We start from the raw sequence: 57,671 nt of genomic DNA on the forward strand, positions 1-57,671 counted from the left end.
AGTCGCCTGCTCCTGCCGAAGCGCGAGCGCGGTCTTCCGTTGCTCGACGCCCAGGCTGCGGACGTAGGCTGCACCCACGATGGCGGCGACCGCCGCGAGCGCGCCTAGCGCCACGAGCACGGCCAGTCGTCCACGGCGCTCCTCCGCGCGGCCTGCGAGCAAGAAGGTCCGCGCGCTCTCCGAGAGAGTGACCGAGCCCCGCGTCGCGAGCTCCCGCCCGGCCGCGAGTCGTGCCTTGCGCCACAGCAGGGTGGCGTCGCGCGCGGTCGCCCAGCGACGGGCGTCCACCTCGATGTCCTCGGCCAGCGCTCTCTCCTCCCGTGCCTCGGCGACCCAGCCACGGAGCCTCTCCCAGCGGCTGAGCAGCGTCTCGTGGGCGAGTGTCACCAGCGGCCCGTCGCGCACCACGATGCGAGACGCTTCCAGCGCTTCGGTCACCCGCCGGGCGTCGGGGTCTGCGGACACGAGGTCGTCGTGTGTCCGCGCGCGCCTCGTCCCGGCGGCTGTGGTCAGGGCCAGGAGAACACGTCGAACGGTGTCGACCCGAGCGGCTCCGATGGCGAGCACCGTCTTGTCTGCGTGTCGCCCGAGGGCGCCGGAGATCCCCCCGAGCGCGACGTAGGCCTCCCGGGTGAGGAGCTTCCTTCGGCGATCTCGCCCGCGCCAGAGCTCGCCGAGGGCGAACTGTAGCAGCGGCATAGCGCCTGGATCGGTGGCGAGCGCCGCGAGCACCTCCGCGCGCAGTGCGTCGTCTTCGAAGGCGTATCCGTACGCGCCCAGCGCTTGATCGAGCACCCCCTCCCAGGAAGCGGCGGAGAGCGGATCGAGCAGGAGAATGCCCCGGGCGATGGTCGACCCGAGGCGCCCGAGCCCGAGGACGGTGTCGAGGAGATCCCGTCGGATGCCCAGGACGATCTTCAGTCCGACCTGCGCGCGCTCACCGAGCAGGGATAGCGCCTCGATGAAGTGCGCCCGCCCGCCCTCGTCTGCCAGAGTCACGAGCTCCTCACTCTGATCGACGAACAGCACCACGCCTTCGTCGCGGGCCGAGACGGCGGCGCACAGGCGCTCGACGACCTCGAGCGGCTCGCCCGACGCGTCGACGCCCAGGCTCGCGAGTGCAGCGGAGAACGCGACTCGCGGGCGGGCCCCAGGTTCCATCACGACGGTGCGCCACCTCGTAGGCCAGGGGCCGAGGCTCCCCTCCCCGACAGCGGGGAGCACGCCTGCCCGGCCAAGGCTGCTCTTTCCACTTCCGGACGCCCCCACGAGGGCGACGAGCCCTCGGGACCGCAGCATGTCGATCGCGCGAGCCACCTCGGTCGTTCGCCCGAAGTAGACCGCCCGGTCTTGACCCTCGAAGCGTCCGAGGCCGCGAAAGGGGCCGAGGTCTTCGTCCGGGAGCGAGCTCGGGGCGGCGCCCATCGCGAGGCGTGCCGCGTGCAGCATCGAGGCGACCCCCTCGGCGGACGCGGGGCGGCGCGCAGGGTCGGGATCGAGCAGGGCGTCGATCGTGCGCGCGAGCAGCGGAGGGACCGTCCCATCGAGGAGAGCACAGACGGCGGGCGCGCGTGTCCCTCCAGCACTTGGGCGTCCAGGCCCTCGCCGCCGCCCGCCGCGGCTGGGAGGCGCCCGGTCGTGCACTCGAAGAGCAGCGCACCCAAGCTGTAGAGATCGCTCGACGGCGTGGCGGGGGACTGGCCGCGCGCGACCGCTGGATCGACGTACCCCAAGGTGCCGGAGACGTGGCGTATCGCCGCTACGTCGGCGAGGGCCGCGCTCAGCGCCGCGGAGGGCGCGAGCGGCAAGTCGTCGAGCTCGATGACGTCAGGACCCGCTCGCGGAAACGCGTCGGCGGCGGAGATGCCGAAGTCGATCAGCTTGTGCAGGCCGCCCGCCTCGACCACGTTCGCGGGCTTGACGTCGCGGTGCACGAGGCTCGCTCGATGAACGGCCGCGAGCGCCGAAGCGATCGAGATGCCAATCGTGACCACTTCCTGCGCGCCGAGCCGACCCTCGGCGGCGAGCCGAGCGTCGAGCGACGTCCCCGCAACGTATTCCATCGCGAGGCCCATGACACCGAGCGTGCTGTCGGTCGGCAGCGCATAAAAGCGCACGATGTTCGGGTGCTCGACGCGACACAGCGCCTGGGCCTCCTGAAGAATCTGCAGGCGCTGCTCGGACGCCTGACTCGAGTCCGTAAGGGCGAAGAGCTTCACGGCCGCCAGACGAAGCTCGACCTCGCCGTGGGTCTCGGCGGCGAGCCACACGGGGGCGAACCCTCCGCTGCCCAGCGTACGGATGAGGCGAAAGGGGCCCAGAGTCCTGGTGGCGTCCGGACGCTCGAACAAGGCTCTCAGCGCGCGCGGGATCGCCATCGGGGCCCGAAACTTACCCTGTTCGACCGCTCGCGCAGCCGATTTCTTGACGGCCGCGCCGCACGAAGGCTGGTCGTGGGCCTACGTCGCTGCTAGGTTTTCGCGGATGATCAATCCCACCATCGAGATTCGCGGGACACGCGCGCACCGACAACGACGCCTCGCCGGCGCGCCGGGGGCGGGGTCCCTCGCAAGGTCGGGCGGTGTCGCGGAGACGGTCGTCCGCCTGTCACTTCTCGCGGCCGTCTCGGTGGCGATGCCCGCGTGCAACTCTAGCGAACAACCTCCTTCCACGGCCGCGGACGCCAGTGTGGGTGCGATCCTCCCGCTCGACCCTGCGGGGGTGCACTACGGCAAGTCGTACGCCGAGTGGCAGACCGAGTGGTATCGCTGGTTCTTCGGCGCGCCGGGGTCGACGCATCCTATTCTGGACGCGACCGGAGTGAACTGCGCCGTCCACCAGAACGCCGCGTCTCCCATCTTCTTCCTTGGGGGCACCTTCGGCGGCAAGGCCTCGCGAAAGTGCCGAATCCCCAAGGGGAAGGCGCTCTTTTTTCCCATTCTCAACGCGGGCGCCGACAACGGCGGCGTGCCGGCAGGGGAGATCCTCACGGAGGCGCAGCTCCTCGCCACGGTGAAAGACCCTTTCAAGGACGCGACGGTGACCGCGTCTATCGATGGCAAAGATATCCCGGACCTCGCGCGTTATCTCGTGCCCGCGACACGCTTCAACTACACCGTCCCGCCGGGAGACAACCTCTACACGACCAATGGCGTGTCCGGTGTGTCCGGGGTCATCGACCCTGTATTCGCCACGGGCTACTACCTGCTCCTGCCCCCGCTGTCGGCAGGGGTTCATCAGCTCAAGTTCCTCGGAAAAATGGTGACCTCGGGGCAACCCTTTGTGACGGACGTCTCGTACGAGCTGTCGGTCGATTGAGCGCTGGCCTCCGGGCGAATCCTCCGCTCGAGCCGGGGCTACTGTGCGCGCATGATCCCGACCTCTTCGGGCGTGAGGGCGGCGCAGCATCGAAAGCCCGTCTGCGGGTCGCGCGTCTCCCTCGGCACCGACGCGAACGCGATGCAGGAGCTCCCGCTGCTCGTGTCCGCGTAGGAGCCTCCTCGCGTGTGGCATCGGGAGGGGGCTCCCGGGTCGCCCACCGAACAGAGGTCGATCCACTCGCGCACGTTGCCTGAGAGATCGACCGGATAGTCGGCTCTCGGCCTGCACGAAGGGCTCGTGCCGGTCGTCGACGGCCCGCACTGCGTTGCCATGGCCGGGTCCACGCGACACCCCGCGCCGCCGTCGCCGGTCTGCCCCGCGTTGCACTCGCCGGGCGCGTCGCCGGGCGTGGGGAACGAGAGTTTGTCCCCGAGCGAACAGGCTAGGCGCCACTCGTCCTTCTCCTCGCGTGGCACGAGGGTCACGTCGAACGAGTCTCCGAAGCAGAGCCGGCGTCCGTAGGAAGTGCAGTAGGCCAACGCGTCGCACCAATCGACGCAGCGGACGGGCTTTCGCCCATTCAGGGGATCAACCTCGTTCTTCGGAATCGACGCGACGCACGCGTCCTCGGGAGCGACGCCAGGTCGCGAGAGTTCCTTCTTCCAGCTGCACGCCGGCGGGAGCGGTGTCTTGGCGAGGTCGGGGGCCTTGGTCTTGAGCCACTCCTGGTACCGGCCGACGGTCACTTCTTCGTCGTCCATCCACACGCAGGTGTCGTCCGCGAAGAGGATGAGGTCGAGCAGGGCGCCGTCCTCTCCCGGCTTGCTCCGCTTGCCGAGTCGGTCGCAGCGGTGGACAGGAGTCGCGATCGGAGCGCGCTCCGGCAGCTCGTCGAGTCCGGCGATGAGCGGACAGCCCGTCACGGCGAGAGTCAGCGCGAGCAGCGGCAGCGCTGACCACCGGCAACCACTGGGGCGCACCATGGGGAGCAGGCTACTCTAGGACCCACGCGCGGGCACGCCCTTCGGTCGCGGCCGGAGCTCGGGGCGGCCAAGTAGCCCGGTTCACGCAGGCGCAACGCCCGCTCGCATCGCCTTTCGAGGAGTGGAGCTCACGCGGACGCGAGCTCGTCGAGCCGCGCGCGCGCCGACCAAACGGCGCGCGCGCTCACCCATCAGCGCTCAGCCCTTCAGATGAACGCGCACCGGCTTCACGTCCCAGATCTCGGAGGCGTACTGGTGGATCGTACGGTCGGACGAAAAACGGCCTGAGCTCGCGATGTTACGAACCGCCTTCGCCTGCCACGAGGCCTGGTCGGCGAAGGCCGACGACACGCGCTGCTGGCACATGGCGTAGTCCTCGAAGTCGGCGAGCACCATGTACTCGTCGTGCCCGAGGAGGCCGTCGGTGAGGGGGCGGAACACGGCCGGATCGTCGCCGCTGAAGAACCCCGACGAGATGAGGTCGAGCACCTCGCGCACGCGGGGGTTCTCCTCGTAGATGCGCCGCGGGTTGTAGTCCTTCTTCACCTCGGCCACCTGGTCGACCGTGAGGCCGAAGAGGAAGAAGTTCTCCGCGCCCACGGCCTCGAGGATCTCCACGTTGGCGCCGTCGAGCGTGCCTATCGTGAGCGCGCCGTTCATCATCAGCTTCATGTTGCCGGTGCCGGACGCCTCCTTTCCGGCGGTGGAGATCTGCTCGGAGAGATCCGAAGCGGGGATGACGCGCTCCGCGAGTGACACCTTGTAGTTCGGGAGGAACGACACGCGCAGGCGGCCGTGCAGATCGAGATCGCCGTTCACCACGTCGCCGATCGCGCCGATGAGCTTGATGATGAGCTTCGCCGTGCGGTAGCCGGGCGCCGCCTTCGCGCCGAAGAGCACCGTGCGCGGCACCTCCAGCGTCTTCGGATCGCGCTTCGCGTCGAGGTAGAGCCGCACCACGTGGAGCGCGTTCAGGAGCTGCCGCTTGTACTCGTGCAGGCGCTTGATCTGCACGTCGAACAGCGAGTCGGGGTCGAAGCGCAGGCCGAGCTTCTGGTGCACGTGCGCGGCGAAATCGACCTTGTTGGCGCGCTTGATGGCGCGCACGCGCTCGACGAACCCCGCGTCGGTCGCGAGCGGGTTCAGGCGCTCGAGCTCGTCGAGGTTCGTGAGCCACCCGTCGCCGATCGCCTCGGAGATGAGCGCCGAGAGCGCCGGGTTGCAGTGGTGGAGCCACCGACGCGGCGTGACGCCGTTCGTCTTGTTGGAGAACTTCTCGGGCGAGATCTCGGCGAAGTCCTTCAGCACGTCGCGCTTCAGGAGCTGCGTGTGCAGGGCCGCCACGCCGTTGACCGCGTGCGAGCCCACCACCGCGAGGTGCGCCATGTGCACGTGCTTCTCGGCGCCCTCTTCGATGATCGACATGCGCGCGAGCCGCGCGTCGTCGCCCGGGAAGCGGAGCTGCACCGAGCGCAGGAAGCGGCGGTTGATCTCGTAGATGATCTGCAGGTGCCGCGGGAGCAGGCGCTCGAACATGGCGACGGGCCAGCGCTCGAGGGCCTCCGACAGCAGCGTGTGGTTCGTGTAGCCGAGGGTGTTGACCGTGATCTCCCAGGCGTGATCCCACGGCACGTGGTGGAGATCGACGAGCACGCGCACCAGCTCGGCGACGGCGATCGCCGGGTGCGTGTCGTTCAGCTGGATGGCGTTCTTTTCGGAGAACTGATCGAACGACTCGTGGGTCTTTTTGTAGCGGCGCACGATGTCGGAGATGGCGCACGCGACGAAGAAGTACTCCTGCTTCAGGCGCAAATCGCGGCCGGCCTGGTTGTGGTCGTTCGGGTAGAGCACCTTGCTGATGATCTCGCTCTCGTTCTTGTCCTCGACCGCGCGCACGTAGTCGCCGTCGTTGAAGACCTGGAGATCGAAGTCGTTGCTCGATCGCGCCTGCCACAGGCGCAGGGTGTTCACCGTGTCGTTGCGGTAGCCCGCGATCGGGGTGTCGAAGGGCACGCCGAGGACGCGCTGCGTGTCGACCCAGGTCGCGATGAGCATGCCTCGCTCGTTCACGGTCTGCACGACGCGGCCGCCGAAGTGCACGGTGACGGCGTACTCGGGGCGCACGTGCTCCCACGGGTTGCCGAAGCGCAGCCACTCGTCGGGGCGCTCGACCTGCCAGCCGTTCTTGATGACCTGCTCGAAGATGCCGAACTCGTAGCGGATGCCGTAGCCGTAGCCGGGCAGCCCGATGGTGGCCATCGAGTCGAGGAAGCACGCGGCGAGGCGCCCGAGGCCGCCGTTGCCGAGCCCCGCGTCGGGCTCCTCTTCGAGCACGTCGGCGAGGTGCAGCCCCGACTCCTCGAGGATCTCGAGGGCCTTGTCGTAGAGATCGAGCGCGTGCAGGTTGTTCGAGAGCGCGCGCCCGAGCAGAAACTCGGCCGAGAGGTAGTAGACCCGCTTCGCGTCCTCGCGCGCGTAGGTCTCTTGGGTCTGCGCCCAGCGGTACGACAGGCGGTCGCGCACCGTGAGCGCGAGCGCGAAGAAGCGATCGAGGCCCGTGGCGGAGTGCGTGCGCTTGCCGAGCGAGAAGTTCAGGTGGTCCAGGAACGCGCGCTTCAGCGTGACCGGGTCCATGCCGGTGCGGTCGTCCTCGACGACGATGGCGGGGGCGGCGGCGGGCGCGCGGGGATCGGTAGTTTGGGCCATGGCGCAGCGTAACGCGCGCCCCGCGGCGTGTATACGCGCCTGCTTTTTAACTCAGTTACGTGAACTTACAGGTACCGAAGGCGGGCTGGGCTACGGCTGGTCGAGCACCTGGCCGAGCCGCCGGAGCGCCTCGTCGAGCCGGTCGTCGGGCAGCCCCCACGCGACCCGGAGGCCGTCAGGGACACCGAAGAACGCGCCGGGCACGGCGAGCACGTTGCGCTCGCGTTGGCCTCGCTCGAGGCGGGCGCGCATGGTCTCGGCGCCCGCGGGGCGCGGCTTGTTCAGCGTGGCGAAGCCGAAGAGGCCGTGCTCCGGCGCGCTCCACGAGAGATCGGTCCGCTTCGCCATCCACGAGGCGACGCGGTCGCGCTTCTTCGCGAGGTCGACGGTGGCGCGGGCGGTGAGGGTCTCGAGGTGGCGGAACAGGTGCGCGCCGCGGGCCGCGTGGCCCACCGAGAGGTGCCCGACCGTGGTCATGAGGTGCGCGCGGCAGGCGTCGGCCACGGTGCCGCTCGCGACCACCCAGCCGATGCGGTGCGGCCCCGCGCCCCAGCACTTCGTGAGGCTCGACACGCACACCACGTTGGCCCCGAGCTGCGAGGCCGACGTCGACGCGATGCCGAGGGAGCGCGACGCGAACGGCGCGTACACCTCGTCCACCAGGAGCGGCACGCCGCGCTCGGCGCAGAGAGTCGCGAGATCGCCCAGCACCTCGAGCGGCGTGTGCACGCCCGTGGGGTTGTGGAGGTTCGACACGACCACGAGCTTGGTGCGGTCGGTCATCTTCGCGGCGACCTGGTTCGGCTCCAGCAGGTAGCGAGCCTCGGGGCGGCGAAGGAACGGCACCACGCGGGCGCCGAGGAGCTCGGGCACGGCGACGAGGGGCTCGTACGCGGGGGTCTCGACGAGGACCTCGTCGCCCGCGTTGACGAGCGCGCTCATCGCGACGAACAGCGCGTGCGAGGTGCCCAGCGTGGGGACCACGCACGCCTCCGGCACCTGGTTGGCAGCGGCGATGGCCTCCACCAGCCACGCATAAGCCCTTGAATCTACAGGTGAATCAATGGGCGGCAGCTCGCGCTCACCGAAGGAGGCGACGCCGCTGGAGGCGAGGTCGAGCTCGGCGCGCCCGACGTGCTCGAAGGCCCAGTGGAGGTAGTGCGTGCGGCGGATCATGCGGACGTGCCTAGCGCTTCCCGGTGAGCGTGGCCTTGCCCTCGCGCACGAGGCCCGCGTTCGCGCGCGACGCCGCGAGGGTGCCGACGAGCTGGTCGCCGGTGACCTTGGCGCTGAACGTGCCGTAGAACCCGTTGTCGTCCGCCTCCTTCGGGCGGAGCGCGGCGGTGACCAGCTCGCCGTCGCGGCGGCCCTCGAGGAACCCCGCGCCGAGCGCGCCTTCGAAGGTGCCCGTGACGGCGTCACCGCCAGAGATCTCGAGGGTGAGCTTGCCGTCGCCGACGCCCTCTTTGCCGTCCTCGCCCTTCCACTTGGCGCCCTCGGGCACGGTGATGGCCGTGACCGCCGTGGTCGTGTACGAGCCGGTGAAGCTGCGCGCGCCCTTCGCCGGGGCGGGCGCGGCGGCCGCGCCGGCCTCGGAGGGGGCGCCCCCGGAGGCAGCCGGCGTCGCGGACACGGAGGGCGCGGGCTGAGGCGCGTCGGTCGAGGGCTTCGAGCAGCCGGCGAGCGTCGCCGCCAGCACGCACACGCAAGCCGCGGCGAACGTGAAGCGCGGGCTCACGAGGCCACCTCGTCGCCCAGGGCGCGGGCGCCCGCGCGCGAGAGCACGCGCACGCCGAGCTCCCCCTCGATGACGACGAGCTCGCCGCGCGCGACCTCGGTGCCCGAGACGCGGAGCACGACCGGCTCGCCGATCCCGCGGCCGAGCGCGATGACGTCACCGGGGCGGGTGTCGGCCCAGGCGCTCGCGGAGAGCTCCGCGGCTCCGAGCTCCACGCGCACGACGAGGGGCACGTCGGCGAGCACGTCGTGCGCGCCGATCGGCAGAGGCGCGGTCTGCGCGTGAGCGGCGGTGTCCTTCGAGTCCATGCGGGCGTTGCCTCCTCGGGGCGGAGGCTCCCTCGTCGCGTCGGTCGCGACGAGCGGCATCGCCACTCGCTCGGCACTTAGCACAAGCCGGCCGGGTCCCGACAACTCCGCGACGAGCCCGACCTCGCCCCGAGGGGCCACGAGCGCGACGCGGCCGCGAGGGCCGTGGGCGCGGAGCTCCTCCGCGGACGCCGCCATCCACCCGGTGAGCCCGGTGAGCAGCACGTCGCCCGGCGCGAGGCGCGCGAGCTCGCCCACCGTCGCGAGGCAGCTCGCGACCACCACGCGGAGGGCCAGCGGCGTGGGGCCGAGGGACGCGAGCGCGGCGCTGGAGAAGGCCCACGGCGGCGGATCGAGCGGCCCACGCGCCTCGCGATCGGCAGGCATGCGCGCCGCGTCGACGACGACCAGCGCCGAGAAGGCCTCGTCGCCCACGAGCACCGTCAGGTTCGCCGCGAGCAGGTTCGCCGCGAGCAGGTTCGCCGCGAGCGCCGTGCCCGCGGCCGCCAGATCGAGCAGCATCGGCGCCCCCGGCCCCGCGTGGAGCACGGCGGGGGCGGCGTCGGCGTGGGCGCGGGCCGCCACCGCGCGCACGATCGCCGCGAGGGCGCCGGCGAGCTCGGGCGCGGGCGTGGCGGGGGCGGCGACGATGGGCGGGGGCGCGCGGCCGAGGGCGAGCGCTGTGACGGTCACGGCGAGCGCGGGCTCGGCGATCACGAGCACCCGCGCGCCGTCGCGTGCGCGGGCGCGATCGGCGGGGGCGAGGAGCACGCCGACCGAGCCGCCCGCCTGCCCCGGCAGCGCCGCGAGAGAAGCCGCGGTCGCCTGGCGCACGGTCTTGAGGCGCGCGCGGACAGGGGCCTGGAGAATATTCTCGAGCTCTTTCGATAGCTTACCTAGGTTAATGGCGCGCGCCGCGACGCGACGTAGCCGGCGCGCGGCGGCGACCTCGGCGCGCGTGAGCCCCTCGAGGAGGCGAAACGGGAACGGCTCGACGCGCGGCGCGCCCCGGCCGGCGCTCACACGCTCACCTCGGCCTCTCGACCGCGAGGGTGAAGTGACGGTCGCTCGTGGCCTGCGCGGCCTCGGGCCGCACCCCGAGGGGCGCGAGGATCGCGCGGACCTCGTCCACCCGCAGCGACGCCCGCAGCGACGCGCGAAAGAGCCCGACCTGCCTCTCGAACGACGCGAGGGACACCCCTTCGGGCGGCGCGCCAGCGTGGAGCGCCACCAGCGCCGCGAGCTCGTCCTCGGAGCGCGGGCGCGTCAGATCGCGCACGAAGAGGAGCGCGCCGGGCGCGACCCCAGCCCACCACGCCGCGAGCGCGGCGCCGGGCTCCGGCAGGTGGTGGACCACGCTGTTCGAGCAGACCACGTCGAAGGGGCCGCCGTCGGGCGCGGTGAAGTGGCCCTCCGGAGCGCGCTTCGCGTCCGTCTTCCGCAGGAGGATCCTGTCTTCGAGGCCCGCGCGGGCCACGTTCTCCGCCGCGCGCGCGAGCATGTGGTCGGCGAGCTCGGTGCCCACGATCTTCACGTGCGGATCGCGCGCGCAGAGCGCGATCGGGATGCGCGCGGTGCCGGTGCCGAGGTCGAGCACCCAGCGCGGGCGCGCGGTCGGGGTGCGCGCGGTCGGCCCCGGCGAGCGGCGGAGGCGCAGCAGATCGTCGCAGAACGTCGCGTTCACCGCGGCGTGATCCATGGCGTCGTAGTCGGCGGCCTCGTCGGCCGTGTCCATCACCTCCGGCTCGCGCACGCGCGGCAGGGGATCCGGCGCGCCGGCGAGGCTCATCGCCCGAGCGCGATCTCGCGCTCGACCAGGGCGTCGGCCTTCTGCACGAACGCGACGAACCCAGCGTACTCGGCGCCCGGCTGCACGCGCGCCGCGGGGATGTCGATGACCCGCACGAGCCGCAGGGAGTGCCCCTCGACCGCGTCCTTCACCATGACCACGCGCTCCCCGTCGCGGAGCGTGCCGCCCGGCAGCTCGGCCGGCATGCGGACCGACGCGGGCACGACGATCTGGAAGTCGAGCTCGAAGTGCGAGGAGGCGCCGAGGAGCAGCGGCGTCTGCCGCGAAGGCAGGGTCGCGAGCTGCGCGAGGTGCAGGGGGAACAGCGATTTGAGCGCGAAGCCCGCGCCCTCGCTCCGCACGAGCTGGGTGACCTCGGCCTTCACCTTCATCACCAGCGGCTCGCCGAGGTGGGTCATGTTCTCGAGCTGCACGTCGCGCACGCGCGCGCCGGGCAGGTTCCGCGCGAGCAGGCGCGACTCGACGAAATCGAGCCGCTTGCCCTCGGGCACCTTGTCGAACACGCCGCGCATGCCGATGCCCACCTTGCCGGTGAACGACTGCGTGAGCTCGATGGTGGCGGAGCCGTCCTCGCGCAGATCGGCGCGCCCCTTGATGCCGATGCCGTCGGTCACGTCGGCCGCGCCCACCGCGATGGTCTCGCGCGGCGTGCCCGGCACGAGCACCACCGCGGTCTGGCCGCGCACCTCGGCGGGCACGTAGCCGTACGGGGCGAACTTGTCCTTTACGGTGAGCCAGCGGATCCCCTTGCCGGTCTCGAGGCGGAGCACGAGGCTGTCGTACCCCTCGATTTCACTCATCTTTCCGCGCGGCGGCATCGCGAGCTTGTTCTTCGCGATGGCGAACGTGACCGGCACGCCGAGCTGCCGGAGCAGGTGCGAGAAGGCGGCCTGCCGCGAGCCGCTCTTGCCGAGCACGGCGCGGCGACCGTCGTTCTCGGGGCCGTTCTCCACGTTGTCGAGCACCCAGTCGTAGGCCTTGCGCGCGAGGGCCTCGCGGTCGCCCGGGCCCGCGCCGCGCGCGATCTCGAGCGCGCGCCGACGGAGCCGCGGGTCGAGCGGGGTCTCGTCGTTCGCCACGTCGACGAGCTTGGCGAGGGTGTCCTCGAACGACTGGCCCCACCCCACGCGCACGCTCGGCAGAAACTCACGCGCCGACACGCTGTCGGGCTCCTCGGGCGCCGGCGGGCTCTCGTCCATGCGCCAGCGCCGCTCGACGAAGGTGCCCTTGTCGGAGAGCTTCGGCGGCGCGACCTGGCCGAGCACCTCGATCTCGAGGGGCCGGTCTTTCGGGGTGATGGTGACGAACTCGCTGCGCCAGTAGCCCTTGTCGGCCTCGCGGAAGAACCAGTGAGGGCCGCGGTAGCTGCGGCCCTTGTAGCTCTCCGGGCCGGTGGGGTTGATGTGCTCGATCTCGAGGTAGTCGCCCACCTCGAGGTGCGGCATCGTGAGCGTCGGCTTGCCGGCCACGGGCTCCGGCTCGAGGACCGAGCCGTCGGGCTTGATCACTCGGAGCCGAAGCACGAGGCCGCTCGGGGGCTCCTGCTCGGACTCCTTTCCGATGGCCTCCTGCGACTGCATCTTCAGGATCTCGTGCTCGAGCATCTCGCTCGAGCCGTCCGGGTGCACCCACACGGCCGAGTAGTCGAGGACGCGCGCGGCCACGCCGTCCATGTGCTTGCCGCTCTTCTCCCAGGCCTCGAAGGCCTTGATGACCGACCGACCGTCGATGCGGTACGGCTCGAGCGCGCTCGCGCCCTCGAGCATCTCCACGGCCTCGCGGATGTCGCTGCCCTTGCCGCCGGCCTGCAGGGTCTCGGCCAGCGCCCGACGGAGCGCGGAGACATCGCCCTTGGCGTAGGCGCGGTCGGCGAGCCGGAGGCGCAGCCCCGAGTCGGAGGGCTTCTTGGCGAGGGCCTTCTCGAGCTCGGCCGCGGCGGCGCTGGGATCACCGCCCCGCGTGAGGGCGTCGGCGATCCGACCGGGAAGATCGCGTCGATCGGGCCTGCGCGCTTGGAGCTTCTTCAGCTCCGCGACGGCCGCCTTCCAGTCGCGCCGCGCGAGCGCGCGATCGATGTCGATCTCGACGTCGGGGTCGAGGCGCTTGACGCGCTCGGCGACCGCGTCGGCCTCCGCGAGCGAGCCGTCGTCGTCGAGGGCCGCGAGCAAGAGCCGGAGCGCCGGCATGCTCTTCGGGAAGCGCGCGGCGAGGTCGCGGGCGACGCGCATGCGCTCCGCGCGCCAGCCGAGCTTGCCGTAAATGCGCGCGAGCTGATCGCCGAGCTCGATCACCTCGGGGAACTCGGCCACGAGCTTGCGCATGGGCTCCACCGACTCGACGAGCCCGCGCTGCTCCGCCTCCTCGAGCGTGAGCCACGCGCGCGAGACCCACAGCTTCGGGTCGGCCGCGGCGGCCCGCTGGTGGTACATCTTCTCGCTGCGCTTGCGGAGCTCGTCCGGCAGGGCCGGATCGCGCCCCACGAGCGACGCGGCGAGCTCGAGGGCGAACGGCGCCGCGTCTTTGCCGACCAGCGGCTCGAGCAGCACGGCCGCCACGTCTTGCATCGCCTCGACGCCCGCCGCGTGCGCGGCGAGGATCCGCACGACGGGGTCGATATCGGGCTCGGCGCCGCGGGCGATCGCGGTGACGAGCGCGTCGATCGGGTTCGGGCTGGGCAGCGCGACCGCGGGGGTGAGGCCGTACGGCTTGCCTGCCTCGAGGTCGGACGCGAGCCCCGCGGGCGAGCCGTCGCGGTTCAAGACGCGCACCGACGCGGAGTCGCCCACGATGCGCGCGAGGACTCGGTGCCGGCCCTTGCCCACGCGCACGGCCCCACCGAACCGCTGCCACACGCCCCAGTCGCGCAGATCGCGCTCGACCACCGGCACGTCGTCGACCCACACCTTCACCGAGCCCTGCACGGCGATGAGCAGCTCGCGCTCGGCCTCGGTGGTGACGTAGGTCTCCACGTAAAAGATGCCGTCGAGGGTCGGCTCGACCGCGCTCGCGACGCAGCGGGTCTGGTCGGTCTTCAGCACCCGCGGCGTGCTGCCGCGCACCGGATCGGCGGCGAAGGCCGCGGGCCACGGCGCGCTCTCCGCGGGGAACGAGCGGCGGCGATCGGCGGCCGTGGCGTGCCCGAACGGCCCGGCGATGCGCAGGCCCTTCACGCAGCCCATGCGGGCCGTGACCTGCGCGTCGTACGCTTTGTCAATAACCTTTACTTCATCGAAGGACTCGACGGCCCACCACTCGACGAGCTCGGCCACCGCGCGCCAGCCGAGCCGGCCGGGCCGCGCCACGAGGTCGTCGATGGTGGCCTTGTGCTTCTTCCACAGGTCGGCGACGGAGCCGCGGAGCGCCACGAGGCGGTGGGCGGCCATCCACGCGACGAGCTCTCGCTCGCCGTCGCGCACCTCGGACTCGCGCGCGGCGACGAGGGTCGCGACGAACGCGTCGGCGGCGGCCCGCGGCGCGCCGTGGCCCTCGTCGGCGAGGGCCTGCGAGAGGCTCGCGTAGACGCCGCGCTCCTTCGGGAGCGCCGCGAGCTGCTTTCGCGCCTCCGTGGCCTGCTTGGCCTCGCCGCCTGGAGCGAAGAGCTCGGCCAGCAGCCAGCGCCCGACGCGCTCGCCGTCGCCCGAGCCGCTGGCCGCACGCAAATCGCGCACGAGAGTGGAGGAGCTGGGGGCGGCGGGGTCCCTGCCGCAGCCGGAGGAGAGCGGCGTGAGCGCGAGCGCCCCGAGCGTGGCGAAGAGGGCAAGTGTTCGAGCGCGCATGCGGGGCGGAAGAGTCGGCTTTTGTGCGCGATCACACAAGCGGTTTCGGGCGAAGACGAGGCGGCGTGGCCCACACTTTGGTGCCCGGTTGGGGCCGGTTGGGGGCCGGTTAGGGGATTGGGGCTACGGCTTCTGGGTGGCGGGGCGGGCGATGCGGCCCATCTTCACGTGAGGTGGAGGCGGCGGCTCCGTGGGGCCGCGCCCGCCCATGACCCACTTGCCGGGGGGCGGCGCGTTCGGGGCGACGATGTCGGTCGGCGTGGGGGCCGGGGGCGGGTCGGTCGGCAGCTCCATGGGCAGGACCTCGACTTGGCACGGCGGGGGCGCCTCGTCGGCGGTCGCGGTGAGCGCATACGCGAAGCTCGCGAGCGCCCCGGCGAAGCTTCCGCCGAGGGCGAGCGCCCCCACGACCCGCATGCGCTTGCGGCGCACGCCCACCGGGCAGTCCTGGGTGAGCACCGTGCCGTCCTCGCGCCGGTAGAGGCGCACGCAGAGCTCGCCCTCCTTCGCGCGGAGCACCGCCTCGGCCTCGTCGCGGGTCAGCGCCGAGAGGTTGTAGACGTTCTTCTCGCACTTGCCGCAGAAGCGGGCGCGATCGTCGCCGACCATCCCCTCCCAGCGCGCCGAACAGGGCGACGCGATGGAGACGGCGTCGAGCATCGGCAGGCGGGGCTTGTGGCCGGGGGCGACCCGCTCGAGCAGCGTCCGGCTCGCGACGAGGTCGCGCTCGACCCGGGCCGCCTCCGTGGAGAGCCCGGGCTGCTCGCGGCGGCGGGCCTCGAGCTCGGCGAGCTCGGCCTCGAGCTTGGCGGCGCGCTCACGGAGGACGTCGAGCGGATCACGGGAGCTATCTCGGGAGCTCATCGGCGGCTCACTTCCTCTCGCCGGACGGGACGGGCGGCGCGGGCGGCGCCGGCGGCGGGCTCGCGGGGCCGATGTCGCCCATCTGGACGGGCATCTCCATCTTGCCCTGCACGGCCTCGGGGTGGCCGCCGCGTGACACCAGAAGGCTCGCGGCGAACCCCGTGGCCATCGCGGCCATGCCGCCGCCGATGGCGAGCACCCCCACGAGGCGTAGGCGCTTGCGGCGCACACCCACAGGGCAGTCTTGCGTGATCATCGTCCCGTCGGCGCGGCGGTAGAACCTCGCGCAGAGCTGCCCCTCGCGCTCGAGCACCAGCAGCTCGGCCTCGTCCCGGGTCATCGCGGACAGGTTGTAGACGTTCTTCTCGCACTTGCCGCAGAAGCGGGTCTTGTCGTCGCCGGTCATGTCTTCCCAGCGGGCGTTGCACGGCGAGGCGACCCGCACCTGGTCGAGGAGCGGGAGGTGCGGCGAGGCTCGGCGCTGCTCGAAGCGCTCGAGGAGGGCGCGGCTCTTCGCGAGAGACTCACGGAGCTCGGCCGCTTCGCGGTCGAGGCGGGCGGTCTCGGCCTGGCGCTGCTCGAGGGTGCGGAGCTCGTCCGAGAGCAGATCTGTGCGGGCGCGGAGGGCGTCTTCGGCGCTGCGGTACGTCATGGGTCTCACTCGAACGCGCCAGTCGGCGAAAAGTTGGGTCGATTGTCTCGTTTTTTCCCGCCCTGACTGCACCAATTCACACGTTCAGCGTCGGCGCGGCGCGCGGGTAGGTGGGGGCGGGGCGGGTTCGACGGCGCCATTCCTCTGAAATTTGTCGCTGGCCACATCGGAGGAGCCGATGCCGCCCAAGAGGTGCTGCTGGAAGAAGGTCACGTCGACAGGGGCGTGGGCAGGGGCGGGCGCGGGGCGCGCCGCCGGCGGGACGGGGACCGCGAACACCGCCGAAGCACACGCGGCGTCGTCGTCGGCCACGCCCGTGATCGCGGCCCCGAAGGCCGCCGCGATCGCGAGGGCGCGCACGCCGCGGAGGCGCTTTCGCCGCACGCCCACAGGGCAATCTTGCGTGAGCACGGTGCCGTCGGCGCGCCGATAGAGCTTCGCGCAGAGCCCTCCTTCGCCGTGAGCCTGAAGGAGCGACTCCGCCTCCTCGGCGGTGAGGGCCGACAGGTTGAAGACCGTCTTCTGGCAGCCATCGCAGAAGCGCGTGTGCTCGTCCCCCTCCATGTCCTCCCAGCGCGCGGGGCACGGAGAGGCGATCTTCGCGCTCTCGAGCATGGGGAGCCTGCGGTGGCGCGCGTGGCCGTCGAGGAGAGCCTGGCTCTCACGGAGCTCGCGGGCGACGCGGCTGGCCGCCTCGGCGAGGCCGGCTTGCTCGGCGCGCCGGACCTCGAGCTCGGCGAGGTCGCCCTCGAGGCGGGCGTGGTAGGCGCGGAGCGCGTCCAAGGGCTCGCTCACGGCGCCCTCGAAATGCGGCGCGCGCGCCCGCGCGGGTCCTGAACGAGGCTCGCCACGGAGGCTCGGGCGTCAACCTGCATGGGGCGTCTCGACGCCGCGCCCACCGAAAGGTTCCCAGATTTCTCCGCAGCGACTGCCTCGCTGGTGCTTTCCGCCCCCAGGGCGGATCATCGATTGCCAGTGGGCGGGTCCGCGCGCGCTGCTACCGTATTTTGTCATGAAGTACGCGCGCCTAGCGGCGGTCTCGACCACCGTCTTCGTCACGCTCCTCACGTCCCTCGTGTGCGGCACCGCCAGCGCCAACGCCCCGGGCCCGCCCGGCTACACCGGCAAGCCGAACCCCACGTTCCCCGGGGGCGACGGCTGCGGTCGATGCCACACGGGGGGCCCCACGCCGCAGGTGCAGCTCACGGGCCCAGACACGATCGCGGCCGGCGCGAAGGGCAGCTACACCCTTCGCGTGACGGCGTCCGGCGGCACCCTGCGCTGCGTGGTGGGGGCGACCGCGGGCGTCGACCTCACGCCGACGAGCGCCTCGGTCGTGAAGTCGTTCGACGAGCTCACTCCGTCGGGCGCCGCGGGCGGCAACTGCACGTTCGAGGTGCAGCCCATGAACGCAGGCAGCATCACGATCTACTACGGGGGCGCGTCGACCAACGGCAGCGGCACGGGCGGTGACGGCTTCGCGAGGGGCACGAAGGTCGTCAGCGTGACCGGCACGCCGCCCCCTCCCACCGATGGCGGCGGTCCACGCCCCGACGCGAGCGCGCCCCTCCCCGACGGCGCCGTGCCCCCCGCGAAAGACGGCGGGTCCACGCCCACGTCGGACGGCGGAGCGCTCCCCGATGGCGGCGGCGCAACCCCCGGCCCACGTACACCCGGCACCCTCGGCCCGACCGACGAGGACGGCGGGTGCAACAGCTCGGGCGGCCCTCCCGTGTCGGCTTGGGGGCTCGTGTGGTCGGGTGTGGTCGCGGGCGCCCTGCTGCTCTCGCGGCGCCGCTCGCGCGCCGCCTGAGCGGCCGGCCCGTTTCGTTGGCTTTTTTGTGCGCGGGGCCTCCACACAGCGCTGCTCGCGCAGCCGGTGCGTGGTAGGGAGTGCGCATGTCCACCGACGCCCCTGCCGGCGACTCGTTCGCGGCCCTCTTCGAGCAGCAGTCCCACGGCCGGTCCGACCGCCGCAGCCGATCTTTCAAGGTGGGCGACAAGCTCGACGTCGTCGTCGTGCAGGTCGGCAAAGACGCCGTGTTCGTGGAGCTCGACGGAAAGCGCCAGGGCTTCCTCGAGGCCGACGAGCTGCGCGACGAGGCCGGCGAAGTCACGGTGAAGCCCGGCGATCGGGTCACAGCCCACGTGCTCGAGGCGAACGATCAGCAGGGCATGTTCCGGCTCGGGAAGAGCTTCGGCAAGACCCACGGCGTCGACGGCCTCGAGCGCGCGAAGGCGGCCGGTGTGCCGGTCGAGGGCAAGGTGCTCGCGCTGAACAAGGGCGGCGCCGAGGTCGAGGTCGGGGGCGTGCGCGCCTTCTGCCCGATGGGCCAGCTCGACTCGCGCTTCGTGCAAGACGCCAGCGCGTTCATCGGCCAGAGCCTCTCGTTCCTCGTGAGCGAGGTGAAAGACGGCGGCAAGAGCGTCGTGCTCTCGCGCCGCGCGCTCCTCGAGCGCGACGCGCACGAGGCCTTCGCGAAGACCCAGCAGTCGCTCGTGCCCGGCGCCACCCTGACCGGCACGGTCACCTCCATCCGCGACTTCGGCGCGTTCGTCGACCTCGGCGGCATCGAGGGGCTCATCCCGCGCTCGGAGATCGGCCACGACCGCAGCGTGGCCGTGGGCGACGCGCTCCGGGCCGGCGAGACCGTCGAGGTGCTCGTGCGCGAAGTGAAAGAGGTGCCGCCGCCGGAGGGTCGCGAGGGCAAAGGCCGGCGCGGGCCGCAGCTCAAGATCACCCTGTCCTTGAAGGCCCTCATGGCCGATCCGTGGCAGGGCCTCGACCTCGCCGAGGGCAAGGTCCTGGACGGCACCGTCGTGCGCACGCAGCCGTTCGGGGCGTTCGTGCGCATCGCGCCGGGCGTCGAGGGGCTCCTTCACGTGTCGGAGCAGCCGAAGGGCGCCGAGCTGGGCGAGGGCACCGCCGTGCTCGTGGTCGTCAAGAAGCTTGACCTCTTGGCCAAGAAGATCGGCCTCGGCGTGGCCCCCGAGGGCGCGGCCGTGGGCAGCGTCCTCGAGGTGCCGCGGGCGGCCGTGGCCGTGCGCGTGAACGCCGTGGTCACCGGGGTCGTCGAGAAGATCGAGACCTTCGGGCTGTTCGTTCAGCTCGACGGTGTGACCGGGCGCGGCGGGCGCGGGCTCGTCCCCAACGCCGAGACCGGCCTGCCGCGCGGCGCCGACCTCCGCAAGGCCTTCCCCGAGGGCACGAAGGTGTCCGCGAAGGTGCTCGAGACCGGGGAGGGCAAGCTCCGCCTCTCCCTGCGTGGCGCGAAGGACGCCGAAGAGCGCGCGCAGTTCGAGCAGGCGCGCTCGTCGATGAAGGCGCCGGCGTCGCTCGGCACGTTCGGCGATCTTCTGAAGAAGGTGGACCTCTCCGGCGGCGCGAAGGCCGGCAAGGGCAAGAAGAAGTAAACGCGGCGCGGGCCAGCGCGAGGCGAGCGGTGACGCAGCTCTTCGCCCCCGTCTGCTCGGTCACGCCCACCCGCCGCCGGCGCTTCCTCTGGGCGGCGTGGTGGAGCGGTCCGCCCGGCCGGGAGCCCTTTCGGCCCCCGGACGCGGCGAGCGGCGGCGCGCGGACTCGCGAGGAGGCGCACCAGCAAGCCGAGCGGGCGTGCGGCGCGCCGCTCGTAGCGATCGACGGGAGCTGGGCGCGCGCGTGGGCGCGCGTGCTGCGGGGTGAGCCCGCGTTCCCCTCGGCGACGGGCGAAGGCGCGCGCGTGGACGGCCAGGCTCGTGCGCCGGCCCTCAACGACGCGGCGCGCGCCGAGCCCCGCTCGGTGTGGGACACGCTCGGAGTGCCGCCCTCGGCGACGGACGAGGAGGTGAAGCGAGCCTACCGGCAGCGCGCCCTCGAGACTCACCCCGACCGCGGGGGCGACGCCGAGGCGTTCCGGGCCGTACAGCGCGCCTACGAGGTGGCGAGCGCGCGGAAGGCGAAGGCCGCGAGGCGCCCGAAGCGCCGCCGGGAGCCCGCGGGTTGAGGTAGCGCGCGAACGAGTGCCCTCGGCGCGATTCCCACGTACCGTCTTCGAGACACATGAGCGGCCGGCGTGATCTCCACGACACGAGCGAGCGAGAGCTGCCCCGGGGCACGCGCTTGCTGGATCGCTACGTGATCCTCGATCGGTACGACGGCGGCGGAATGGCCACGATCTACCGAGCGGAGGACGAGCGCCTCTCGCGGGTGGTGGTCGCGAAGGTGCTGCGCACGACGCTGGTGGAGGGCTCGGGGAGCACGAGCGGCCGCGCCCTGTACCATGCAACTTACACGCATTTTCTCGACGAGGCGCGGGCCCTCTCGAAGCTGCAGCACCCAAGCACGCTGCGCATCTACGACTTCGGATACGTCGGTGACGCCTCGACGCCGACCGAGGAGCGCTCACCATTCCACATCTCCGAGTTTCTCTCGGGTGGGAACCTGGAGCAGCGCGTGCGCGCGGAGGGCACCCTCTCGCCCTTGGCGGCGGCCGACGTGCTGGACGCGGTCGCCGGCGCGCTGGGCGAGGCGCACGGGTACGGGATCGTGCACCGCGACGTGAAGCCGTCGAACATCCTCTTCGCCGAGGTGGGCGCGAAGCGCTTCCCCAAGATCGCCGACTTCGGCATCGCGCGGACGCCGGTGCCGACCGCCGAGGCCGCGAAGACCGGCCGCACGCCGAGCACGCCGCTGACGCTCTGCTCGCCGCGCTGGGCCGCGCCGGAGCAACTGTCCAGCGGCGTCGAGAGCGCCACGACCGACGTGTACTCGCTCGGCCTCGTCGCTCACTTCATGCTTACCGGCCGGCCCGCGTTCGACTCGGCGCGCATCCGCGAGACCTACCTGCCGCGCATCTTCGACGACGACTTCGCGACCCGCGCGATCCGCGCGAGCGGGCTCCCCACGCCGCTCGAGGAGGTCATCCTCGCGTGCCTGCGCGTGAGCCCCGCGCAGCGGTTTCACTCGCCCGCCGCCTTCGCGACGGCGTTCCGCGCGGCGGCCGCGACCCTGGACGGCGGGCCGCCACCGCCACGCGCAACCGCGGCCCCTCGCGAGCCCCGACCGACCGCCGCCACGGGGCCCACGAGCGCGCGCGGCACGGGGCCCGTTTCCATGAGCCTCGTGCCCGAGGTCGCCGACCTCGCCTTCGCGGCCGGCGGCACCGAGACCCGCGTGCGCCTCTCCTTTCAGCCAACCTCGGCCCGGGTGAACGTGCGAAACCTCTCCGGGTTCGTCGTCCGCGACGGCGCGCGCCCCTCCACCGCGGTGCTCCTCGACCGCGACGCCACCCTCACCTTCATGACCTCGAGCCAGGCCGTGCGCCTGGTCGCCCGCCTCGCCTTCGGGGAACGCACGGCCGAAGGCACGGTCTTTCTCGTCGACGGAGGGCCCGTTCTGATACCGTTCTCCACGGCGGGGCAGGCGGTCGCGCTCTACGTCACACACGCCTCGGGGCACACCCCTCAGGTGGTCATCGTCGGGCGAACCTAGCGACGGGCCCGGCGAGCAGCAGTGAGCAGGAGCGGTCGTGGAGGCGAAGGAGGACGGAGAAGAGCTGTTCGACTGGGACCTCGACGGCGACGACGACGTCATGGCCACCCAGACGCTGAGCACGCGTGACGGCGACTTCACCGGTCCGTCGGCGCCGACCGATCCGCTGGGCGTGCGCCCCTCGCGCGGCGCGATCCCCGCGAGCGTCCCCGAGCCGCCGCGGCCGCCGCGCCCTCCCACGCGCTCCACACCGCCGCTCCCCCCCGCGCACGCCCCGCCGCGCGCGCCCACCCTGTCAGGGGCCTACGGCGCGCTGCCGCCGCTCCGCGCGCCGAGCCCAAGCCGCCCGTTCTCCGGGTACCTAGGGCCGCAGACCGCGCCCCTTCCACCGGCGGCCTCGCCCCCTATGCACGCGGCCTCGCCGGCCACGCTCCCGCCGCCCACGCACCCGGCGCCACCCCCCACCTACCCGGCTCCCCCCAGCGCGCCCCTCGCGCCGCTGCCGCCACCGCAGGCGCCCCCTGCCCGCGCCGCCATGCCCTCATACGCGGCCTTCGACGCCTATCCTCCGCGCGCGCCCGAGCCCGCGCTCGACTACGGCTCCCCGGCGATCCGCGAGGCGGACATGTGGGACCGCCCTGGCGCGGGAAAAGACGCGTTCCTCGAGTCGGAGCCGCCCGGCGCGCCGGAGCCAGGCGGCCCCCCGGGGGCGCCCTCGGCAGCGTACCCGTTCGTCCGCGCGGAGGCGGCGGCCCCCGCGCCGCAGCCCGCCGCGCCCCCGCACTTCGGGTCGCTGTCGACCACACCGCTGGCCCAGACGCCCGCGGGCCCCCAGGGGTTCGCCCCTTACGCGGCGCCCCAGGCCGCGGCGCGGGCGGCGACCGCGCACCCGCCCACCCAGGCTCAGAGCGCCGCTCACATCGAGCGCAGGCGCGTCTACTCGTTCGCGCTCGACGCGCGCGGCATGCCCATCGAGCTCGGCGCGGGGCGCTTCGCGAAGGCCTATTTGGGTGAAGAGCGCTGGCTGGAGTCGAAGACCGACTACCGACGAGAGATCGTCATCAAGGTCCTTCAGAAGGGCGTGAGCGTCGAAGACCACATGCGCTTTCAAATGGAGAAGGAGCTCCTCGAGCGCGTGCAGGGACACCCCAACATCGTCGAGCTCTACGGCTCGGGCGAGGGCGATGTCGAGTTCATTCCCCCCTCGATACGCGATCTCGTGGAGCCCGAGTACCTGCTCCTCGAGCGCCTGGAGATGTCCTTGGAGGAGCGCCTGAAGGGCTCGCGCCTCCATGGCCAGAAAGAAGACCTCCTCGCGCTGCCGATGGGCGAGCGGGTGCTGCGCGTGCTCGACGTGATGGTGCCCGTGGCGTCGGCGGTGGAGTACGCGCACCTCGTGCGCAACATTTGCCACCGCGATCTCAAGCCCGCCAACGTGCTCGTGAAGCTCGCCGACCCGGCCCTCCGAGGCGCGGTGTCGCAGGTGAGGCTCGCCGACTTCAACGCCGCGAAGCTGAAGGACGACGACGTGCACTTCGGCATGACGCAGATGCACTCGGCGGTGCCAGGCACGCTGTTCTTTCAGAGCCCGGAGCAAGAGACCAACGTCGTCGAGATGTTGGTCAACGTGCAGCACGGCGCGCTCGAGGTCGAGTACTTCGAGGACTTCTACATTCCGATCGCCAAGGACGACTCCTTCTCGCTCTGGAACCGCGGGGAGCCCTACCCGGTCGCCTACGCCGATCGCGCCCGCAAGCGGCTCGTGCTGGCCACCCCATACCGCGAGGTGAGCGAGACGAACGTGCGAGCGCGCATCCAAAAGGCCGTCGGCAGGCCGGCCGACATCTACTCGCTCGGCGCGATGCTCTACTATCTCATCTCCGGCGCCTACGCGAACCCGAAGGCCCTCCACGACGCCTTCCGCAAGTTCGTCGACTACGAGGCGACCGACGCGGCGAACACCATCGAGAGCTATATTCAGCACGAGTACGCGCAAGTGCAGAGCCTGCAGTCGCCGGGGCTCGACAGCAGCATGGTGTCGCCCGCCAACCGGTTCTTCTCGTTCAAGCACTACCTGGACGGCAACGGTGAGCTCATCGACGGCAACACCATGCTCATCGTCGCCAAGTGCATGATTCGCAACAAGCCCGACAGCTACTGCCAAGCCCACGATCTGGACACGCGCGGCATCAGCCAGCTCGTGGAAGACCTACGTGGCCTGTCGCAGCTCTACGGTCGCCACATGGCCGCGCAGCAGGTCGCGCAGCAGCTCGCCCGACCGGCGCCGCAGCCGCCACCTGCGGCGCCCCTCGCGCCCGCGAGGCCAGCCGACGGCGTCTGGGAGCGCGTGCGCCGGCTGTTCGCGGGTCAGTAAGCGCCGCTCACGGCGCGACCATGCGGCCGGCGAAGATCGCCGTGTTGGTGGGGATATCCCGCACGAAGAAGAGGAAGGGGCGGTCGGCGCGGAAGGTCTTCACGTCGGCCGGGACGGAGGTGGTGCCCGCGAGCACGACGGCCGTCGCGGCCGCGGCCTCGGTGCCCTTCTCGTCGACGCGGACGAAGGCCTTGTGCAGCACGTCGGAGATCCAGAGCTTGTCGACGTCGGGGGAGAGCATCCCCGAGAAGTCGGCGGTGCGCTCGTCGAAGGCCCGCGTCATCCCGAGGGCGAGGAGCGATTCCCGCAGCGACACCGACTGACCCTTGAGCTCGAACTTCGGCAGGCTCACGCGCACGGTGTGGGGCGTGAGGCCCGCCATGGCGGACAAGAGGCCCTTGCCGTCGAAGCTCGACTCGAAGGTGCGGAAGTCCCCCTTCGGCAGCACGACCACCATCGACACCTGACCGCCCATGTAGCGGAGCTCGAGCACCTGGGCGCCGTCGATCTCGGCGTACCCCGTGGACAGCTCGCCGCGCATGGTGGGCACTTGAGCCTGCGCGCCGCCGAGCTTCGTGAACGTGGCGGGGGCCGTGGCCTCCTTCTCGAAGGGCGTCGCCCAGTCGGCGTTGAAGTAGATCGCGTTGACGAGCACGAGGCGCGTGATCGCGTTGATGGTGCCCTCCGCGAGCAGGTCCTCGATGCGGCGCTCGGTCTGCTGGGCGACCCACTCGTTTATCTTGAGGCGCTCCTCGTTGGGCTTGTTCTTGAAGTCGGCGAGCTGCACTCCGGCGCCGTAGCTCGTGGCCAGCGTGTCGAGGAACGGCGCCTCGAAGGCCACCCCGCGCTGGCCGAACGTGGTGTTCACGGAGCGGAGCGCGAAGGGCTTGCCCGAGGGCGGCGCTCCCGCGGCGCTCGCCACGCGACCCCGCGAGGCGATCTGGAGGTCGAGCGCGTTCATCGCGACGTGATGGCGGGCCCCCGGGAGGCGGTGCTCGAGGGCCTTCTCCATCTCCTGTGCCGTGTCGCCGCGCGCGCCGGCGTACGCCATGGCGAGCGCCGTGGAGATCGAGAGCGGAGAGAAGAACGCGTTCCCTTCGCCCTTCGCCGCGGTGAGCCCGTAGAGCTTCATGGCGAACGCCGCGTTGCCCTCGGCGAGCGCGACGAGCTCCGCGGGGGTGGCGTTCGGGCTCGTGTCCCGCGCGAGGCTCGACCGCGCCACGTCGAAGGTCGGCGAGGGCGCCTCCGGCGGGAGCGACTCGGCGGTACAGGCGAGGCCCCCCACAGCGAGGCCGGCGGCGAGGGCGAACCTGAAAGTGAGCCCCGGAGGGGCGAACGAAGGTCTATGGCGGCCCCGAGCCGGAGGCGAGGTGGCGCTCATGAAGAGGGCGGGGCGAACGAAGGAGGGGAGGTGACGGCTCATGATGAGTCGTGATGCGCCAAACGTGCCAACGCTGCATCGCATGAAATCAATCATGAATTCGCCGTAGCGCGCCCGCGTGTGCCGCCTATGGCACAGCATCGGCACACCGACTGGCACTTCGACGGAATGGGCTTGCGAGCGCGCGCAAGGTGACTGACATTCGCGCCCATGGTGAAGACCCACGCGTTCCAGGCCGAGGTGAGCCGCCTCCTCGAGCTCGTCGTCCACTCGCTCTACTCGAACAAGGAGATCTTTCTCCGCGAGCTCGTGTCGAACGCCGCCGACGCGCTCGACAAGCTGCGCTTCCGCGCGGTGACCGAGACCTCGCTGGCGACGGACGTGCCCCTCGGCGTGGTGCTGCGGCCGGACCCCGAGGCGAAGACGCTCTCGATCGAGGACACGGGCTGCGGCATGACGGAGGAGGAGCTCGTGCAGTTCCTCGGCACGGTGGCCCACTCGGGCTCTCGCGAGCTCTACGAGCGGCTCTCCAAGGCGGGCGAGGCGAAGGACCTGTCGCTCATCGGTCAGTTCGGCGTCGGCTTCTACAGCGCGTTCCTGGTGGCCGACCACGTCGACGTGATCTCGCGCGCCGCGGGGCAGGAGCTGGCCTTCAAGTGGAGCTCCGACGCGAAGTCGTCGTTCTCGATCGAGCCAGCGGAGCGCGCGACCCACGGCACGACCGTGAGGCTCCACCTGAAGGAGGAGCACGCCGACTTCCTCGAGCAGTGGCGCCTGCGCTCGCTCGTGGAGCGCTACTCCGACTACGTGCCCTACCCGGTCTCGCTCGTCACGAAGAACAAAGACGGCGTCGAGGAGCAGAAGCAGCTGAACCGCGGCACCGCGCTGTGGCAGCGGCCCCGCGCGGAGGTGACCGAGGAGCAGCACGAGGAGCTCTACAAGCACCTCACGCACGACCACGAGAAGGCCCTCGCCCGCTCGCACTTCAAGATCGAGGGCACCCTCGAGTTCACCGGGCTGCTCTACCTGCCGCGGCGCGCGCCCATGGATCTGTTCGATCCGCAGAAGACCAAGGGGCTCCGGCTCTTCGTCAAGCGCGTGCTCATCATGGAGGACTGCGCCGATCTCCTGCCGCAGCACCTGCGCTTCGTGCGCGGCGTGGTCGACTCCGACGATCTCCCGCTCAACGTGTCGCGCGAGATCCTGCAGGAGTCGAGCGCCCTCCGCGCCATCCGCAAGCAGGTCACAAAGAAGGCCGTCGACATGCTCGAGGAGCTCGCGACCGAGCGGCCCGACGACTACGTGGCCTTCTTCCGCGTGTTCGGCGGCGTGCTGAAGGAGGGCGCGGCGATGGGCGAGCGCGACGAGAAGCTCGTCGGCCTCTTCCGCTTCCAGTCGACCCGCACGCAGTCAGGCGAGCGCACCGAAGGCGCGGCCACCATGACCTCGCTCGACGAGTACGTGGCGCGCATGCCCGAAGGCCAGAAGGAGATCTACTTCCTCCACGGCCCGAACAGGGCGGCGCTCTCCACGTCGCCCTACCTCGAGGCCCTCGCGAAGAAGGGCTACGAGGTGCTGCTCCTCACCGACCCGGTGGACGAGTTCGCGATCGCCGGCATCCAGCAGTGGAAGGAGAAGGACCTCGTCTCCGCCACCCGGGCCGAGCTCGACCTCGGCGAGACCGACGACGAGAAGAAGGCGCGCGAGGCCACGCAGACCAAGCTCGAGGACCTGCTCGCGCGGGCCATGAAGGCGCTCGACGGGCGCGTGTCCGAGGTGCGCCTCTCCGACCGCCTCACCGAGTCGCCCTCGTGCCTCGTCATCGCGAAGGGCGGCACGCCGCTCGCGGTGGAGGCGATGCTCCGCGCGGCGGGCCGGCCCGTGCCCGAGAACCCGCGGATCTTCGAGCTCAACGGCGGCCACCCGCTCATCGAGAAGCTGGCGGCGCGCCTCGAGGCCCACCCCGACGACGACACCATTGTAGAATACATCGAAGTACTCTACGAGCAGGCCAAGCTCGCCGAGGGCGGCGCGCCGGACGATCCGGGGCTCTTCGCGCGGCGGGTCGCGAAGCTCTTGGCGCTGGGTCTGTAGCTGCCAAGGGGGTCGGGGTTGGACGATCACGGCCGCGCGCTCGGTCCCGCCTCGTGCGACCCTCGCGCCATGTGGAAGAACCGACTCCCCGCGCTCGCGCTCACCCTCGCGCTCGGGCCCGCCGTGGGCGCGTCACTCGGGTGCGCCTCGCCCGCGATCCCCGCGCCCGTCGCGGCCACGCCGGCGAGTCGCGCGGAGATCGATCGGGTCCTCGACGCCTTCCACGCGGCCGCCGCGCGCTCCGACGAGGCGACCTATTTCGGCCTCTTCGCGGCCGGCGGCGTGTTCCTCGGGACCGACGCCACGGAGCGCTGGGACGTGGCCGCGTTTCGCGCCTACGCGCACCCGCACTTCGAGAAGAAGCGAGGCTGGGTCATGCGGGCCACGCGGCGCGCGGTGGCCTTCGCGGACGGCGGGACGGCCCTCTTCGACGAGGACCTCGAGACCCGCGGCCTCGGGCCCGCGCGGGGCTCGGGCGTGCTCGTGCGCGAGGGCGGCAGCTACAAGATCCTCCAGTACAACCTCGCGATCACGGTCCCCAACGAGCGGTTCGCCTCGGTGAAGCGGCTGCTCGCGGCCCCCGCGGTCGTGCAGGGGGCCCGCGCGTCGACGGCGGTGTCCCCTCCCGAGGTGGCCTTCACCGATCCGGGGCGTGCCGCGAAGGTGGCGGGCCTCGGCCCCAAGCTCGAGGCGCTCGTCGAGCGTGAGATGGCCGAGTCGCGCCCGCCGAGCCTCGCGGTCGCGCTGGTCGTCGACGGGAAGATCGCCCACGTGGTCGTCCGCGGAGAGGCCGACAAGAAGACCCACCGCAAGGCCACGCGCGACACGCTGTACCGCGTCGGCTCGATCACCAAGACCTTCACCGCGACCGCGCTGCTCGCCCTGCGGGACGACGGCCGGGTGGGCCTCGACGACAGGGTCGACTCGCTGCTCCCCGACTTCGCGAAGGTGACCCTCTCGCCGAGCGACGCGCGCCCGATCACGCTCCGGCAGCTCCTCACGCACACCTCGGGGCTGCCGCGGCTGGGCGGGTTCGACTACACGCGCGACGATCGCGACGTGCCCGAGTCGGAGGTGCTCGCGGCGCTCGACACGCGCGTCGCTCGCCCCCCGGGCACCGAATACCTGTATTCGAACTTCGGCTTCGGGATCGCGGGCCTCGTGGTGTCGCGCGCGTCGGGGAAGCCGTATCGGGACTTCCTGCGCGAGCGCATCTTCGCCCCGCTAGGGATGTCGAGCGCGACGTTCGACCCCGTGCAGAGTACAATTAAAGAGGCGGCCGCGACGGGCTACGCGACGAACGACACCGAGACTCCCGCTTCTCCCTGGCGGCTCGGCGCGTCGGAGGGCGCCGGCGGGCTCTATGCCTCGCTGGACGACATGGCGAGGTGGGTGGCCTTCCACGAAGAGGCCTGGCCCGCGCGGGACGGGGACGACGCGGGCCCGGTGAAGCGCGCGACGCTGCGGGAGGCGCACATGGCCGGGGCCCCCGTGGACCTGTCGGCCGAGCGGACGCCGGCGGGCCTCAAGGTGTCGGCCGAGTCGGTGGGGCTCGCGTGGCATGTCCGCAGGACGTGCGACTACGCGAGCGTCGTGGAGCACGGCGGCGCGATCGACGGGTTCCACGCGCACGTGGCGTTCGCGCCCGACCGCGGCTTCGGGGTCGTCGTGCTCTCGAACAGCCTCGCGGCGCGCACGGCGAGGGTGACCGACCACATCCTCGACCTCGTGGCGGCGAGCGACGCGCTCCGGCCACGGCAGCGCGTCTTCGCGCACCGCGCCCTCGTGGAGCGCTGGCTCGCCGGGCTCGCCGACACCACGCAGGCGACTTACGAGACCACGTTCTCGAAGGCGTTCCGCGACCAAATCCCGCTCGCGGCGATGCGCGACGTCGGGACCAAGCTCGCGCGTCGTCACGGCGCGTGCAAGCTCGCGGAGCCAGGCCCCGAGACCGCCGACGAGCAGGTGACCTCGCGCGACGAGGCGTCTCTGCGGGCCACCTGCGAGCGCGGCTCTCTGCGGCTCCACGCGCTCGCCGACGGCGGCGTGTTCGGGGGCTTTCGGGTCGAGTCCGCGGGCCTCGCGCCCTCGCCCGCGGTGCTCCGCGCCGCCCAGCAGGCGGCCGGGCTCCTCGCCCGCTGGGACGACGCCCGCGCAGCCGGGCTGTTCACGTCAGACACCAAGGTCGACCGGATCCGCGCCGCGCTCGCCGCGCAGAGCGCCGAGAGCGGCAAGTGCCGGCTCGGGCCCGGAGACGGCGACGGGGAGGACGACGCCCGCTTTACGCTAAGCTGCGAGCGCGGCACGCCGATGTGGCTGTCCGTTGGCCTGGCGAAGGGCGGCCGGGTCTCGACGCTCCTCTTGAGCCCTCGCGGAAGCCCGCGATCGACCTGCCGCTAGCGGGCCCCCGAGACCGCGACGGCGCGGGGAGAGGGAGCGCGTCGAGGGCTGTTCATTTGTCCAGCAACTTGGACTAGAAGAGCCCGTCATGTCCGACACGCACGACGATCCCTGTCCGCGCATCGCGCTCGATCTCTCGCTGCCCCTCGCCGGCGTGCGCGCCACCGCGAAGCTGCTCGCCGAGGGGGCCACGGTGCCCTTCGTGGCGAGATACCGCAAAGAGCAGACCGGCGATCTCGACGAGGTCCAGATCCGCGACATCGACGAGAAGCGTGTGTACTACACCGAACTGCTCGAGCGCCGGAAGGCGGTGCTCGCCGAGATCGACTCGCAGGGCAAGCTCACCCCCGAGCTCCGCGCCAAGATCGAGGCGACGTGGGTGAAGTCAGAGCTCGAGGATCTCTACCTCCCGTACAAGCCCAAGCGCCGCACGCGCGCGACCATGGCGCGCGAGAAGGGGCTCGCGCCGCTCGCCGAGCGCATCCTCGCGCAAGACGCCACCGGCGATCCCGCCGCGCTCGCGGCCGGGTTCGTGAGCGCCGAGAAGGGCGTCGCCGACGTGAAGGCCGCGCTCGCCGGCGCTCGCGACATCGTCGCCGAGTCGATCGCCGAGCGCGCCGAGGTGCGCGCGCACATGCGCGAGATCTACCGAAAAGAGGCCGTGGTCGCCTGCAAGGCGGTGCCCGAGAAGACCCGCGAGCCCACGAAGTTCGAGACCTACTACGACTTCCACGAGAAGCTCGAGGGGCCTGCCCTCCCACAGGTACCTCGCCATCCGGCGCGGCGAGGCCGAGGGCGTGCTCCGCGTCGACCTCGAGATCGACAAGCCCAAGGCCGCGGCGAGCCTCTACGGCCAGGCCGGCGTGCGCACCAGCTCGCCCCTCGCGGGAGAGCTCCGCACGGCCGTCGACGACGCGGTCTCGCGGCTCCTGTGCCCCAGCATCGAGAGCGACGCGCGCATCGACCAGAAGATGCTCGCCGATCGCGACGCGGTCGACGTGTTCGCCGAGAACTTGCGCAAGCTGCTGCTCGCCGCCCCGCTCGGGCGCCGCGTGGTGATCGGCATCGACCCCGGGCAGCGCAGCGGCTGCAAGTGCGTCGTGGTGGACGACACGGGCAAGCTGCTCGAGCACACCCTCGTCAACCTGGTCGCCGGCGACCGGGCGCTCGAGCACGCGAAGAAGACCCTGACCGATCTCACCGCGAAGTACACGCCGTTCGCGTTCGCCGTGGGCAACGGCACGCACGGCCGCGAGACCGAAGACTTCGTGCGCCTGGTCTTGAAGGACGCGAAGCCCCCCGCGGGCGCGCCGGAGGCCATCGTCGTGCTCGTGAGCGAGGCGGGCGCTTCTGTGTATTCTGCGAGTGATATCGCCCGCGAGGAGTTCCCCGATCTCGACCTCACCGTGCGCGGCGCGGTGTCGATCGCGCGGCGCCTGCAGGACCCGCTGGCCGAGCTCGTGAAGCTCGATCCGAAGGCGATCGGCGTGGGCCAGTACCAGCACGACGTGTTCCAGCCGCTCCTGAAGCGCAAGCTCACCGAGGTGGTCGAGTCGTGCGTGAACGCGGTGGGCGTGGAGCTCAACACGGCGAGCGCGTCGCTGCTCTCTCACGTGGCCGGGCTCGGGGCCACGGTGGCGCGGAAGGTCGTGAAATACCGGGAGGAGAAGGGCGCCTTCAAGGGGCGCGACGAGCTCTTGAAGGTGCCGGGCCTCGGCCCGAAGGCCTTCGAGCAGTGCGCCGGGTTCGTGCGGGTTCGCGGCGGCACGCACCCGCTCGACGCGAGCGCCGTGCACCCGGAGCGCTACGCGCTCGTGGAGAAGGTGGCGAACGACCAGGGCGTGAAGCTCGCCGAGCTCGTGGGCAACGCCGACCTCGTGGCGAAGGTGCCGTGGGAGCGGTACGTGTCGAACGACGTGGGGCTGCCCACGCTCCACGACATCAAGCGCGAGCTCGCCAAGCCCGGCCGCGATCCACGCGACGCGTTCTCGCCGCCCAAGTTCCGCGACGACGTGCGCAAGCTCGAGGACCTGGTGGTCGGGATGGAGCTCGAGGGCGTGGTCACCAACGTGACGGCGTTCGGCGCCTTCGTCGACGTGGGCGTCCACCAAGACGGCCTCGTGCACGTGTCGCAGCTCGCCGACCGCTTCGTGAAAGATCCGCACGAGGTGGTGAAGGTCGGCGACAAGGTGAAGGTGAAGGTGGTCGAGGTCGACCTGCCGCGAAAGCGCATCGCCCTCACCGCGAGGAGCGGCGCGGCGCAGGGCCAGCGACCCGGCGCTGGCGGCGCGAGCGGCGGCGGCGGCGCCAGTGGAGGCCGAGGCCCGCAAGGTCGCCCCGACACGCGCGGCGATCGCGGCCAGAGGCCCGCCCCCAAGGCGCCCGAGCAGCCGAAGTTCGCGAACAACCCCTTCGCGCAGGCCTTCGGCAAGCCGCGAGGCTGAGCGCGCTCTCCACGATTGTCGTGCGGACACGGGGCCCTTCGCCTACGGTGACGGATCCCCCGCTCCCGAGGTCCCGATGCTCCGCCTGCCCCCCTCGCCTGCCCGTCGCGCTGTCCCGCTGTTGCTCCTCGGGGCGCTCGCCGCCTGCTCCGCGGCGCTCCCTCCGGAGGAACCGCAAGACCCGTCCGAGGCGGCCGACGCGCTCTCGATCTCGAACCTCTACCGCGTCGCGACCGGCACTGTGGATCGCTCGAAGGTCGATCCGGCGAACCCGTGGGCGCAGACCACGCTCGGCGTGGGCGAGGAGTACCGGCTCCCCGACGAAGACGGCGAGTTCGCGGCGATAGCCAAGCTCGTCAACCGCTTCCAGGATCACTCGAAGAAGGAGTCGGGCGCGAAGAAGCTCGAGCGCGCGTTCCACGCGAAGTCGCACGCCTGCGTGCTGGGCTCGCTCGCGATCGACCCCGCGGAGCTGCCCGCGGCCGCGCGCGTAGGCCTCTTCGCCGACGCCGCCACCTACCCCACGTGGGCGCGATTCTCCAACGGCGTTGGCCAGCGCCAGTCCGACCGCAAGCTCGATCTCCGCGGGTTCGCGCTGAAGATCATGGGCGTGAAGGGCCCGCGCATCGTCACCACGCCAGGCGACGAGGCCGCGACCACCCAGGACTTCCTGATGGGCAATCACGACGTGGCCCCGGCCTCCGACGCGCGCCACATGATGGCCTTCGGCGAGGCGATGATGGGCTCGGCCGACAGCACGACCATCCTCGGCAAGATCGACAACCTGCTCCAGGCGGGCGGATTCCTCACCAGCAACGAGAACGTGCGCATCGTCGACTTTCTCGCGAACCACGCGCTCGACAAGACCAAGAAGGTCGGGAGCCTCCTCGGCGACACCTTCTCCACGGGCGCTACGAACGCGCTCGGCCTCGAGGCGGGCGATCCGCTGAAGGCGCGCGCGAAGGGCGCGTTCAAGCTCGTCGTGAAGACCGGCGTCCTCCAGGGCACGCGCTGCGCGCCCATCGACCAGCCCCCCTCGAAGGCCGAGGACTTCCTCCGCACCGATCTGGAGAAGCGCTTCGCGGCCGGCACCGTGTGCGCCGACGTGTTCGTGCAGATCCAGACCGACCCCAAGGCCGAGCCCATCGAGGACGTGTCGGTGCCTTGGCGCACGAAGCTCACGAAGGTGGGGCGCCTCACCTTCGAGAAGCGCGATCTCGCGAGCCCCGCGGTGGAGGCCGATCGCGCGCGCTGCGACGGGTTCTCGTTCCGTCCGTGGCACACGATCGAGGCGCACCGGCCCCTCGGGAACGTCATGCGCGCGCGCCGCGTCGCGCTGCCGTCGAGCGCGGGGCACCGCGACGCCGACATGAGAGAGCCCACGCCGTAGCTGCGCGACGGCGCGGGACGACCACGAGCCTCGCTCCCGTTCGCCGGGAGTCGAGGCTCGGATCGTTGTATTCTACACTACGATACCCGCGGGCTCAGCTCACGTTGGTGGAGGTCGCGGCGCGCGCGCCGTAGAGCTCCCAGAACTTCGCGGCGATCGTGCTCGCCTCGAGGGTGGCGCTGCCCGAGTCGAACACGGTGCCCTTGACCATCCCGAGCACGACCACCTCGCCCACGTAGATGCCGTCGGCCTTCAGCTTCTCGGCGAGCAGGCCCACGACCTTGTGCTGCGCGGCCTTCGCGACCGCGAGGCCCATCGCGTTCCACTGGACGGCCATCGCGTCGATCTTCGCGTCGTAGAACGCGAGGCCGCCGCCGGTGACGAGCACCGCCGCGTCCTTCTGCGCGCGCAGATCGGGCAGGGCGGCCTGCACCGCGGCGACGAGCCCCGTGACGCCGACGTCGAAGGCGCCGCGGAGGTCGGCCGGGCTCGACGTGGTGAGATCGCCCGCGAGGCCGGCGTACGCGTTGTAGTGGACCACGGTGATGGGGCCGAGGGACGCGCGCACCTCGGCGACCATCTTGGTCACCGCCGCGGCGTCGCCGAGGTCGGTGGGGAAGGCCGCGGCCTTCACGCCCTTCGCCGCGAGCGCCGCGACGCCCACCGCGAGCTTGTCGGCGCTGCGCGCCACGAGGGCCACCGAGAAGCCCTCGGCGCCGAACTTGTTCGCGACCGCGTCGGAGATGCCCGACCCGTACCCACCACGAGGATGATCTTTGTCATGGCGACGGTTCTAAGTTTGCCGCGACGCCGCGACAAGCGGTTCTACGCGACTGCCCACTAACTCAAGTGAGCCCACGGGGCCTCATGGTGTATCCCGCGCGGGGAGCGAGGGAACCACGGGCGACGACTCTGGCTGCGCGGCCGGGAGCAGCTCGTCGAGCCTCGGGAGCAGCTGCATCTTCACGAGCCAGGCGTCACATCCCCGAGAGAGCTCGTCGACGAAGGCGTACTTCGTGGAGAGCTGCGCGCACGTGCGGTAGGCCGGCCGCGCGCGCCCGTAGATCGGGTCCGCCACCGCGTACACGAGCTGGATGAACGCGACGCCATCCGCGGTGGTGAGGTGCATCGCGGCCTCCGGGACCACACGCCGGAGCTCGACGCCGAACCCACCCCACATACCCGCGACGCGCGCGGAGGCGTCGACGACCCAGCGCGGCGGGGGCACGGGGCGCACGAGGAGCACGCGCTTGTAGAGCTCCTCGGTCTTCTCGATGGCCAATCGCTTCTTGGTGGCCCAGTCGCGCACGCGGGTGTCGAGGTGCGCGCGGATGGCCGTGGGCCTGAGCGGCCCCGCGTAGACGGGCGGAGGGAGCGAGTCGACGTCGGCGGCCCGCGCCTCCTCGGCCGCCTGGTAGGTCGCCTCGCCGACCGTGACGAGCGCCCTCGCGAGCCGACGCAGGCGCGCGCCCTCGTCCTCTCTCGGGTACGCGTGCGCGAGGCTCTTCGCCGCCGCCTCGCCGTCACCCCACTCGGCGACGATGGCTTCGTACTCGCGGGCCGCGGTCGCCCGCTCGCGCGGCGAGCCATGCGCGTGAGCGCGCGCCAGCAGCCCACGCGCGCGCACGCGGAGATCGACCGCGGCCCGCGCGAAGAGGGCGTCGTGGCCCCCGAGCGTCGCGGCCACTCCGGGCCAGTCGTCGCGCGCCGCGTACGCGCTGGCGGCGCCGAGCCGCAACTCCGCGGCGCGGCCCGGGTTCGCTCGCGCGTACAGTGTGTGGAAGAGCTCCGCTCCTCGCCGCGCGCTGGCCGCGTCGCCCGCGCCCACGCGCAGGACGACCGCGTCCGCGAGCGCGTCCGGGGCCTCGGGCTCGGCGGGGTAGAGCCGCGCGTAGGTCTCGAGCTCGTCGGCGGCGGCCTCGAGCTCGGCGATGGTCTGGAAGAGCCGCCCAAGCTCGAGGCGCGCGGACTTCGCGAGGGGTGCCCGCGGGTCGAACGCGACGACCGCGCGGTACGCGACGACCGCGCGTGGCGCGTGGCCGGCCGCGACGAAGGCCCGCGCGGCGTTGTACGCCAGCTCCTCGCAGCGGCTCGCCGTCGGGGCCGCGCGTGCCGCGACGGGCACCTCACACCGCGCGTGAAACGTCGCGAGGTAGGCCTCGGCCGCCTCGTCGTAGAGGCTACGCGCGGCGACCCCGGCGCTCCGCGCGGCGCGCTCCGCGAGCCGCTCCGCGGAGGCGCGCTCGAGCTCCGCGCAGGCCGCCGACGTGGGCGCGGGCGTGGTGGGCGCAGAGGTGGCCGGCGAGACCAGGCAGGGCTCCTCGGCGCGCGCCGGCCGTGGGGCGATCACGTGGGCCGCGAGCAGACCGAGCAGGCCGAGCGGCAAAGCGTGGAGGCGAAGAGGGGCGCGCGGCAGCAGGCGGGGCGAGGGCATGGCGGCGTTGGACACGCCCTCGCCGCCAAGGTTCCCCCCGGCCTCGACCTCGGGGACTACCGGTTAACGCGCCGGCGTGAAGCGGCGGAGGCTCACGTTGCGCGAGTCGGCCACGTGCACCAAGGAGAGCTCGCCGTTGGCCGAGACCGCGAGCGAGGAGTGCGGCCACGACCCGGTCGAGACGCGGCCGAGCGAGCGCTCCGCCACGTTGCCCGCGCGGTCGATGCGCACCACCGAGGGGGTCTCGAAGGTCGCGCGCGGGCGCTTCTGGATCCACACGTTGCCCGCGCCGTCGAGGTCGACCGTGGGGAACGGCAGGTACACCTGCGTGGGGTACGTGCCGAGGCCGATCGAGCGGCGCACGCCCTCGTCGCCGAGCTCCATGTAGGTCCCCGTGTAGTCGCCGTACGAGAGGTCCGAGGTGAAGACGTAGGTCTGCGCGACGAGGTGGGTGGTGCCGTCGCCGCCGTGCGCGAACGAGAACGCGCTGCGACCTTGGGTGTTCGTCGGCGGGACGAGCACCGTGCTGGTCCACGGGTCGATGGGGTTCTGTCGCCGGTAGAGCGTGATGCCGCCGAACTCGCGGGCCGCGACGATGTCGGCCGAGCCGTCCTTGCGGGGGTGAATGGCGAGCGACCGCAGGTCCCAGCTGGAGCAGGGGGCGATGATCTGCGGCTCCGACCAGACGCCGCCGGGCGCCGCGGAGGCGAAGTACAGGTTGCAGGTCGTGTTGCCGTTGGTCTGTGTCTTGTTGCCGACGAGGGCCGCGAAGCGCGCGCCCGCGGCGTTGCGGCCGACCGCGAAGGCGCCCATGGTCTCGTGGTAGCCGAGGCTCGGGCCGCCGGCGCTGCCGTAGCCAATGCCGTCACCGTTGTAGTGTGCATACGTGAGCGCGAGCTCGGGATCGAGGCCGGGGTTGCGCTCGAACGACCAGCGCGCGCCGGACGACGACCCGATGCTGCCCACGCCGCTCGCGCCGCTCCACGGCCCGGTGAAGAAGCTGTACGAGACCGACGAGCCGAGCGTGTAGGCCTTGTAGGCGACGCGCAGCTCGCCGTTCGTGGCGTATGCCGCGCTGACGCCCGCGTCGAGCGTGTCGATGCGGCGGGTCTCCTCGCTGACGGTGACGCAGCGATCGATGAAGCACATGGCCTGCCCGCCGCCGCACTGGGCGTCGGTCGTGCACGCGTTCGGAGGCGGCGGAGGCGGCGGAGGCGCCGGGGCGTCCCAGGAGACTTCGAACTGCGCGTCCTTGTACTTCTCGTCGCGGAACGCGAGGTAGTACGTGCCGGCTTTCTTCACGGTGCGCGTGATGTGCGCGCTCGTGTCGGTCGCGCTCGCGTCGCTGTTCGAGGTGAGGGTGGAGAAGGTGGAGCCGAGCAGCCACGCGCGGGCGTCGCCGCCGGACGCCGAGCGCACCCAGAGGTCGACCGTCTGGTTCGCCGTCAGCTCCATGCGGAGCGCGCGGTAGGTGGGCTTGCGGGTGTAGGCCACCTGCTTCGTCTCGCCCGCGGCGAGCGTGCCGACCACCTCGGGCCCCGTGAGCGCGCGGAGCTCTTCCTCGGTCTGGTCGGCCTCGGGCTCGGTCTCGGCGGCGCAGCCCGCGAGGGTGGCGGAGACGCTGAGGAAGGCGGCGACGGGGAGGAAGCGGAGGGCGCGGAGGTGCAGCATGAGCTCGTCTTGCGGTGGGGTCAGGGGTCGGGGGTGGGGGCCAGCGTGCGGGGTTGCGCCTTCCTACGGGCCCTGGCCGAGGATCTTCCCTCGCGACGTTCGCGCGACCGCCGAGGCATCCCCGCGAGGAATGCGGTAGGCTGAGGGCGCCGCACGGGTGGCGAAATGGCATACGCAGCGGATTTAGGTTCCGCCGCCGAGAGGCGTGAGGGTTCGAGTCCCTTCCCGTGCACTTCTAATGGTTTAGGTGATGAAAAATGAGGTCGGCTCGAGGGGTTCGCCGCCGCATTGGCCACCGCAATGCGGCGGCAAACGGCCGCCGATGGATGGACCGGGCGCTGGGTGCCCAGTAGGATCGACGCAGGGGTAGAAGCCGGAGGTGTCGCCATGACGCAGGATCGCGAGGGAGTGAGGTTCACGCGCGAGGAGTTCTCGAAGGACCCGAAGGGGTGCCTCGCTCACGCGCGCCCGGGCTACTCGGTGACCGTGACCGACGCGGAAGGCCGTCCGCGGATGCGGCTCGAGCTCCCACCGTGCGAGCCGATCGATCCGTGCGCGGACGATGACGACTGAACCCGAGTGGTCCCCAACGCTGCACTTGAAGCGGTGGCTTGGGCGACACCAAGCCGGGTGCCTCTTCGTGGCGCGGCTCGCCATGAAGGACCGGACGCGCCTTCACGAGCTCTTTGAGGCCCCGTGCGCTGAGGACTTCACGACGATCGACGACGCGATCGAAGCGGAGTCCGACGAAGACGGGCGCGCCGTCGTGTTCTTCTGGCCGCGAGCGGGTGCCACGGCCGACGTGGCGAACCTGCTACGGCTACTCGCACGGCTCGAGCGGTGGTCCGTCGAGCGCGTGGGGTGGGGTGGCGCCCTTGAAGAGCGCGTGTGCTTCTCGGTGCGGTGGCGGACGAAGACGGGCGCGTTGACCGAGGTGGCGGGGTTCGCGCCGCTCCCCGAGATGCCGCTTACCCGTCGCGCGCCGTACCTCGCGATCGCGTTGTGGGGCGGCGCGGGCCGCCCAGGCGCGCGCGCTGTCGGGCTCGTGGACACCCCGTGGCGGCGCGACGCGCGCACGGATCCGCTCTGGGGCGGGCTCCGTGCGCCTCACGGAGCAGATGCTCCCCGGCGAAGATCGGGAGCGCCTTCGGCGGGTGGCGTTCTGCCTTCCGCGGGGTGAGGCCGCCGGGCTCGAAGACCTCCAGGTGCGCGAAGATGCGAAGGCGCCGCCGTCGAAGAACCCGCCGGCGGTGTGAGTCTCAGTCGGCGTCATCGTCGGGGCAGAACACCCGAGCGCAGCGCTCACCGACCGCTCTTGCGAAGGCGTCGCAGTCAGCCTGTGTGATCGGTCGGCCGGTGACCTTGCCGAGCGTCTCGGCCATTGACTTGGAAACGTGGTCGTGGCCTTTCGCTGAGCGTCGGCGAGTCGTTGAACGAGTTGCACCGCGGACCCCTGACTCGTAGGTTGTCCACCGGAAGGAGGCGGCGTCGATGGATCTCAAGCCTGAACAACTTCTCGGCGCCACGGTCCGGGCCCTGTACCCCTACGGGACGCTCCCGGGCTTCGCCCTGACCCCCCTCAAGCTGCACAAGCTCTGTTTCTACGCGGCCGGCGTCGCGTGGGCCCACGGCGAGGGCGGCGAGCTCCGCGGCGTCACCTTCGAGGCCTGGAAGCACGGTCCGGTGCTACGCGCGATCTACTCGGGCACGCTTCCGGATGTCTGTGCGGAGGACGCTCTCTCGCCCGAAACCCGGGCGCATGCTCGAGACGCAGTCCAGGTGTACGGCCTCCTCTCGGCGTGGGGCCTTCGTGAGCAATCTCACCTTGAAGCGCCGTGGATCGAGGCTCACTCGCGAGACGTCCCGGGCGCTCCTCCCGTCCGCATCCCAAACGACGGAATCGAGGCGCATTTCCGCGCAAAGTTCGCCGAGGGCGTGACCTTCCCGGAGCACCTCACAGACCGCGGGATCTTCACCCTCGACGGGCTCCACTTCGACCCTCGATTCCAGAGCTTCGCCGAGCTGGCCGCCTACCTTCGCGAGGCCCTCGCCGCCGATGCCGCTCCCGTGTCCGCGGTGCTCTGAGCTTGCCCGGCTGCTCTCGGGCGACGTGCCGACGGATCGGCATGTGTGCGAGCTGCTCGACACCGACATCGTGCGCCACATGTGCGAGGCGCGCCCGGTCACCTTCGGGGAAGCGGTCGCGACCTCGAACGTGCTCGAGCGCAACCTTGCTCGCGTGAGGATCTTCACGCTCACGAATCCCTTCCCGAGCGACCCGGCGGCGTTCGTCCTCTTCGCGATCAAGCTCCACCGGGCCTTTCTCATGGGGACCGAGCTTCACGACGGGGGCGGCCGCTTCCGGGCCGGCCCGATCACGTACGGTCCCGAGAGCAAGCTCCGCCACGGGGTTGCAGCCGAGCGCATCGGCGACGAGCTCCACCGCCTCTCGCGCCGCTGCCTCCCCGTGGACGCTCGGACCCTCACGCGCCCTGTTCTTGTCACGACGGGCGCGAAGCTCGTGCATGGGTTCCTTCGGGTTCACCCGTTCCCGGACATCAACGGACGCACGGCTCGGGCCCTGTTCGCGGCGCTCGTCGCAGCAACGGGGCGCTACTCCCGACCGCTCCCCCGGGACGACGATCGGCAGGCTCACAAAGAGTACGTTGTGGCGCTCCAGTCCGTGGATTGGGCGCTCGACTACGAGGACCGCGTCCACGACGAGCACTATGCGCCGCTCGCTCGTTGGCTGGATCATTACGTCGAAGAGCCAGAGGAAGAGCCCGACGAGCCAGCGCAAGGCGCTAGGTAGTTCACGGGCGCGCTTCGCCCGATCAAGGGTTCTCGTGAGAACCCGCGGCACCCGTCCGGAGGCGCCGGCGGTTCTCGCGAAGGAAAAAGCAGAAACTCGACCCGAGCACGCGACGACCGCCGGGGGGCTGCCGGGGCCTGCCGCGATGGGGTAGCCGGATGCCTCTCGCATCCAGCGCTCCCCGGAACCGTTCGATCGCTCGGATTCGGCCGGCGTCGTTGCCGTTACGCTGTGAGCCTTCCCCTCGTCAGGCCCCGTGATAGTCCATCCACATGGGGGGAGTGCCGGAGCCCGAGAGGCCCACGGGGTGGATGCGTCGTGCTTGGGCTCGTGCTCGCGGCGATCGCGTGGTGGACGGCGCTGCCAATCATCCTGATCGTCGCGCTCCTCGTCGCCTTCGGTCTCACGTGTGGTGCCGCGCTCTCGCTCGAGCACGTGGGTGCGCTCGATGACCCAGAGGCCTTCAAGCTCGCGCACTGGATGGCCCTCGTGCCGCTCGGGCTGTTCTTCGCGATCGCCTATGGCCGCAGGCTGCTCCTGAAGTCCGGTGGGAAGGACGAGGCGTCTCTCCCGCTTCGGTGGCCCGCGCTGACCGCGTGCGTGACCCTCCCCGTGGCGGCTCTCTTCATGGGCTGGGCCGCGTGGGACACCCAAGGGGTCGCGTCCCTGGCGGGGCGGTCATCCTCGCCAACCTCTTCTCCTTCTCGCTCGGGTCGCTCCTCGCGATGCTCTACGTGGCCGGCGTCGCGTTCTGGCTTGTGTACTCGTGGGCCGCAGCGTCGAAGCTCTGCATTCTTCACGCCGTCGGCGCGCGAGGCTGCCCTCTCGGCGACCTCCCCGAGCGCCTCGGGCTCTCGCCGACGCTGGTGGGCGCGGCGGACGAGAGCCTCAGTGGGCTGCTCGGAACGGGGTGGCTCTCGAGGGAGGAGGACGTGGTCACGCGGACCGAGGACGCGTGGTTGGCGCGGAGGCTGGGGGAGCTGGGCGTCGGGTAGGAAGCGGCCGACCCTACGCGCCGTCTTCCGCATCAGCCTCTTCGGCGATCGCCTCTACGTCCGTGCCCTCCGCGGCCGACCAAGGCCACCGCTGCTTCGCCCACGCGACGAGCTCCGCGCGGCGCGCGAGGACGGTCGCGGGCGTCCACGCGGTCGACTGCGCGAGCGCTCGCTCCGAGAAGAGGTTGCTCGTGGCGTAGCAGCGGGCGGTGGACCCGGCTTCGCCGCGCTTCGCGGGGAACGGCTTGTTGCCATAGGAGCTGTTGTCCTCGGTCAGGCAGAGGTTGCCCAGATCGTGGGTATAGATCCGTCGGGCCTCGGCGTCGAACGTGTCCCAGTAGGGGTCGCTGGGGGTCTGGGGGAGCACGTGCTCGATGGTCGTCTTCGGCTGTCGTTCGTGGAGCCGCCGCCACGAGAGGCGCACCTGGCGGAACCCCGAGAGGGCCAGCTCGTGCTCGTACAAGAAGTAGCGAAGCCCGCCCCACTCGTAGAAGCTTCGCGGACTCTCCCGATCGAGCTCGAAGAAGCGGTCGTAGGTTGCGCGGGTCTTGAGGTACCAGCCGACCCCGCCAAGGACGCGCGCGGCGGCCGTGTCCAGATCGATGCGCCCGTGGAACACCTCGTGACCGAGGCGGTGAAGCCAAGCCCGCCCGGCGTTGGGTCGGACGCCAGCGACGCGATACACGAGGAAGGAGAACCGCTCGCAGGCCTCGAGGAGCTTGAGGAGTCCTGCTGCGTCCGCTCTCCCGCGCGCCGCCGTGATCAGCGGTCGGAAGGGGGCGACGAACCCGACGCGATGGAGGCGCTCGACCCAGAGGACGATCTCTTGGCGCTGGGCTTCGTCGGTCGAAGACCCGCGGAAGGCCCCCTCTCGGTCGGGCTTCTCGATGTCGGCGAAGGCCTCGGCCACGGCGTCGAGGGTCAGCAGATAGGCCTCGACCGCCGCGTAGAGTGGGGCAGGCGTCTCGCCCGCCCGGCCCGCCTGGAGCGCCAACTTCGACTTGACGGATCGGCTCCCGTCCCACCTGCGCTCGTTCGAATCGTGTGCGAGGAGCCAGTGGACGCGCAGGAGCTGATCTTCGTGCTCCGAGCGGGTGAGGCGCGCGTGCATCAGGTTGCGGAGCACGTGGCCCCAGACCGTGTTTACGCGACTCGCGAGGCGGCCCGAGTCGTCCACCTTGGCTGCGACGTAGAGGAGGTAGTTCTTGACCTTCTCGAGCTCCGAGAGCGGCTTTCCTCGGTTGTTCAACACCTCGAAGATCACCCCCACCTCGGCCTCGCTCTCGACGGGGAAGAGCGAGGTCCCGAGGCGCTGGGACACCTTCGCGTAGAGGTCGATGAGCCAGGCCGGGTACTCGGAGCCGAGCTTCGTGGCCTGGGCTAGGAAGTAGTCCTCGAGGCAGGCGCGGGCGTTCTCGATTCGCTCCTCGCTGGCCGTCTTCGGACACGCCGTCGAGCGCGGCTCGAGGAACATGCGGCCCTCGAAGAAGTCTCCAAGCTCCCCGGCGAGCGAGAGCTTCGGGAGACGCGCCTTGGTGCCGAGCGCGTGGACCCACAGGAAGGACCGGCGGATCCCCTCCGGTAGCGACGCGTCTCCGCTCAGTTTCTGCAGCTCCCTTCGGACCTGACACAGCACCATCACGATCGTCGTGAGCCGCTGCTGCCCGTCGACCACATCGAAGACCTGGTGGGTGGCCCCGCCCTCGTCCATCTGCGGCTCTGCGTTGGCGGTGCGGTGAAGTACGATGGTGCCCGTGTAGTGGACCTGTCTCGCTCCCAGGAGCTCGAGATCTCCAAGGAAGTCTCGGAGCTGCGGCTCCTCCCACGAGTACCCTCGTTGGTAGTCCGGCACCCGAAGGAGCTTGCCCTCGAAGAGCTGGGCGATGCTGAGAAGATTGGCTTGCACGAGGTGGCGCCCGTCTTGGTGGTCTTGGTACGGGAAGGAGGTGGGTCGCCGAGGTCCGTTACCTGGGGCTAAACACCTTCTCCCAGCGCTCCGCGAGCAGCCGGAAGCACTCGGTGGATTCGGCGATGGCCGCGTCGAGGTCGGTGTCCTTGCGCAGGGGAATCTCGCGGAGATGGATGGCCTTGACGTTTTCGGAGAGAACACTCTCGCTGAATCCCGCGTCGCGGAGCGCTGTGTGAAGCCCCTCCCTCCGCTCGGCCTGACTCACGACGAGATAGGGTGTGAGCGAGAACTGGCCAACGGTCTCAGGCGTCTCGATCCCCATCGAGACGCCCAAGTAGATATCTCCCTGGAGCGAGCTAGGGGCCGTTGGCTTGAGCTGGCACCACGCGTCCCACTCGCCGCGGACGTCCGTGTTCCCCGCTGTTGTCTTCGCTCTCAGGGACAGCGCGTCTTTCGCGCCCGCTCGCGCCTTGTCGAGGATCGCCTCCACGTGGCCGCACGCCCAGCCGTAGACGTCTTGGAACATGCGCCAGTCCTCGGGGGACACGTCGCTCGGTTTTTCCATGGTGACGAGCTCGTCGACCTGGGAGGCGTGGTCGAGATAGAACGCGAGGGAGGCGGGGAGGGTCATCGTGGGGGGCTTTCGTCGGTGGAGCGGCCGAGGGCGGCGCGGAGGTACGGGACGAGGGCGGCGCGCGCCTCCCGCGTCGAGGGGAGAGGGTCGAGCGGGCGGCGCACCACGTGGCGCATGACGGTGCCGAGGTAGAGTCCCAGCACGTCGCGCCACGGACCTGGCTCGGCGGCGCGGAGCTCCGCTCGAAACGCGACCGCGAGGTCGGCATACGAGAGCGAGCGCCAGCCGTGTGTCTGGGTATCTGCGACGGCCGTTGGGGCCAAGCCGCGCGGGGTCAGGTAGACGAGATAGCGCCGGGCGGCGGGCGTCTCCTCGGCCCATAGGCGGTAGGCGTCGAGCTGTTGGTCGTGGTCGACGGTGCCAATCTTGTTCTCGAGGACGAGGAGAGTCCTGCTTGGGCCTTCGCCGAGCTCCACGACGAGGTCGGGGATGATGGTGCGGCTCGTGGGGCCGGGGAGCGTCTGCGCCTCCTCGACCCTCACCTTCGCCATGCTCAGTTCCGTGGCCTCCTCGTGGCCGGCGTCCCTCACCAGCCGAAGCAGCGCCCCGAGGAGCCTCTCTCCGAGCGCGCCCGCGCGCTGCGGGTCGATCAGCGCCCCGAGCACGCGCGTGTGGTGCGGCTCGTACGTCGCGCGGCCGAGCAGCTCGAGGAGATCGACGTTGGCCGCCGCGGGATCGGTGTGGAGCGCCGTGCCCAGCTCTTGCACGAGGCCGTCGAAGTGGTTCGCCTCACGGAACGCGCTCTCGACGAGGCGCTCCCACACCGCGCCGAGTCGCGCGACGTCCTCGTCCTCGCCCCGCGGGTGCTCTCGCGCGTGGGCTTCCACGAGATCGCGCCGCAGCGCCGCGAACAGAGCGCCCGGGCCCCCGGCCGGACCGCCGAGCGCGTGCACGCGGCGTAGCTCGCCCCAGAATTCTTCCCCCATGGCGCTCATGGAGCGCCCACTCCCGCTGGCCGGCAAGCCTGATCATCCGCACAGTCGGCTCTATCCGGTCCAGGCAATGGCCGCGACGCCTCAGGAGGTATCGGGATGGGTCCCCATCGTGCAAGTCTGCTCGTGCCGCCTCCGCCGCGCGAACCCATCGATCCAGGGGCCGAGTGAGTCTGCACCCTTTGCGTTGTGCTCGCCCGCTCGAACCCCTTAGGCTCCCTCGCCATGCCCCGCCTCGACGTCGCCACGCTCTCGCCCGACCTCCGCCCCACCGGCACCTGGGCCGCGGCGCTGCTTCACGCGCTCGCTCGCGACGAGGCCGCGGGGCGCCGCCCGGCGCGCCTCACGGAGCCTCGCCTCGACACGTGGAAGCGCTTCCGCGGACGCCTCACCGCCCCCGATCTCGTGGCGCTCCTCTTCGAGGACGCGGCGGTGATTCACCCGGTGCCGTTCGACGCGGAGGTTATCCACGGCTCGCTCGGGCCTGTTCGCCTCGGCGGCCTGCCGGCCCCGCTCGCCGACGCGTGGCTGACGGCGCTCCCTTCGACGGACCTCGCCACTCCGAGTCCCGACTACATCGCCGAACAGGCGCGCCTCCTCGGCGTGCCCACGCGCATGGCCCGCTCCGATCTTCATGTCGTGAAGCCCCACCAGAAGGTCCTCGAGCTGCCTGGCACGGGCGGCCAGCTCGCGCACTACCTCGTGTCCACACACCCAGGCCTCACGCTCCAGGAGAACGTGGCGATCGCGTGCGGCTCGTGGCAGGAGCTCACGCTCGCCGGCCTCGTCGGCCTGGATCTGGGCGCGCCGCACTCCGGGTTCGCGACGCGCGTGACCCCCGAAGACCTGAAGCGCCCAGAGCACCCGCTGCGCCAGCGCTCGTTCGACTTCGTGGTGGGGCTCGCCCCCGACAAGGGCGGCGCTCTCCAGCAAGAGGACCAGCTCGCCATCTGGTTCCCCGCCGCCACGATCCTGCTCGTCTGAGAGCGAGAACGAGAATTCACCACGGAGACACGGAGACACGGAGGCGAGAGAGAGTTTTTTTTCTCGAGAGGAGAGGGAGAGCGAAGGCGAAGCGGGAGAGAGAACCGCATTCTCGCTCTCGAACAATCAATCTCTGCTCCTCTCGCCTCCGTGTCTCCGTGTCTCCGTGGTGAATTCTCCTCTGGGAGCTCTTCCTCTCATTCTCTAGGAGCCGTTGTGACCGCCAAGTTCGTCCCCATCGGTGAGCCCGCCCACGACGCAGAGCGCCAGGCCATTCGCTTCCTCGTGGAGGGCCTCCCCGACACGTACACGGTCTACGGCAACCCCTGGCTGGTCGAGCGGAGCGGGGTCATCTACGAGCTCGACGCGGTCGTCGTCGCGCCGCAGGCCGTGTTCGTGGTCGAGATCAAGTCGTACCGCGGCATCATCCAGGGCACCGACAGCGACTGGTGGACTCCCGAGAAGCGGCCTAGCCCGCTTCGGCTCAACCGCAAGACCGCGCAGGTCTTGAAGTCGCACCTCCGCGACACGACCTACCAGGCCGGCCAGGTGTGGACCGAGGGCTTCGTCTTTCTCTCGGCCACCACCGACTCGAGGGTCCGCGGCCTCGCAAGCAACGACCGGGTGCACACGCGCCTCACGCTGCTCGCCGCGCTTCAGAGCCCCGAGCTCATCGAGCGCCTCAGCGGGGGCCGCGCGCGCACGCCGTCGTCGGCCGCCGAGCGCGAGCTGCTCGAGCTCTTCACGGGCGCGCAGCAGCGCGGGCCGAAGCCCGTGCGTCGCGTGCGCGAGTACGAGATCGTCGAGACCCTGGACGCGAGCGACACGTTCACCGAGCTGCTCGGGAAGAACGCGCTCTCGGGCGCCGAGCGCGTGCTGCGCATCTACAGCCTCCCGCCCCTCGCCACGGACGCCCAGCGCGAGCGCGTCACCGAGCGCGCCCGCTGGGAGGCGCAGGTGCTCGGGCGGCTCGGGCGCAGCGAGGGCATCCTCACGGCCGATCCGCCGTTCTCGGACGAGGCCGGCATCGTGCTGCCCCTCGAGCACTTCAAGGGCATCACGCTCACCACGTGGATCGAGCGGTACGGCGCCGAGGCGCGCGGCAAGCAGAAGGTCGACCTGCCCGGGCGCGTCGACCTTTGGCTCAAGATCGCCCAGACCCTCGACGAGGCGCACCGCCAAGGGGTGGTGCACCGGCTCCTGCGCCCCGAGGTCGTGCTCGTCGAAGACAGGCCGGATCCCGAGCAGATCCGCGTCACGGGGTTCGATCTCGCCAAGCAGCTCGCGTCCGACGTGACCATCGCCCACACGGCCGTGGGGGACGATCGCCTCGTGTTCGCCGCGCCCGAGGTCGTCACCACGTTCAGCGCCGCCGAGCCCGCTTCGGACCAGTTCAGCCTCGGCGCGCTCCTTGGACTCGTGCTCACCGGCAAGCCGCTCTTCGACAGCACGCGGCGCCTCATGGGGACCGGGCGGCTCGTGCGTCGCCTCCGCGACACCGCGCCGCGCATCCGGCTCACGCTGGACGAGGCCGTCGCGCGGATGCTCGAGCTCCGCCCGACCGATCGGTTCCCCACGCTCGCCGAGGCCATCGCGGCTGTCCGCGCGGGTCGCGATCCCGAGGCGCGCACGCTCCCGGGCGTTCCGCTCCATAGCGTGCCGCTCGATCCCGACAACCTCCAAGAGAAGACCCGCGTCGGCACCGACTACGAGATCCTGGGCCGGCTCGGGCAGGGCGGCATGGCCGTGGTCTACGCCGCGCGGCACATCGTGAGCGGGCGCACGCGGGCCCTCAAAATCGCGCGCGCCGAGGGCGTCGCCGAGGAGGCGCTGCGCGGCGAATACCAGGTGCTCAGCGCGCTCGACGACCGGGCGATCGTCAAGGTGCTTGACCTCACCAAGATGGTCGAGGGCCGGCTCACGCTGGTGATGGAGCGCGTGGGCGGCGAGAACCTCCGCCAGTGGCTCGTGAAGCGCTCCGCGGAGGCCGCGACCTCGGGCCAGCGCGTGGAGCCCAACGTGCAGCGGCGCCTCGCCGAGGACCTGCTCTCCGGGCTGGACTACCTCGAGCAGCGGGGCGTGACGCACAAGGATCTGAAGCCGGACAACCTGCTCGTGGACGACGGTCGGCTGATCCTCATCGACTTCAGCCTCGCCGCGATGTCCGAAGACGCCCCCTACGGCGGCACCGCGCTCTACCGCGATCCGAGCAGCCCGCGGTGGACCCACGCGACCGACCGGTTCGCCGCGGCGCTCTGCCTCTTCGAGCTCTACGCGGGGCGCCACGCGTTCGACGGGCGCGTCCCCGAGCCCGGCCAAGAGCCCCAGGTGCGCGAGGACGACATCGATCCGCCTGGGCTCGCCGCGTTCTTCAAGAAGGCCCTCCACCCCGTGGCCGAGCAGCGCTACCCCTCGGCGCGGGCCATGCGCGACGCGCTCCTCGTGGCCCTCGGGGAGGATCTCTCGCCCGCGCCCCTCGACCCGCACGCCCCGCGCGTGGTCGAAGACCACGAGGTCGACGCCACCACGCCGCTCCGGCTCACGCGCCTGCCGCGCCGCGCGGTGCAGACGCTCGCCCGAAACCAGGTGCACACCGTGGGCGAGCTGCTCGCGCTCCCCGAGTCCCAGGTGCGCGCGATCCACGCGATCGGCCACAAGACGGCCTCCGACATCCTCGCCTTCCAGCGGCTCTTGCGCGCACGTGGTCTCGAGCCGCTGCCCTCGGGCGCCCACGTGCTGCGGATCGAGCCGTCCCTCGTGCCGGACCTCGCCGACTCGCCCGAGCCCGTCGACAGGCTGCCGCTCGGCCCCGCGCTCCGAGCCGCGCTCACGCAAGCCGACCTGCCCACGGTGGGGGCCGTGGCCTCGCTCACGCACGCCGAGCTCCACGCGGTGGACGGCATCGGGCGGACACGGCTCGCGCAGGTGGTCGAGGCGCTCCATGCCTTTCGTGACCTTCGCGATCGAGCGGGCGCGTCCGCGGGCGCGGAGGCGCACACCCTGGACCGCCTCTGGGAGCTCGCCTCGGCGCCGCTCAGCCCCGCCCAGCGCGTCGCGGTCGAGCGGTGCGTGGGCCTCACCAACCCACGAGGCCACACGACCGAGACCCAGGCCGAGATCGCCGCCAACCTCGGCAAGACGCAGCCGCAGGTGAGCCACGAGCTCACGCAGGGGATCGAGCGGCTGGACCTTGGCGTGCTCGCGCGCGTGTCGAGCGTGCTCGAGGATTTGCTCGACGGCTTCGGGGGCCTCGTGCGGCTCGGCGAGCTCGGGGAGCGCCTCGAGGGCGAGTGGCCCGCGGGCGTGGTGACCGGCGCCGGGCTCGCGCGCCTCCTCGTGCGCGTGTCCTCGGGGCGCGCACACCTCTTCGAGGTGGACGGCGTGGCCGAGCCGGTGGTCGCGCGGCCCCTCTTCGACCGCGACACCCTCCGGGCCTTCACCGGCGAGGTGCTGCGCATCGCCGGCCAGTGGCCCCCCACGGAGCCGGACGCCGCGCGGCGATCCCTCCTGGGTATTCTCCCCCATTTCGACGGTGATCCGCTCTCGCTCGGAGTGCGCCTCTGCGAGGACGTGGACCTCGCCGAGACCGGGCACCTCTTCGTGGGCCCGCTCGACCCTCACCAGAGCCTCGCGTTCGTGCTCGATCAGGCGCGCGATCCGCTCGATCTCGAGGAGCTCGAGCTCCGGGTGCGGCGCACCTTCGGGCCGCGCACGCCCTATCCCGAGCCCGATCACCTGCTCGCGCTGCTCCGCGAGCTCGACTGCCGCGTGATAGGCCACCAGGTGATCCCCGGCCACGCGCGCTCGATCGTGGCCAGTCCGCCGCTCGCGCCCGACGCGCCGCTCTCGCCTGCCGCGACCCCCACGGGCAACGGCGTGGCGCGACGCCTCGAGGAAGAGATCCGCGACCGCCTGCGCGACGCCGCGAGCTCGCGCGGGTTTCGTATGCTCGTGGTGCCGCCTGAGCGTTTGGCCGACATCGGGCGCTCGGTGGCGGCGGCGCTGCCGGGCGCGACGTACGTCTCGTTCGAGGACGCCTTCTTCGAGGAGCACGGCGCCGACCTGCCCGCGCTCGAGCGCGCCGAGCGCTTCGTCGGGCAGCGGGAGGCCCTCACCGAGGCGGCGGAGACCACCCTCTTTCGGCTGCTGGAAGAGCACGGGGCGCCGGGCCGCGTGATCGTGCTCGGGGAGACGGCGCTGCTCGGGCTCTGCGAGGCGCTCGACCTGCCTCGGAGGCTCTACGACGAGGCCCTCTCGGGGAGCCACGGCTTCTGGGTGCTCGTGGTCCCCGGGGTGATCCACAACCGCCAGCCGCGGTTCAACGAGGGGGCGGCCATGTGGCACCTCGAGGGGGCCACCCTGGGGCTGGCCACGGGGCTCGCGGCGCCATCATGAGGGAGAATTCACCACGGAGACACGGAGACACGGAGGCGAGAGGGAGGATTTTTTTTCGAGAGAGACCTGCGCGCGGCAAGCGCCACGCGCGCGCCCACCTGTTCTCCCCGTGCCCTGCCCCCTGGTGAATTCTCCTCTGAGGAGCCCGCATGTTGATCGGGGAGGAGCTGACGGGGGTGGTGATCGGGGCGGCGATTGAGGTGCACAAGGCGCTGGGGCCAGGGCTCCTGGAGTCGGCGTATGAGGAATGTCTCTGTTGTGAGCTTGGGTTGCGCGGCGTGGCGCTCGCACGCCAGGTCGAGCTGCCCATCTCGTACAAGGGGGCTTCCCTGACGTGCGGGTATCGAATGGACCTGGTCGTCGCCGACACACTTGTTGTGGAGCTCAAGGCTGTAGAACGGGTGCTCCCGCTCCACGAAGCCCAGCTCCTAACCTACCTCCGCCTCAGCCAAAAGCGCGTCGGGCTGCTCATCAACTTCAACGTCCCCACCCTCAAGCAGGGAATTCATCGAAAAGTCCTCTAACCCGCCTTCTCGAACAAAAACGCTCTCCCTCCCTCTCGCCTCCGTGCCTCCGTGTCTCCGTGGTGAATTCTCCTTCTTCAATACCCCTATGAAACCAGCCGATCGCACCCGCCTCACCTCCGCCCTCCGCGACCACGTGGCCAAGCTGGCCGCCGATCTGCGCACCAAGATGCGCGCGGCCGGTACACGCGTGAGCGCGCGCGCGCCGAGCGCCTCCACGCCGACGAGCAGGTGGCCGAGGACTTCGAGGTGTGGACCGATCTCCTGTCACGCCGCGCCGCGGTGCTGTGGGTGCTGAAATCGGTGTACGTGCGCGTCCTGGAAGACCGCGGCTTGCTGGCGCCCGGGCGCCTCTTGGACCCCGAGTCGCAGCAGCTCTTCGAGCGCCTCGCGCCGAACCTCGGGGAGACCGCGTTCCTGCGCTGGATCTACCGCGATCTCGCGAGCAAAGAGGGCGGCCTGCCCGAGCTCTTCAGCCCTCAAGCCGCCGAGGTGGCGTTGCCTTCGGACGAGCTGTCGCGGGGGCTGATTGCCTTTTGGCGCCACCGCGACGCCGACAGCGGGGCCACCTGGAGCTTTGCCCACGAGACCTTCGAGGGGGAGCTCATGGGGGACCTCTACCAAGAGCTGGACCCTGTGGTGAAGGACCGGTTCGCGCTGTGCCAGACACCCGACTTCGTGCGCGGGTTTATTTTGGACAGGACCCTCACGCCCGCCATCGAGACCTTCGGGGCTGGGGTGGTGCGGGTGCTCGATCCGGCCTGTGGATCGGGGCACTTCTTGATTGATGCCTTGAAGCGGCTTGTTAGTGAAGAGAGGAGAATTCACCACGGAGGCACGGAGGCACGGAGGGAAGAAGAGAGTTTTTTTGTTCGAGAGAGCGCGTCTCCCTCTCAACCCCCAAATCTCCCTCTCGCCTCCGTGCCTCCGTGCCTCCGTGGTGAATCTCCCTCTCGTCTCGTGCAGGGCTGCCTCGACCGCATCGTAGGCATCGACCTGAACGACTACGCGTGTGGCCTGGCCCGCGCGCGCCTCATCATGACCGCCGCCGACCTCGCCGGGGTGACCACCCTCGCCGAGGCCGCGCAGTTCCACCCGCACGTGTATTGGGCCGACGGGCTCGAGCAGATCGAACGCGACGAGGTGAAACCTTCGGTGCAGTTCGGGCTCTTCGAGGGCGTCCCCGCCGAAGAGAAGCCGCGCGCCGCCCTCACGCGGTCGGACGTGCGCGCCGAGCTGAAGAAGGTGTTCGCGAAGCGGTTCCACGCGGTCGTGGCGAACCCGCCGTACATCGTCGAAAGCGACGAGGCGAGGAAGGACTACCACCGCGAGAAGCTCGGCAAGGCCCAGCGGTACGTGTCGGCCTATCGACAGTATTCGCTGGGCTCGCCCTTCACCGAGCGGTGCTTCCAGCTCGCCGAGAAAGACGGCTACGTCGGGCTCATCACGAGCAACAACTTCATGAAGCGCGAGTTCGGGAAGCCGCTCATCGAGAAGATCCTCGCCGGCGTCGACCTCACGCTGGTGGTGGACACGTCACAAGCGTACATCCCCTTCCACGGCACCCCCACGGTGCTCCTCTTCGGCCGAAACCGCAGGCCCACGAGCGACACCGTGCGCGCGGTCATGGGGAAACGCGGGGAGAGCGGCACCCCGGAAGACCCGGCGAAGGGGCGGGTGTGGGCCAGTATCGTCGACGGGTGGGACACGGTGGGGTTCGAGACCGAGTACGCGAGCGTGGCGGATCTGCCCAGGGAGACGCTGGGGAAACACCCTTGGAGCCTGGGCGGGGGTGGGGCGGCGGAGCTGAAGGAACGCATCTCCACCCACGCCCGTGAACGGCTGTCCGACGTGTCGACCGAAATTGGACGGACGACGCATACAGGACTCGATGAGGTGTTTCTCCTGCCCTCGGCGTACGCACGCCGCATATGCGGCGACCGACACTGGGCCGCCCCTGGGCACGGGTGACGTCGTTCGAGACTGGAGCATCGACACGGTCGAAGGCTGTCTCCTTCCTTACGACACGAGCCTCGAGCCGCGTGAGCCCGAACACGACGCCGAGCGCGCCCACTTTGAACGATACCGAACTCCGCTAAAGGCTCGCCTCGACTACGGAGAGACAATAGAGCAACGGGGCAAGAAGTGGTTCGAGCACTCCATGTTCTTCGCGAACCGCTTCCGAACCCCCCTCTCCATCGCCTTCGCCTTCGTGGCGACCCACAACCACTTCGTGCTCGACCGGGGCGGCAAGGTGTTCAAGCAAAGCGCGCCGGTCATCAAGCTTCCGGCCGGGGCCACCGAGGAAGACCACCTCGCCCTCCTGGGCCTCCTGAACTCGTCCACCGCGTGCTTCTGGATGAAACAGGTGTTTCACTGCAAGGGTAGTCAGGGCGTCAACGAGGGGATGAAGAGCTCGCTGTGGGAGCAGTTCTTCCAGCACGACTCCACGAAGATGAAGCTCTTTCCCGTCGTGAAGGAGGCCGCGCGGGTCGTGCCCTATACCGCGCAGCTCGACGCCTTGGCGCGCGCCCGCTCGGAGGGTGGGGTGAGCGCCGTCTTGCGAAACCGCGAGTCGTGGGAGTCTGCCCCTCAGCTCCGCGCCGGGCTCGACGCACGTCGCACGCGCGATGACGCCGACTTCCAGCACATGGTCGCGCTCCAAGAAGAGCTCGACTGGCTCTGCTATTCGCTCTACGGCCTCGACGAGGCGAGCGACGTCGTACCACCCGATCAAGTCGAGCCGCTCTCTCCGACGTGGCTCCCGTGGTGTCTCGACTTTGCCGCACGGGACGCCGCCAATCGCGCCACGATCGCGCGAGGCGAGGAGTCCAGCGAGTCGCCCTCGGTGTGGTTCGAGCGGCACCGGTGGGAGCCCGCCACTGAAGCCCCCAAGACGCTCTCCGCCAGCACTCGCGCCCGCATCGAGGCTCGGCGCGCGCGGACGCGCGCCAACCCCGCGCTCACGCTCATCGAGGCGGCCAACTTCAAGCGTCGCTGGTACAAACCCGACTACGAGACCGAGGAGCGCGAGGCCCTCGAGCTCTGGCTGGCCGACCAAGTGGAGACCGTGGTGAAGGACCGCGGGCGGCCGGTCACCCTCGAGCAGGCCTCCGCGGCGCTGCAAGACGACGCGCGGGTGCTCGCGGTGTGCGAGGTGCTCACGGGGCGACGGGACTTCAGCCTCACGCAGCTCGTGGCCGAGGCGCTCCAGGGCGACATGGTGCCCAATCACAGGTTCCACGTCTACAAGCCCGCGGGCCTCGTGAAGCGTGAGGCGTGGGAGCGCACGTGGGACGACCAGCGCCGCGAGGACGCGGGCGAGAAGGTGACTCCCGAGGTGCCGCCGGCGTACGGGAGTGGGGACTTCGTGCGCACCGAATATTGGCAACTACGCGGCAAGCTCGACGTGCCCAAGGAGCGCTTCGTGGCCTTCACGGAGGTGCCGGGCCGCTCGGGGGCCGAGACGCTCTATGGGTGGGCGGGGTGGACGCCGCTTCAGCGGGTGAAGGCGATGCTCGCGATGGACGAGGAGCTCGAGGACGCGGGGGTCTCGCTGGCGGACCGCGCGGGTCTCTTGGACAGCGCGTGGCGCCTCTTGCCCGACGTGGCGCGGCAGGACGCGGCGGCGGCCACGAGGCTCCGCGCGGAGCTCTCGGCGTTGGTGGGCCCCGGGGGCCCGAGCCGCGAGGTGCTGGAGGCGTGGAGGTCGAAGTTCCCGGCTCCGGGGCGCGGCAAGGGGGCGAAGCCGAAGAAGGCCGCGAAGCCCGAGGGGGACGATGAGTGAGAATTCACCACGGAGGCACGGAGACACGGAGCCGAGAGGGAGCGAGGCTTTGTTCGAGAGGGGTCGCGCGTCACGCGCGTCTCGAACCCGAAATCTCCTTCTCGCCTCCGTGCCTCCGTGCCTCCGTGGTGAATCTTTCCGAGGAGGGCGACGATGTGCTCACCAACCGCAGATCTCGGTGCAGCCGAGCTGGTACTCTCTGAGGAGCGCGATGAAATTTACCAAGGGCGACCTTCTGCGGGCGGACACCGAAGCGATCGTCAACGCGGTCAACTGTGTGGGCGCCATGGGGCGGGGTATCGCTGCGCAGTTCAAGCAAGCGTACCCCGAGAACTTCAAGGCCTACGAGACGGCCTGCAAGCGGAAGGAGGTCGTGCCAGGCAAGATGTTCATCTTCGAGACCGGGCAGCTCACGAACCCGCGCTTCATCGTGAACTTCCCGACGAAGCGGCACTGGCGCGGCGACAGCCGAATCGAAGACATCGAGGCGGGGCTCGTCGCCCTCGTCGCGGAGGTGAAGGGGCGTGGCATCCGGTCCATCGCGATCCCCCCGCTCGGGTGCGGTCTCGGCGGTCTCGCCTGGACGGACGTGCGTCCCCTGATCGAGCAAGCATTGGCGGCGTTGCCCGACCTCCGCGCGCTCGTGTTCGAGCCCAACGACGCCGGGCCCTCCGACAAGCCGGCCAAATCGCTGGCAGGAGGAGAGGCATGACCACCACCCAGCCTTCGAGCTCCCCGGCGCCTAGGGCGACCTCCCAGGGCTCGGTGAACCACCGGACCTACGTGCGGGCGTCGAGCACGTTCATGTGCGATCGCCTGCCGTGGCTTCCCACCCCACATCGACCGCCGCGAGCACGTCGTCCTCGTGGAGCAAGGTCCTCATGCTGATATCCTTCGAATTCGAGCAGTACCGCTCCTTCCTCTCGCCAGCTCGCGTCCCGCTGGGGCGCAAGCTCACGCTGCTCTACGGCTACAACAACGTCGGCAAGAGCGCTCTGTTGCGTGGGCTCGTGCTGATGGCGGCATCGTGCAATCTCCGCTCGGCGACGGAGGGTGAACCGCTGGCGCTCGTGCACGCGGCCGCTCGCGGCGCTCGCTTCCAAGACTTGGTCTCGCGCACGGCGGCCGCGAAACGGATGCGCGTCGGGCTCGCCTGGGCGGACGCCGACGTTCAATTCACCCTCCTCGACGTGTTCAAGGCAAGCGACGCCGTAGGCACGCCGATCGTCGAGAAGATCGTAAGCGAAGCGTTCGGCCTCGACGCCGAATGGCAGCCGAACGAGGCGCTCGCTCCGACCTACGACGGCCAGAAGGGCCCCGAAGACATTCGATTCACCGGGCTTCTCCCGGAGGGAGCGTCGTATGCGGGCCTGCGCGCGCGGCTCGAGGCTTTCGGGACCTCGGTCCGATGGCTTCCGACCCGTGGAGCGCCGAAGCCGCGATACGTGGCGGATGGCACGCAGTATGCGCCGGAGAGCCCGATTCCCCATCTGGAGCGCCTCGGACAGGACCACGAAGTGTACAAGGACGTCCAGAGCGCCCTCGACCGCATCGCGGGTGTCGAGCTGATGACGGCTCGCGATGCGCAAGGTGCCTACGCGGAAGTCGCGCCCAGGGGACTTCCCGGGCGAAGCGTGCCGCTCTCGTCGGTTGGCGAGGGGATTGTTCAGGTCCTGCCCGTGGTCACGCTCGCTGCCATGGCGCGTCGCGGTCAGCTAGGCAAGGCGCCGGTCGTGGCGATCGAGCAGCCCGAGTTGCACCTTCATCCCGCCGCGGAGCTCGCCCTCGTCGACGTTCTCCTCGAGGCTTGCGAAGGAGATGCGCGATTCGTCCTGGAGACCCACTCGGAGACATTGCTCTTGGGGCTCCAGCTCGCCGTCGCCCAGAGGAAGCTCGCTCCGGTGGACGTGAGTGTGTGCTTGGTGGAGAGCGACGCGGGGCTCTCGACGGTGCGAGAAATTCCCCTGCGCCCGGATGGCTCGCGCCAGGGCTGGCCGCCTGGGGTCTTCTCGGAGCACCTCGAGCAGGCCCGGAAGATCCTGGAGGCTCGGGAGGGCCTCGAAAGATGAGGATCGTGGTCGACGGGTCTGTCTTCGAGTCCGAGCCCGCCTGGTGTCTTCCCCTGTTGTGGTTCGCGCGCGTCCACCGGCACCGCGTCTTGATCGGATCGAGCGCACAGCCGGCCTTTCGCAAGTGGAGGGAGGCGCTCGCGCCTGAATCCCACGCTGCCGCAGTGGACCACGCCGTCGAATGGTCCATGTTGGAGGAGGCGAGCAATCGCGCGTACTTCGGCGTGACCGTCAGCACGGAGCCTACGGGCGGCCGAGCCATCTCACCGATCGCGGCGTGGAACCTTCTGCAGCGTCCCTATCGCTTACTTCTCGAGGACGGAGTCAACGACCGAGAGTTCTTGCTGCGAATGTGTCCCAAGCCGGAGCGCGACTTCCTGCGGGAGCGTATGGCGAAGGAGTGGCTGGAGCCCGACCACGGGGGCGGCATCTCGAGCATGCCGCGGCGGGTGGAAGAGCTCTTCCTCCGGGGCGAACCGCTGCTCGCGTCGTGCCTCTTCGACAGCGACGCGGGGGCCCCCGCGTCGCCCAGCAAGGCGTCAAGGAAGCTCGAGGAAGTCTGTAGGGATGCAGGGATGCACCGTCACCAGCTTGCTCGCCGTGCGATCGAAAACTACCTCCCTCGCTCGGTGCTCGAGGGGTGGGCCGGCATGGGGCAGAACCGCACGATCCGAAGGCAGCGGAGGGCCAGCGTCCAGGCGCTCTACACATTGAGCGTCACCCAGCGGCATCACGAGAACTTGAAGGAGGCGCTGGGTGACGCGAAGGTTGGCCACCTTTTCGGTGACGACACGGCCATGAACGACGCCGACCT

At 70.9% G+C, this 57,671-nt stretch carries 41 protein-coding genes, 1 tRNA gene and 1 pseudogene (1 of these 43 running past the window's edge); 24 read left to right on the forward strand and 19 right to left on the reverse strand.

The genetic code is table 11. The features are described from left to right. A partial coding sequence (locus IPQ09_22415; GenBank protein ID MBL0196929.1) for a hypothetical protein occupies positions 1–1,161 on the reverse strand: 1,161 nt, incomplete at its 3' end. Further along, the gene (locus tag IPQ09_22420; GenBank protein MBL0196930.1) at positions 1,161–2,378 is read right to left on the reverse strand and encodes a protein kinase; all 1,218 of its coding nucleotides are present in this window, start codon (positions 2,376–2,378) and stop codon (positions 1,161–1,163) included. The genes IPQ09_22415 and IPQ09_22420, both read right to left, overlap by 1 nt. Positions 2,379–2,688: 310 nt before the next feature. Between IPQ09_22420 and IPQ09_22425 the strand changes: the two genes are divergently transcribed. Then, the gene (locus IPQ09_22425) at positions 2,689–3,318 is read left to right on the forward strand and encodes a hypothetical protein (GenBank protein ID MBL0196931.1); all 630 of its coding nucleotides are present in this window, start codon (positions 2,689–2,691) and stop codon (positions 3,316–3,318) included. Positions 3,319–3,356: 38 nt separating this feature from the next. Here the strand turns inward: IPQ09_22425 and IPQ09_22430 are convergent, their stop codons facing one another. The 10 genes from IPQ09_22430 to IPQ09_22475 form a co-directional block, all read right to left on the reverse strand. Further along, positions 3,357–4,304, reverse strand: a complete 948-nt coding sequence (locus IPQ09_22430) for an SUMF1/EgtB/PvdO family nonheme iron enzyme (GenBank protein MBL0196932.1) — start codon at positions 4,302–4,304, stop codon at positions 3,357–3,359. Positions 4,305–4,502: 198 nt separating this feature from the next. Further along, a complete protein-coding gene (locus IPQ09_22435; GenBank protein ID MBL0196933.1) occupies positions 4,503–7,010 on the reverse strand; it encodes a glycogen/starch/alpha-glucan phosphorylase in 2,508 nt (835 codons plus the stop codon). Between the two features lie 90 nt (positions 7,011–7,100). Continuing rightward, positions 7,101–8,186: a pyridoxal phosphate-dependent aminotransferase gene (locus IPQ09_22440; GenBank protein MBL0196934.1), complete on the reverse strand. Its 1,086-nt coding sequence runs from the start codon at positions 8,184–8,186 to the stop codon at positions 7,101–7,103. 10 nt (positions 8,187–8,196) lie between these two features. Next, positions 8,197–8,748, reverse strand: coding sequence for a hypothetical protein (locus tag IPQ09_22445; GenBank protein ID MBL0196935.1), 552 nt, complete (start codon positions 8,746–8,748; stop codon positions 8,197–8,199). Continuing rightward, positions 8,745–10,079 carry a FliM/FliN family flagellar motor switch protein gene (locus IPQ09_22450; protein ID MBL0196936.1) on the reverse strand — a complete coding sequence of 445 codons (1,335 nt, stop codon included), beginning with the start codon at positions 10,077–10,079 and terminating at the stop codon, positions 8,745–8,747. Before IPQ09_22450 ends, IPQ09_22445 begins: the two co-directional genes overlap by 4 nt. A gap of 4 nt (positions 10,080–10,083) precedes the next feature. Beyond that, positions 10,084–10,845, reverse strand: a complete 762-nt coding sequence (locus IPQ09_22455; protein MBL0196937.1) for a methyltransferase domain-containing protein — start codon at positions 10,843–10,845, stop codon at positions 10,084–10,086. Next, the gene (locus IPQ09_22460) at positions 10,842–14,642 is read right to left on the reverse strand and encodes a hypothetical protein (GenBank protein ID MBL0196938.1); all 3,801 of its coding nucleotides are present in this window, start codon (positions 14,640–14,642) and stop codon (positions 10,842–10,844) included. Before IPQ09_22460 ends, IPQ09_22455 begins: the two co-directional genes overlap by 4 nt. A gap of 123 nt (positions 14,643–14,765) precedes the next feature. Continuing rightward, on the reverse strand, positions 14,766–15,506 hold the full coding sequence (locus IPQ09_22465; protein MBL0196939.1) for a hypothetical protein: 741 nt from the start codon (positions 15,504–15,506) through the stop codon (positions 14,766–14,768). Positions 15,507–15,513: 7 nt separating this feature from the next. Further along, positions 15,514–16,158: a hypothetical protein gene (locus tag IPQ09_22470; GenBank protein MBL0196940.1), complete on the reverse strand. Its 645-nt coding sequence runs from the start codon at positions 16,156–16,158 to the stop codon at positions 15,514–15,516. 84 nt (positions 16,159–16,242) lie between these two features. Beyond that, a complete protein-coding gene (locus IPQ09_22475) occupies positions 16,243–16,953 on the reverse strand; it encodes a hypothetical protein (GenBank protein MBL0196941.1) in 711 nt (236 codons plus the stop codon). A 217-nt stretch (positions 16,954–17,170) separates the two neighbouring features. On the opposite strand from IPQ09_22475, the gene IPQ09_22480 reads away from it, so the two are divergent. From IPQ09_22480 to IPQ09_22500, 5 genes are all read left to right on the forward strand, one after another. Beyond that, positions 17,171–17,971, forward strand: a complete 801-nt coding sequence (locus IPQ09_22480) for a hypothetical protein (GenBank protein MBL0196942.1) — start codon at positions 17,171–17,173, stop codon at positions 17,969–17,971. Between the two features lie 86 nt (positions 17,972–18,057). Next, entirely contained in the window at positions 18,058–19,572 is a 1,515-nt protein-coding gene (locus IPQ09_22485; protein ID MBL0196943.1) for a S1 RNA-binding domain-containing protein, read from the forward strand. Between the two features lie 29 nt (positions 19,573–19,601). Then, positions 19,602–20,141, forward strand: a complete 540-nt coding sequence (locus IPQ09_22490; GenBank protein ID MBL0196944.1) for a J domain-containing protein — start codon at positions 19,602–19,604, stop codon at positions 20,139–20,141. A 56-nt stretch (positions 20,142–20,197) separates the two neighbouring features. Next, entirely contained in the window at positions 20,198–21,628 is a 1,431-nt protein-coding gene (locus IPQ09_22495) for a serine/threonine protein kinase (GenBank protein ID MBL0196945.1), read from the forward strand. 37 nt (positions 21,629–21,665) lie between these two features. Then, complete coding sequence (locus IPQ09_22500) at positions 21,666–24,002, forward strand: protein kinase (GenBank protein ID MBL0196946.1); 2,337 nt, start codon at positions 21,666–21,668, stop codon at positions 24,000–24,002. 7 nt (positions 24,003–24,009) lie between these two features. Here IPQ09_22500 and IPQ09_22505 read toward each other — a convergent pair whose 3' ends face one another. After that, positions 24,010–25,425, reverse strand: coding sequence for a serpin family protein (locus IPQ09_22505; protein MBL0196947.1), 1,416 nt, complete (start codon positions 25,423–25,425; stop codon positions 24,010–24,012). 168 nt (positions 25,426–25,593) lie between these two features. Between IPQ09_22505 and htpG the strand changes: the two genes are divergently transcribed. From htpG to IPQ09_22525, 4 genes and pseudogenes are all read left to right on the forward strand, one after another. Then, on the forward strand, positions 25,594–27,477 hold the full coding sequence (htpG, locus tag IPQ09_22510) for a molecular chaperone HtpG (GenBank protein ID MBL0196948.1): 1,884 nt from the start codon (positions 25,594–25,596) through the stop codon (positions 27,475–27,477). A 69-nt stretch (positions 27,478–27,546) separates the two neighbouring features. Further along, the gene (locus IPQ09_22515) at positions 27,547–29,877 is read left to right on the forward strand and encodes a serine hydrolase (protein MBL0196949.1); all 2,331 of its coding nucleotides are present in this window, start codon (positions 27,547–27,549) and stop codon (positions 29,875–29,877) included. 88 nt (positions 29,878–29,965) lie between these two features. After that, positions 29,966–32,321: pseudogene (locus tag IPQ09_22520) on the forward strand (RNA-binding transcriptional accessory protein). Between the two features lie 76 nt (positions 32,322–32,397). Beyond that, positions 32,398–33,711: a hypothetical protein gene (locus IPQ09_22525; GenBank protein MBL0196950.1), complete on the forward strand. Its 1,314-nt coding sequence runs from the start codon at positions 32,398–32,400 to the stop codon at positions 33,709–33,711. A gap of 94 nt (positions 33,712–33,805) precedes the next feature. Here the strand turns inward: IPQ09_22525 and IPQ09_22530 are convergent, their stop codons facing one another. From IPQ09_22530 to IPQ09_22540, 3 genes are all read right to left on the reverse strand, one after another. Next, positions 33,806–34,456, reverse strand: a complete 651-nt coding sequence (locus IPQ09_22530; protein MBL0196951.1) for an SDR family NAD(P)-dependent oxidoreductase — start codon at positions 34,454–34,456, stop codon at positions 33,806–33,808. A gap of 120 nt (positions 34,457–34,576) precedes the next feature. Then, complete coding sequence (locus IPQ09_22535; GenBank protein ID MBL0196952.1) at positions 34,577–36,145, reverse strand: hypothetical protein; 1,569 nt, start codon at positions 36,143–36,145, stop codon at positions 34,577–34,579. A gap of 63 nt (positions 36,146–36,208) precedes the next feature. Beyond that, positions 36,209–37,816 (reverse strand): hypothetical protein, encoded by a 1,608-nt coding sequence (locus IPQ09_22540; protein ID MBL0196953.1) that lies wholly within the window; start codon positions 37,814–37,816, stop codon positions 36,209–36,211. A gap of 151 nt (positions 37,817–37,967) precedes the next feature. Between IPQ09_22540 and IPQ09_22545 the strand changes: the two genes are divergently transcribed. The 6 genes from IPQ09_22545 (at position 37,968) to IPQ09_22570 (ending at position 41,623) form a co-directional block, all read left to right on the forward strand. Beyond that, positions 37,968–38,048: transfer RNA gene (locus IPQ09_22545), tRNA-Leu, on the forward strand. Positions 38,049–38,203: 155 nt separating this feature from the next. After that, positions 38,204–38,389, forward strand: a complete 186-nt coding sequence (locus IPQ09_22550; GenBank protein ID MBL0196954.1) for a hypothetical protein — start codon at positions 38,204–38,206, stop codon at positions 38,387–38,389. 527 nt (positions 38,390–38,916) lie between these two features. Further along, positions 38,917–39,072: a hypothetical protein gene (locus IPQ09_22555; protein ID MBL0196955.1), complete on the forward strand. Its 156-nt coding sequence runs from the start codon at positions 38,917–38,919 to the stop codon at positions 39,070–39,072. Between the two features lie 235 nt (positions 39,073–39,307). Continuing rightward, the gene (locus tag IPQ09_22560; protein MBL0196956.1) at positions 39,308–39,901 is read left to right on the forward strand and encodes a DUF4065 domain-containing protein; all 594 of its coding nucleotides are present in this window, start codon (positions 39,308–39,310) and stop codon (positions 39,899–39,901) included. Then, positions 39,873–40,628 carry a Fic family protein gene (locus IPQ09_22565; protein MBL0196957.1) on the forward strand — a complete coding sequence of 252 codons (756 nt, stop codon included), beginning with the start codon at positions 39,873–39,875 and terminating at the stop codon, positions 40,626–40,628. The genes IPQ09_22560 and IPQ09_22565 overlap by 29 nt, the downstream gene beginning before the upstream one ends. A gap of 641 nt (positions 40,629–41,269) precedes the next feature. Continuing rightward, a complete protein-coding gene (locus IPQ09_22570) occupies positions 41,270–41,623 on the forward strand; it encodes a hypothetical protein (GenBank protein ID MBL0196958.1) in 354 nt (117 codons plus the stop codon). A 13-nt stretch (positions 41,624–41,636) separates the two neighbouring features. Here IPQ09_22570 and IPQ09_22575 read toward each other — a convergent pair whose 3' ends face one another. From IPQ09_22575 to IPQ09_22585, 3 genes are read right to left on the reverse strand one after another with little or no spacing between them, the layout of a single operon-like run. Beyond that, positions 41,637–43,529, reverse strand: coding sequence for a DUF262 domain-containing protein (locus IPQ09_22575; GenBank protein MBL0196959.1), 1,893 nt, complete (start codon positions 43,527–43,529; stop codon positions 41,637–41,639). Between the two features lie 58 nt (positions 43,530–43,587). After that, positions 43,588–44,163 (reverse strand): hypothetical protein, encoded by a 576-nt coding sequence (locus IPQ09_22580; GenBank protein ID MBL0196960.1) that lies wholly within the window; start codon positions 44,161–44,163, stop codon positions 43,588–43,590. Beyond that, positions 44,160–45,101 (reverse strand): PD-(D/E)XK nuclease family protein, encoded by a 942-nt coding sequence (locus IPQ09_22585; GenBank protein MBL0196961.1) that lies wholly within the window; start codon positions 45,099–45,101, stop codon positions 44,160–44,162. Before IPQ09_22585 ends, IPQ09_22580 begins: the two co-directional genes overlap by 4 nt. A gap of 222 nt (positions 45,102–45,323) precedes the next feature. On the opposite strand from IPQ09_22585, the gene IPQ09_22590 reads away from it, so the two are divergent. From IPQ09_22590 to IPQ09_22625, 8 genes are all read left to right on the forward strand, one after another. Next, entirely contained in the window at positions 45,324–46,082 is a 759-nt protein-coding gene (locus IPQ09_22590) for a hypothetical protein (GenBank protein ID MBL0196962.1), read from the forward strand. A 216-nt stretch (positions 46,083–46,298) separates the two neighbouring features. Continuing rightward, the gene (locus tag IPQ09_22595; protein ID MBL0196963.1) at positions 46,299–50,477 is read left to right on the forward strand and encodes a protein kinase; all 4,179 of its coding nucleotides are present in this window, start codon (positions 46,299–46,301) and stop codon (positions 50,475–50,477) included. 149 nt (positions 50,478–50,626) lie between these two features. Then, a complete protein-coding gene (locus IPQ09_22600; GenBank protein ID MBL0196964.1) occupies positions 50,627–51,001 on the forward strand; it encodes a GxxExxY protein in 375 nt (124 codons plus the stop codon). Between the two features lie 231 nt (positions 51,002–51,232). After that, positions 51,233–52,972, forward strand: a complete 1,740-nt coding sequence (locus IPQ09_22605) for an Eco57I restriction-modification methylase domain-containing protein (protein ID MBL0196965.1) — start codon at positions 51,233–51,235, stop codon at positions 52,970–52,972. After that, complete coding sequence (pglX, locus tag IPQ09_22610; protein MBL0196966.1) at positions 52,893–54,788, forward strand: BREX-2 system adenine-specific DNA-methyltransferase PglX; 1,896 nt, start codon at positions 52,893–52,895, stop codon at positions 54,786–54,788. The genes IPQ09_22605 and pglX overlap by 80 nt, the downstream gene beginning before the upstream one ends. Before the next feature lie 211 nt (positions 54,789–54,999). Then, positions 55,000–55,500 (forward strand): macro domain-containing protein, encoded by a 501-nt coding sequence (locus tag IPQ09_22615; protein MBL0196967.1) that lies wholly within the window; start codon positions 55,000–55,002, stop codon positions 55,498–55,500. Between the two features lie 169 nt (positions 55,501–55,669). Next, complete coding sequence (locus IPQ09_22620) at positions 55,670–56,857, forward strand: AAA family ATPase (GenBank protein MBL0196968.1); 1,188 nt, start codon at positions 55,670–55,672, stop codon at positions 56,855–56,857. Positions 56,858–57,207: 350 nt separating this feature from the next. Then, positions 57,208–57,671, forward strand: partial view of a hypothetical protein gene (locus tag IPQ09_22625; GenBank protein ID MBL0196969.1) — the 5' portion only. It continues 67 nt past the right edge of the window; the window shows 464 of its 531 coding nt (coding positions 1–464); its start codon is at positions 57,208–57,210; its stop codon lies off the right edge, out of view.

Source organism: Myxococcales bacterium (assembly GCA_016720545.1).
Lineage (GTDB): Bacteria > Myxococcota_A > Polyangia > Polyangiales > Polyangiaceae > JAAFHV01.

Excerpts from the sequence above, each read along its gene's own strand:
- IPQ09_22420 (MBL0196930.1), bottom strand. The coding sequence starts at position 2,378 with ATGGCGATCCCGCGCGCGCTGAGAGCCTTGTTCGAGCGTCCGGACGCC.
- IPQ09_22430 (MBL0196932.1), bottom strand. The coding sequence starts at position 4,304 with ATGGTGCGCCCCAGTGGTTGCCGGTGGTCAGCGCTGCCGCTGCTCGCG.
- IPQ09_22435 (MBL0196933.1), bottom strand. The coding sequence starts at position 7,010 with ATGGCCCAAACTACCGATCCCCGCGCGCCCGCCGCCGCCCCCGCCATC.
- IPQ09_22440 (MBL0196934.1), bottom strand. The coding sequence starts at position 8,186 with ATGATCCGCCGCACGCACTACCTCCACTGGGCCTTCGAGCACGTCGGG.
- IPQ09_22455 (MBL0196937.1), bottom strand. The coding sequence starts at position 10,845 with ATGAGCCTCGCCGGCGCGCCGGATCCCCTGCCGCGCGTGCGCGAGCCG.
- IPQ09_22460 (MBL0196938.1), bottom strand. The coding sequence starts at position 14,642 with ATGCGCGCTCGAACACTTGCCCTCTTCGCCACGCTCGGGGCGCTCGCG.
- IPQ09_22465 (MBL0196939.1), bottom strand. The coding sequence starts at position 15,506 with ATGAGCTCCCGAGATAGCTCCCGTGATCCGCTCGACGTCCTCCGTGAG.
- IPQ09_22470 (MBL0196940.1), bottom strand. The coding sequence starts at position 16,158 with ATGACGTACCGCAGCGCCGAAGACGCCCTCCGCGCCCGCACAGATCTG.
- IPQ09_22480 (MBL0196942.1), top strand. The coding sequence starts at position 17,171 with ATGAAGTACGCGCGCCTAGCGGCGGTCTCGACCACCGTCTTCGTCACG.
- IPQ09_22485 (MBL0196943.1), top strand. The coding sequence starts at position 18,058 with ATGTCCACCGACGCCCCTGCCGGCGACTCGTTCGCGGCCCTCTTCGAG.
- IPQ09_22495 (MBL0196945.1), top strand. The coding sequence starts at position 20,198 with ATGAGCGGCCGGCGTGATCTCCACGACACGAGCGAGCGAGAGCTGCCC.
- IPQ09_22505 (MBL0196947.1), bottom strand. The coding sequence starts at position 25,425 with ATGAGCCGTCACCTCCCCTCCTTCGTTCGCCCCGCCCTCTTCATGAGC.
- htpG (MBL0196948.1), top strand. The coding sequence starts at position 25,594 with ATGGTGAAGACCCACGCGTTCCAGGCCGAGGTGAGCCGCCTCCTCGAG.
- IPQ09_22515 (MBL0196949.1), top strand. The coding sequence starts at position 27,547 with ATGTGGAAGAACCGACTCCCCGCGCTCGCGCTCACCCTCGCGCTCGGG.
- IPQ09_22525 (MBL0196950.1), top strand. The coding sequence starts at position 32,398 with ATGCTCCGCCTGCCCCCCTCGCCTGCCCGTCGCGCTGTCCCGCTGTTG.
- IPQ09_22535 (MBL0196952.1), bottom strand. The coding sequence starts at position 36,145 with ATGCCCTCGCCCCGCCTGCTGCCGCGCGCCCCTCTTCGCCTCCACGCT.
- IPQ09_22540 (MBL0196953.1), bottom strand. The coding sequence starts at position 37,816 with ATGCTGCACCTCCGCGCCCTCCGCTTCCTCCCCGTCGCCGCCTTCCTC.
- IPQ09_22550 (MBL0196954.1), top strand. The coding sequence starts at position 38,204 with ATGACGCAGGATCGCGAGGGAGTGAGGTTCACGCGCGAGGAGTTCTCG.
- IPQ09_22560 (MBL0196956.1), top strand. The coding sequence starts at position 39,308 with ATGGATCTCAAGCCTGAACAACTTCTCGGCGCCACGGTCCGGGCCCTG.
- IPQ09_22565 (MBL0196957.1), top strand. The coding sequence starts at position 39,873 with ATGCCGCTCCCGTGTCCGCGGTGCTCTGAGCTTGCCCGGCTGCTCTCG.
- IPQ09_22580 (MBL0196960.1), bottom strand. The coding sequence starts at position 44,163 with ATGACCCTCCCCGCCTCCCTCGCGTTCTATCTCGACCACGCCTCCCAG.
- IPQ09_22585 (MBL0196961.1), bottom strand. The coding sequence starts at position 45,101 with ATGAGCGCCATGGGGGAAGAATTCTGGGGCGAGCTACGCCGCGTGCAC.
- IPQ09_22590 (MBL0196962.1), top strand. The coding sequence starts at position 45,324 with ATGCCCCGCCTCGACGTCGCCACGCTCTCGCCCGACCTCCGCCCCACC.
- IPQ09_22600 (MBL0196964.1), top strand. The coding sequence starts at position 50,627 with ATGTTGATCGGGGAGGAGCTGACGGGGGTGGTGATCGGGGCGGCGATT.
- pglX (MBL0196966.1), top strand. The coding sequence starts at position 52,893 with ATGAGGTGTTTCTCCTGCCCTCGGCGTACGCACGCCGCATATGCGGCG.
- IPQ09_22615 (MBL0196967.1), top strand. The coding sequence starts at position 55,000 with ATGAAATTTACCAAGGGCGACCTTCTGCGGGCGGACACCGAAGCGATC.
- IPQ09_22620 (MBL0196968.1), top strand. The coding sequence starts at position 55,670 with ATGCTGATATCCTTCGAATTCGAGCAGTACCGCTCCTTCCTCTCGCCA.